This is a genomic window from Cryobacterium sp. PH31-AA6 (assembly GCF_030063195.1).
Classification (GTDB): domain Bacteria; phylum Actinomycetota; class Actinomycetes; order Actinomycetales; family Microbacteriaceae; genus Cryobacterium.
This window is the reverse complement of sequence record NZ_JASISS010000024.1, coordinates 1-49,218: the sequence shown is the minus strand read 5'-3', so window position 1 is coordinate 49,218 and position 49,218 is coordinate 1. Positions and strand designations below refer to the sequence as shown.

Below are 49,218 nucleotides of genomic sequence, written 5' to 3'. Positions count from 1 at the left end.
GGGCGGGTCAGGCGAGGGTGAGGAACAGCTTCTCGAGCTCGTCCACCGAGAGTGAGTTCTCCGCGTCCGGGTTGTCGAGACACTCGCGCATGGCCGTAGAGACGATGACGAAGCCCGCGCGGTCGAGTGCACTCGACACCGCGGCGAGCTGGGTCACGACGTCCTTGCAACTGCCGCCGGCCTCGACGGCATTGATGACCGCAGCAAGCTGACCCTGCGCCCGGCGGAGGCGATTGACGATTTTCTTCTGCTGAGCGCTGTCGTCGGTCGTCATGGTCACGCCTTTCTTGCGTTGGGGAGTAGTGCCGGTCGTCTGGAGGTCATTATGCCGGAGGTATCGGCGGCGAAGCTGACCGTTTTCATGCAGGAGTGCTTTCGAGGACCGGCGTGAGGGTGGAGACACCGGCGACCCAGGTGCGGTAGCCGCCGTCCAGGTTGCGCACGTCGAAACCGTTCTGGCTGAGGATCCGGGCGGCGGTGTGACCGCGTTGGCCGACCTGGCAGTGCACCACCAGGGGCGCATCCGGCAACTCGGCCAGGCGCGCCCTGATGTCGTCGAGTGGCAGGTTGAGCGCACCCGGGATGCTCCCGGCGGCGAACTCACCGCTCGTACGCACGTCGACGAGCACCGCTCCGGCGTCAAGGGCGGACTCGAGAGCGTGCCACTGCAGGCTGCGGGTCGTTCCGGTGGCGAGGTTGTCGGCGACGTAGCCGAGCTGGTTGATCGGGTCTTTGGCCGACGCGTACTGCGGGGCGTAGGCCAGCTCGAGGCGGGTCAGGGCGGATGCCGTGATGCCGCCGGCCATCGCGGTGGCCAGAATGTCGATGCGCTTGTCCACGCCGCTGCCGCCGACGATCTGGGCGCCGAGGATGGCGTCCGTCTCCGCGTCGATGAGCAGTTTGATCGACATCGACTCGGCGCCGGGGTAGTAGCCGGCGTGGCTGGCCGGGTGCGTGTGCACGATCCGGTGCGGCCTCGCCTCGGCGACGAGGCGCTTCTCGCTCCAGCCGACCATCGCCACGGTGATGCCGAACACGCCGACGATGGCGGCGCCGACGGCCGGCGCGGCCGCCGCGGGCATGCCGGCAATGCTGTCGGCGGATGCCCGGCCGTGCCGGTTGGCCAGCCCGGCCATGGCGATGCGGGTGGGCTGGGAGTTGATCGCGTCGACCTTTTCCACACCGTCGCCGACGGCGTAGACCGACGGGTCGCTGGTGCGCTGGGTGTCGTCCACCCAGATCCCGCCGCTCTCGCCGATCCGAAGGCCTGCCTTCTCGGCCAGGGAGGTGTCCGGCCGCACTCCGGTGGCCTCGATCAGGAAGTCGGCAGCGACATCCGTGTCATCGCTGAGCTGCACCCGGCCGCCGAATGTCCCCTTGACTGCGGTGCCGAGGCGCACGTCCACGCCCTGTGCCCGCAGGGCGTCGAGCACGGGGGCCGCCATCTCGGCGTCGAGCGGGCCGAGAATCTGCGGACCGAATTCGACAGCGGTCACCGTGACGCCGCGCAGCACAAGGTTCTCCACCGCCTCGAGGCCGATGAAGCCGGCGCCGATGACGACGGCGGAGACCGGCCCGGTAGCCTCGTCGAGGATCGCGGTGATCCGGTCGACGTCGTCGACCGTGCGCAGGGTGTGCACGGGAATCTCGGAGTGGGCGAGCACACTGCGGGTGGTGGCGCCGGCAGCGAGGATCAGCCGATCGTAGCTCTCGGAGGTTTCCTCCCCGGTCAGGGTGTCGCGCACGTAAACGGTCTTTGACTCTCGATCGATCCGGGTCACCTCGTGGTCGATCCGCACGTCGAGGCGGAATCGGCTCGCCAGGGATTCCGGCGTCTGCAGCAGCAGGTCGGCCCGGTCACGGATGACGCCGCCCACGTAATACGGCAGCCCACAATTCGCGAACGAGACGTAGTGCCCGCGTTCGAATACGATAATCTCGGCCGTCTCGTCCAGCCGGCGCAACCTGGTCGCCGCCGACATTCCGCCCGCAACTCCGCCTACAATAAGTGTCTTCACTAGGACCTCCGAGTCGATCATACCCCCTGGGGTATGGAAAGGGCTGGGAGTGCGCCCGGCTCCCCACTAACCTTAGGGACATGCCCGCCGTCCAGAGCCGCTTCGTCGTTCGCACCTTTGCGACCTTCGTCTTTTTCACGCTCCTGGCCGGCCAGTTCTGGCGCAGCCTGTTCGGCTGGTGGGGCTTCGGCGTGATCGGGGTCGTCGTGCTCGCCGGCGCCATCGTTGGGCTGGTCCGACTGAAACCCGATTGGGTCTGGACGCGTTTCCCGAAATCCGTCGGAGCCTTCCTCCTCGTGGCGACCGCCTCCCTGGTCTGGTCGAACTACCTCGGCGCCTCCCTGATCGGAGTGACCCTGCAGTGGGCCACGACGATCACCGCCGTATTCCTCGCGCTCTGCCTCACCTGGACGGAACTGCTCCGCACCCTCGGCGGCGCCCTGCGCTGGGTTCTCGCCCTGTCGCTGGTCTTCGAAGCGGTCGTCGCGGTCTTCGTCAGGCAACCGCTGCTCCCCTTCTGGGTCGATTACGGCACCGAGAAGGTGCCACAGGCGTTCTACTGGTCCCGTGCCCTGCTGTTGCAGGGCGGTCCGATCGAGGGGATCGTCGCCAACCGGAACCTGCTCGGATTTGTCGCCCTGCTCGCCGTGATCGTCTTCGCCGTACAACTCGCGGCCGGCACGGTGCGCCGCGGCTGGGGCGTGGCCTGGCTGGCTCTCGCCGTGCTCATGCTCGCGCTCACCCGGTCGACGACCGTGTCGTTGGCGGCCGGGTTCGTCGCCCTCGTGCTCGTTTTCGCGCTCTGGACCCGACACCGCGGGCCGCAGCGGCGTCGCCCGGTCTACCTGGCCGCGGCCGCATCCGTCGTGGCCATCGGCGCCGCAGCGGCCGCCTTCACCCCACAGCTGCTGGCCGTGTTCGGCAAGAGCCCCGACGTCACCGGGCGGATCGACATCTGGCGCAGCGTGATCGAGCTCGCGAGCCAGCGCCCCGCGTTCGGCTGGGGCTGGGTCAGCTACTGGGCGCCCTGGGCCGAGCCGTTCCAGGGCCTGGCCTTGCGTAAGGGAGTCGTCTACCTTCAGGCGCACAACGCCTGGCTCGACGTGTGGTTGCAGCTCGGGATCGTCGGCCTGATCGTGTTCGTGGCGCTCGCGCTGTCGACCCTGTGGCGGTCCTGGTTCCTCGCCGTCGACCGGCCGCGCCGCGGCCTCGCCGACACGGAACCGTACGCGGCATCCGCCCTGCTGCCGCTCCTGCTGTTGGCGGCCCTCCTCGCACAGAGCCTGGCGGAGAGCCGGATTCTGATCGAGTCGGGCTGGGTGCTCCTGGTGCTGCTCGCCATCGTCACCAAGCGCCAGCAGGCATCCGCCCTGCCGATGCCGTAGACGGTAGCGTGGAAGGCCCATGATCCCGAACACCAACCGACGGCCCCCGTCGCCGCGAGTCATGCGCTTCCTGGGGGCACCCCGCTTCGCGGCGTCCCTCACCCTGGTGATCATCGGGGTCGCCTTCTCCACACACCTGATTCGCGGCGTCATCGGCTGGCCCGGACTGGTCGGTGTGCTGATCACGGTCGTGGCGCTGGCTGTGGCCTCGCTGATCGCGCGGCGGGAACGTACGGACTGGCACGGCCTCCTGCCCATTTCCATCATGGTGTTCGTGGGCTGGTGCGCCCTCTCGCTGCTCTGGTCCGGCTACGCCCCCGACACCATCCGCGGGGTGCTCTACCAGCTCACCTTCACGTTCCTGGCCATCTACGTCGCCCTCGCGCGGGACACCATTCAAATCGTGCGCGCCACCGGCGACGTCCTGCGGCTGCTGCTCGGGCTGTCCCTCGCCCTCGAGGTGCTGTCCGGTCTGTTGATCGACCTGCCGATCGTGTTCCTGGGCATCCAGGGCAACATCGCTCAGCTCGGACCGGTGCAGGGCATCTTCGGATCACGGAACGTGTTCGGTCTGGTTTCCCTGCTCGCCGGGGTCACCTTCATCGTCGAGCTGCGCGCGCGGTCGGTGCGCCGCGGTGTCGGGATCGGCTCGATAGCACTCGCCGGCTTCGGGCTGCTGCTCACCCGCTCCCCCGTCATCCTGGTCGTCGCCCTCTTCGTCGGGCTGGCCGCGTTCGCCCTCTACTGGCTCCGGCGCACACCGGTCGAGGGGCGTTGGATGCTGCAAATCGGCCTGCTCGGCACGACCGTCGTCGGCGGCATCGCCGCGTTCATCGGCCGAGCCCAGATCCTCAACACGCTCAACGCGGGCAGCGAGTTCGAGGTGCGGTATTCGCTCTGGAGCGAGATGTGGCGCCTCGTCAGCCTGCATCCGCTCGAGGGCTGGGGCTGGACGGGCCTCTGGCCCAACGCCGTCACGCCATACGGCTGGTTCGACTTCGTCAGCCGGCGCGACCAGACCTCCGGCCTCAACGCGTTCCTCGACGTGTACTTCCAGGTCGGCCTGGTCGGTTTCGTGGCTTTCCTCGCCCTGATCGGTCTGGCGTTCTGGCGTTCGTGGGTGCTGGCCGCAAACAAGCGCACCCTCGTCTACGTCTGGTCACCGCTGGTGCTGGTGATCCTGATCGTCACATCCGCCGCGGAGAGCACGGCCCTGGTCGACTTCGGCTGGTTGCTGCTGCTCATCTGCGCGCTCAAAGCGGCACAGGGCAAGAGCTGGCGCAGCCTGCTCCGGCCGAGCCCACGCAACCGGATCGGCTGAGCGGAACGGTGGTCGAGCCTGTCGAGACCCGTGATCTCGACAAGCTCGATCACCGCGTGGCCCGATCACCGCGTGGCTCGATCACCGCACGGCCGGATCACCGCACGGCCCGATCACCGCAGCCGGCGACACCGTCAGACGGGCTGGACGAGGTCCCGGAGCACGTCCTGCAGGCCCAGCCCGAACCTGGTGTAGTCCCCGGCGCGCAGCGCCCGCAGCACCGGCCGCACCCGCCGGACTCGCGCCGCCGGCAACCCGCTGCGCATCCGCTCATGGGCCAGCTTGGCGTCGATCTTCCCCAGGGTCTCGGTCGACGGCGCCGGCTCGAACGTTCGGGCACGTTCCTCCAGGGCGACGGCCCTGGCCAGCAGTCTCGCGTTGCGCGCTCCGCGGGAAGCGGTCAGTCGGCCAAGGCGTCCACCCAGGTCGAGGCTCGATGCGCCGATCTGGTTGCCCTCGTGCTGGCGATAGTCCACGAGCGGTTCGTCGAGCAGGTCCATCGCTCCGCTCGCGGCGGCGACCATGGCCAGCCACTCGTCGTGCACCCACGACGCGGGGAAGGGGCGAGCGCGCTCCACGAGGCCGCGACGCACGACAGCGGTCGCACCGGTGACGATGTTGCGACGCAGGAGCGCATCGATCGCCCGGCCGCCGTGCACCGCGTTTCGGTCTTCCGCCGATACTCCCAGCGTGTCCAGAAGGGTGGTTCCGAGCGGGTAGCCCTGCGCGTCGACGAGTCGGGCATCCGTGTGCAGCAGGTACAGGCTCGGCCGGCGCCCGAAGACGGAGACAATGCGGTCGAGGCGGTCGGCGTGCCAGACGTCGTCCTGGTCGCTGAGGGCGATGAGCTCTCCGGTGCAGGCCGAGAGTGCCTGTTCGAAGTTGGCGGTCACTCCCAATGGCGTCGCGTTGCGCAGAACCCGTAGCGACACCTCGGCGCCCGGATTCCGGGTCTGCCAGGCCCCGAAAATGCCCAGTGCGAGGTCCGCCGAACCATCGGTCGAACCGTCGTCCGAGACCACGATCTCCGTCGGCCGCAGCGTCTGGTCGAGGATGCTCAGCAGCTGCTCCTCAAGGAAGGCCGACCCGTTGTAGGTGCACAGGGCCACGGAGATGCTGGGGCTCATCGTTAGCGCCGTTTCAGGCCGACCGACAGCACCCCGAGGAACATCCCGGCCATCACGGTCTGCGCTCCCAGCATCATCAGCAACGCCGACGGAATCGCGACCCGGATGGTTTCGCCGGCGATCAGGGCGCCATAACCGCCTGCCGCCCAGCCGATCAGCTGAGCCAACGCGATTCCCAGCCCGATCAGGAAGAGAATCAGGCCGAGGATGGCCCCGCTCTCGAGGCTCATCCGCCTCTCCAGCCGCTCGAAGTTGCGACTGCGTGGAATTCGGAAGCCCTCGTGTTGGGCATAAATCTTGGTGAGCAGCGCGAACAGGAAGGCCTGATAGCCCACCACGGCGAGCGCCGCCAGATAAACCTGGCTGGAATAGGTGAAACCAACCTGGCCGACGACGACGGGACCAAAGGCCAGCAGCACCGTGCCGACGAAGCCGATCAGGAAGGCAATGCTGCCCGGGATCAGGAACAGCCAGCGGGGACTGAAGATAAGCAGAAAGCGCAGGTGGCGCCATCCGTCACGCCAGCTGCGCAGGTGCGGCGGGCGACTGCGGCCGTCCTTGGACAGCGTGGTGGGCACTTCGCTGACCCGGACCCCACCCAGAGTGGACTTCACGACCATCTCGCTGGCGAACTCCATCCCGGTGGTCTGAAGGTGAAGGTCGAGCATCGACTGCCGGTTGAATCCGCGCAGCCCACAGTGGAAGTCCTTGATCGGTGACCGGAAGAGCGTGCGCCCGATCCAGGAGAGCACGGGGTTGCCGAGGTACTTGTGCAGCGGCGGCATGGCGCCGTCTTCAATCCCGCCGCGGAAGCGGTTGCCCATCACCAGTTCGTCACCGGCGCGGAGACGTTCGACGAACCCGTCGAGAGCGCTGAAATCGTAGCTGTCGTCGGCATCGCCCATGATCACGAAGGTGCCCCTGGCCCCTTCGATTCCGCCGATCAGCGCGCTGCCGTAACCCTTCTCCGCGACCGCGACGACGCGCGCTCCGTGCGCCTCGGCGATCGCCTGCGACCCGTCGGTACTGCCGTTGTCCGCGATCACGACCTCACCGGCGATGCCGCTTCGCAGCAGGTAGTCCTGCGCCTTGTCGATGCACACGGCCAGTGTTTCGGCCTCATTCAGACAGGGCATCAGGATGGAGAGTTCGAGTATTTCGGTGGTTGACATGCGTACAGCGAGTCCCGTCATTGTTGGTGCGGCCCCCTCATCGTACAGAATGTGATTTGTGAACCTTGGACTCGTAGTGTCAACTCTCGGCCGTGTCGAGAGCCTGCGGCGACTCTTCGAGTCCGTTTCCGAGCAGATGACGGCGGATGACCACCTCGTCGTCGTCGCCCAGCGAAACCTCGCCGAGGTCGACGCTTTGGCTGCCGCTTACCGGTCACCGAACCTGGCCATCACGGTCGTCACTTCCCCGCCGGGGGCCTCCCGCGGCCGCAACGCCGGCGTCGCGGCCCTGCCCGCAGAACGGGACCTTCTGCTCAACTTTCCGAACGACACGACCTGGTTCCCGCCCGACGCACTCGAGGGGCTGCGCCGCCTTCCCGACGGCTTCCGGGCGGGGGCACTGACCGTCGTGGACGAGAATGGGCCGAAGTTCGTGCTGCCTGACCCCGGCACACCACTCGACCGGCACACGGCCTGGACCGTCATCGAGATGGGCCTTCTCATCCGGCGCAGCCTGTTCGACTCGCTCGGCGGCTTCGACCCGGAGATCGGCACCGGCGCGCCCAGCCCCTGGCAGGCCGGCGAGGCGACCGATCTGCTTCTGAAGCTCATGCGCGACGAGCCACGCACAGACTTCGTCTGGCAGCCACCCACCGTTCTTGTGGGTGGCATCGCTGATCCGAGCGGCCTGACCGTCGCGGAACGTCGGCGCAAGCTGCGCGGCTACGGTCGAGGACTGGGCCGGCTCGTGACCCGGTGGCGCTACCCGCTCTGGTGGCGATTCGCCTTTCTGGGCGGAGGGCTGTTCTTCGGGCTGCGCAACCCTGGCACGAACGCATGGGCCGACGGCTGGTGGGTCTTCCTCGGCCGGCTCGAGGGAATGATCGGGCGCCCCTTCGACGGCGCACGAACGGTCACCGCGGTGACAAGGTGACCGCGGACCTGCCGTCCCCCCTGCGACTCCGCCGGGCCACGCTGAGCCTGATCACCCTGCTCGGCGGGGTGTCGCTGGCCGTCATCCCGGCCGCGACCATTTCCATCTCGTCCCGGCTGTTCAGCCGCCCGGAGCAGGGCGTCATCGCCGTGGCCGTGATGGTGGCAACCTTCGTCGGCCAACTCACCTTCGCTGTGGTGCTCGAGTCGCGGTTGAGTTCGGCTGCAACCGAACGCCGCGTGGTCTTCCCGCTCTGGCTGGCGGGGCTGGCGATTGTCGCCGCGCTGGTGATGGCTCTGAACCCGACCAACCCCGTTGTGCTGGTCATCGGTCTTCCGGTGCTGATCGCCGCCCTCGAGGTGGGGCGCGGTGTGTCCGTGGCCGAGCGTCTCGACGTGCGCGAGATCTGGGCATCCGTCGTGGTCGGTCTCGGTGCGCTCGGCGGCGTCGTGGCCGCGTTCACCGGCCAAACCTGGGCGCTGGTTCCGCTCGTGGCCGGCATCGCCGCGGCGACGCTCCTCCGCTCCCTGCCGGTGGCGCACAAGGCAAGCCGCCCGGAGCCCGCCGTGATGGGCTGGGTGGTGGCCGACACCGCGATCACGGGCGTGATCTACCCACTCTTGAACACCATGATCCTGGCCTTGCTCGGCCCGGGCGACGCGGTGCTGTTCACGGCGATCGCCACCGTTTCCGGCCTGCTCGCGATCCCCCTGAACTTCATGCGCCTGCGACTGTTGAAGGCGCATTCCCAACTGGACATCGTCGTCTCGGCCGGTGCCGTGCTAGCCGCCGTGGTGGTTCTGGTGCTGCTCGAACGCACCGGGGTGCTCGGTTTCATTTTCGGTGGGGTCTGGACGAGTTCGGCGGCCATCCTGCCGCTCGTGCTCGCCTGCGCCTGGAGGGCCGCGTCGCTCCCGACGACGATCCCGTTCGCCGCCCTGCGGCGGATGGGTGAGGTGCGTCTGCTGACCGGGTTGCGCGCGGTCGTTTCGGCAATGGCATTCGCACTCGCCGCGATCGGACTCGCGCTGCACAGCCTGCCCGCCGTGTTCCTCGGCCTGCTCCTTGCCGAACTGGCCTCGGCTGTGGTTTACGAGCTTGCCAGACGACGACGCGTGCGCGCCGCCGAGGACGTTTCCGTGGCCGGTCGATGAGCCGCGTACTGGTCGACCTCCTGTTCTTCACCGGCCGCAAGGGCGGGATGGAATCGTACGTGCGCGAGGTTTACAGTCGGATCGAGCCGGGCGCGGGCGGCCTCGAGTTCATCGGCCTCGCGTCGGCCGAACTGGCCGCCGCCGACACGGATTGGTTCCCCGGCCGCATCGTCGACTCGGGCATCAGCGGCGAGGACCGAATCGCTTGGGCCCGCGGCGAGCTCTTCGGCGTCGCCCGGTTCGCCCGCAGGCTCGGAGCCGACCTGATCCATTGCCCGGCCAACCTCGGCCCGGCCTGGTCGCGGGTTCCGGTGGTACTCACCGTGCACGACCTGCTGCCGTTCCGACATCCGGAATACGTGCCCGGCGCATATTCCCGTGTGCTGCGCACAATGATCCGGCTCGCCGCCCACGGAGCGCGGCGCATTCTCACCGTCAGCGAGGCCTCGCAGGGGGATATCGTGCGGTACCTGCGGGTGCCGGCGTCCCGGGTCGACGTGGTGCCGCTCGCGGGCCAGGACCCGGAGACGAAGCCCGGTGGATTTTCCCGGCTACCGCGCCAGCTGTTGGCCGTGGGCAACCGGATGCCGCACAAGAACTTTCCGCTGCTGCTGGCGGCACTGGCCCTGATCCCCGCAGGTTCGAGGCCGCACCTGGTCGTCACCGGCAGCCACGGCGACGACCCACTCACCCCCGTCGTGGCCCGGCTCGGCCTGGAGCCGTGGGTCGCACTGCGTGGCTGGCTGCACTCCGACGAGTTGGACCGGCTCTACGCCGAGTCGAGTTTGATCGTTTTCCCGACCCTGTTCGAAGGTTTTGGCCTGCCGGTACTGGAGGCCATGTCCCGCGGCTGCCCCGTCGTCTGCGCCGACATTCCCGTGCTCCACGAGGTTGCCGGGGAGGCGGCCGTCTACGTGTCGCCCCACGACGCGCAAGGCCTGGCCGCGACGATCAGCACCCTCCTCGACGATCCGGTCGAGCTGGCCCGCAGATCGACGCTCGGCCTGGACCGCGCCCGTGCTTTCTCGTGGTCCAGGACCGCCAGGGATACCGTGGAGTCGCTTCAGCGGACCCTGGCCGAGCGGTAGCGCGCCAGGATCTGGTCCACAGAGGCGCTCAGCCCGTTGCTGACTCGTTCAGCGTCGAACCAGGCCCTCGTGCGAGCCCGCAGGGGTTCCCCGTCGCGCACGGCGCGCACGATGGCCGCACCCAGCACCTCTGGAGACACCGAGGCGGCGACGTAGCCGTTGACACCGTCCACGACCAGTTCAGCCGCGGCGTTGTCAGGCCCGGCCACCACCACGCTCGGGGTGGCGAACGCGGCCGCCTCCACGACGACCAGGCCGAAGCCCTCTCGTCTGGATGGGTTGACGAGCACGCGCGCACCGCGGATAAGCTCGCGCAACTCCTCCTCGCCGACCCGGCCGCGAAGCTCAAGCTCTGCGTCGAGGCCCAGCTCGGTAACGCGGGCTGCCACCGCTGGCGTCTCGGGGCCGTCGCCCACGATGACGGCGCGCAGCTCGGGAATTGCGCCGCGCGCTTCCGCCAGCGCCGGGACCAGATCGATCAGGCGCTTGTCGGCGATGTGCCGGCCGATGAAGACCAGGTACGGGTGATCGGGGCGGTCGGTGGTGGCACCGGGCTCGTCGCCGACGAGATCAACGAGGCCGAGGGTGATCGGTGCCGCGCGCCGCCGATAACGGCGCAGCCGCGCGCCGGTGAAGTCGCTGTTGACCGTGTGCAGGTGGGCGAGACGGATTCCCACGACCTGCAGCAGGTACGCGATCGTACCGGAGAGCGCCCCGGCGTACTCGCGCCACTTCCGCCACGGCCAGATCTCGAGCCAGTCGGCGACCACGAAAGTGGGGCTGCCGAGAAGAGCCAGCCGCACCGCGAACAGGTTCAGCACCGGCAGGGTGCTGACGACGACGAGGTCGTACTGGCCACGCCTGGGGAGGAAATACCGGAAGAGCGCCCAGGCGAACGCGACCGCGCTCCAGGGGGTTCGGGTACCGCCGGCGTCGTAGATGTCGCCCTGCCACACCGGCACGATCGAGAAGGACGCGGGCGGGGCATCCGTCGCCCACTGCCGCCGGGTCAGGTAGTCGACGGTGCTCCCGCCCTCCACGAGAAGCTCCGCGAGGCGGCGGTAGACGCGCTCACCTCCGCCGGCGTTGAGCGGAAACACGCAGTCATACGCGATCGCGACCCGAGGTTCAGGCATGCGTCGGCTCGGTCTCGGCCACGGTCTCTGCGGCCGTGTCCTCGGCGCGGGCGGAACGCGCGGCGAGCCAGATGGACCAGAGCACGAAAGCAACGGACGCCAGGGCATAGAGGGCGATCAGCGTCATCGCCCCCAGCGGAGGCTCCCACGACGGGTTCCGCCACATGGCGCTGTAGGGCTGGTCCGTTCCGGCCACGTACCGCCACAGCACGAAAAAGAACGCGGCAACGCCATACGCCGCAACGAGAGTGATGCCCACCCCGCTCAGACGGGTGGCCATGAAGCCGACGCGCCGACCGGACCGTCCGGAGAGCAGCCACGCCGCCACCAGCGTGACCCCGACGTAGAGGAAGAGCCCGTAGCGGCCCTGCCAGATGATCCCGGTTTGATGCACGCTGTATCCCTGCACCAGCGCCGGGACCAGAACCGCCGCGGCCAGGACCGCGCCCATCGTCACGACGCTTCGGCGATCAAGGCCAACGAAGGTCAGCACGACGAGGATGGCCACGGCGGCCACGAACGGCCAGTAGGTGTACACCGACAGCGGCGTGTCCACCCAACCGAAGAAGCCGATCGCCTGCTGCAGGTGGTCGGGCAGCAGCCGGATCATGTGCGTGAATCCCTGGTAGAACGATCCGCCGACGAGCGGGGCGTCCGACGCGCTCGCCTGGCCCGAGAGGCTGCCGCCGCCCAGGGTCCAGGAGAGTGAGAAGATCCCGCCCACTGCGACGAGGGCCAGCCAGAGATAGGACCCCTTTGTGGTGAACAGTCTCTTGACCGCCGCCCAGCCGGCGGCCAGGAAGCACAAGCCCACCACGACGACGAGCCACAGCGGGCCGGTGGCCCGAGCCGTCGCCAGGACTATCGCCGACACCGTCACGATCAGCCAGAGGTAGCGGCGAGGCAGCGACGAGACCAGACCGGCGTCCCGCCCGTCCAGGTGCTGCAGCAAGCGCAATAGTGCGATCCACAGGGCGCCGGCAGATGCGATTTCAATCCCGTTCGGATTGACCGATCCGAATAGGTAGACGACCATGGGCGCGGCCAGAAAGGTCAACCCGAACGGCATCCAGCGAGCGCGTCGCACCGACATCGCCGTTTGGAATGACCAGGCCACGAACACGGCGCAGAGCAGACCGCTGACGATACGCATGGCGTAGATGCCGGCTGAGCCGTTGAGGAAGAGGGTGGGCCAGCCGACCAGGTAGTAATAGATCGGGTTGTAGGCACTCACCCAGGTGTTGAACCACCCCTTGCCACCCTTGTCGCCCAGTTCGAAACCGCAATCGGCGGGCAACTCGGGGTGGAAGATATAACACACGATCTGCTGGTTGTAGGAGTATCCGGCCGGCAACTCCATTACGGAGTGTTTGACGCCCGCCACGGCATGCCCGGTCAGGTCCCCGCGCACCTGCGCGATGGCCTTGACCGCATGAGCGTTCTCATCGGGAACGGAGAAGATCGGGCTCGCCAGCGACCACACCGTGGCGAGCATTGCCATCAGGGCGAACGCGGTCCAGAAGACGGATCGGGTGGGCGGCAGGTCCGAACTGAGTCGCGGTTTCGCCGCGGGAAATCTGAATGTTGACACGAACTCGCTTTTCCTGTCATGAAAGTGCTCTTGTGAGGGGAGTTACGCGGGTCCGTACTCCACTGTGGCCTGCGATTCCCACGACTCCGCAAAGGCTACAGGCACGACCGAACAATCTCGTTTCACCTGAAACAGAGCCGGAGCAGATATCGACGGCATTTCGTCGTCATTCTTGCCGCGTCCCGACTTGGTACGCTCTAGAGTTATGCCCAAAGTCCTCGTTGACCTTCTCTCGTACACCGGCACGAAAGGCGGCATGGAGACCTATGCGCGCGAACTCTACCGGGCCATCGGCAAAGCAGATACGGAGTTCGAGTTCGTCGGTCTTGCGAGCAAGGAAGGCTTCAAGCTCGACCAGTCCTGGTTTCCGGGTGAGGTCATCGACTCGGGCATCAGCGGCGAGAACCGGTTTCTCTGGGCGTTTGGCGAGCTCATCATGGTCACCAGTTGGGCGAAGCGGATCGGAGCCGATCTCATCCACTCCCCAGCGACGCTGGGCACGATGCGTCGCGCGGTTCCAAGCGTAATCACGATGCACGACATGCTTTACTGGAGCCGCCCTGACCTCATGTCGACAGGCATGTACACCGGACCGGTGAAGTGGATGGAACGGCGCGGTTCCAAGGCCGCGACCAGGATCCTCACCATCAGCGACGTTTCTCGAGACGAGATTCTCACCTACCTCAAGGTCGACCCGTCCCGTCTCGACGTCGTTCCTCTCTCTGGGACGGCGTCACCGTCTGCAGACCGTTCCAAGCACGAACCTCACGCCCAAGGCATGCTGCTGGCCACTGGAAACCGTCGCCCGCACAAGAACTGGGCTGGGCTCATCCGAGCCTTGCCGTTCGTGAACGAGGAAATTCGGCCTCGAGTTGTCATCACTGGCAGCCACGGTCACGATCCACTGCTCGCAATCGTGGAAGAACTCGACCTCCAGGAATGGGTCGAGCTCAAATCCTGGGTTTCGACCGAGGAACTCGAAGAGCTCTACTCGCACGCGACCGCCATGGTCATGCCCTCATTCTGTGACGGGTTTTCGCTGCCGGCTCTGGAAGCCATGATGGCAGGAGTGCCGGTCCTGCTCTCCGACATTCCGGTCTACCGAGAGGTGGCCCAGGACGCCGCTCTGTACTTTGAGCCGACCGATCCAGAATCGATTGCCCGGACGATAACGCAGGCACTGACAGATCACGAACTCATGAATGCGCTCGTAGCACGCGGCCATGAGCGCGCCAAAGTTTTCTCGTGGGAGAAGACGGCAAACGGAACACTTGCCACCTTCCGTAAGGCGCTCTCTGGCCAGCGTTAGCAACGGCCAGAGAGCACTTCGCTACGAGAGCCTCTGCAGTGTGTCGTGCAGCAGGTCGATCCCGGCTTCAACGGGGAAGTGATGGTTACCCACGAACAGGCCGTCGTCGTGGATCTTGTCCGCGACCGGCAGCGCGTCGGGAACCACTGCCACAAGGTGCTGCATCACCGGGTTCCGGGTGAAGTTACCCCCGACAATCGGTCGCGACTCGATGCCTGCCGCTGTGAGCGCTGCAACAACTTCCGCACGACGGCCGGCGAGAGTTCCCTCGAGGACGAGCGAGAACCCGAACCAGCTGCTCTCCCCCGTTTCTTTCTGGATGCGCACGGACTGGAGATCGAGAAATTTTCTTTGGAAGTATCGCGCGTTCGTCCGGCGGCCCTCCACCAAGGTGGGGACCTTCTTCAACTGCTCGATTCCCAACGCACCGGACATCTCCAATGGACGCACGTTGTAACCCGGGAGAACGAACCGGAAGGCATCTTCGAATGCGTCACCGGACTTCTCGTGGACGAAGTTGTCAATGGGCAGTTCCCGTGTCCAGCCGTGGGCACGCAATGACACCATCTCTTGGTAGAGCTGCTCGTCATCGGTGAGAATGAGTCCGCCCTCCATCGTGGAGATGTGGTGAGAGAAGAACGCGCTGAACGTGCCGAGCAGACCGGCCGTCCCGGCGTAGACGCCCGCATCCTTCGCACCAAGCGACTCGCAATTGTCCTCGAGGAGTACGAGGTTGTTCGCCTCGGCCAATGCTCGAAGCCTGGTGAAATCATTCGGGTTCCCCAGCAGGTTGACGGCGAAAATTGCCTTGGTCCGGGGGCCGATGGCCTCGGCGGCCAGATCAAGGTCCATGTTCAGGGTATCCACGTCGATATCGACGAACTTCAATACCAGCCCATATTGGTGCAGCGGGTAGTACGTGGTCGCCCACGAAACCGCAGGCACCAGCACCTCGTCACCCGGGTTCAGATCGATCCGAGGATCCAGAACGGCAGCCGCGATTGCGATGAGGTTCGCGCTGCTTCCGGAATTGACCATCACCCCGAAGCGGGCGCCGAAATGGCCGGCAAACTCCCGCTCGAATTGGGCGACTAGAGGCCCCATCGTGAAGCGGCCACTGGCGATGACCCGTTGGAGTGCCGCATACTCTGCGTCATCCCAGGACGAGGTGGCAAGCGGAAAAACGTTCTCGGCGGACGCGGTCATGTCATCTTCTCTCTGTCTGCTGGCTTGCGAGGAATGCTTCATAACTTGTGGCGATCCCGGAGGCGAGAGGAGTCTCTGGGTTCCAGCCCAGCCCTCGTGCCCGCGTGGAATCGAGAAGTCGCTGAGGCACGCCGGACGGCTTTGTCGGATCGAAGGTGAACTCCCCCGTGTAGCCGATCACGCTCTTTGCGGTCTCGTAGTACTCGGCGACAGTGTGGTCCTGACCGCAGCCCAGATTGAGTACCGCAGGCCAGGAGTCAAGAGTGCCGATCTGGCTGACGACCCATTGCGCCAAGTCCATAACGTACGTGAACTCGCGCCGCGCTGTGCCATCGCCCCAGATAGGTACGGTGAGAGCGCCGGAGACGTGTGCGGCGTGGATTTTGGCGATGGCGGCTGCGATCAGGTGCCCCCGGCCGATGGAGTAGTCGTCGTTTGGACCGTAGAGATTCGACGGCGCCACCACTTTGTAGCTAAACCCGAACTGCTCACTGGCGTATTCGCACACCTTGCCAGCCGCAATCTTTGCAAGAGCGTAGCCCTCGTTCGCGGATTCCAACTGCCCGTCCAGAACTTGATCTTCGCCGATCGGCTGTCGCGCCGACGCCGGATAGATGGCCGCGCTGGACACATACAACAGCTCCGGGACCCTCAGTTCGATCGCCGCCGACAATACGCTTGAGTCCAGGAGCAGATTGTCCAATAGGTATGGCGTGGGTTCGCTCAGCTTCGCCTGAATGCCACCTACTTTTGCGGCCGCGTGAATGATCGCGTCGGGTCGGCTGCGTTCCAGAAACCTGTGTGTCTGTTCCCTGTCCCGTAGATCAGCGTCCCGGCGGGTCGCCACAATCAGCTTGTCGTTCGGGCGAATTCCCTGCCATTGCTCCGCGATGCTGGAACCCAGCATTCCGGCGCCACCGGTCAATAAGACGCGCAATTCAGGAGAGCTTTACCGGGGCGTCCACGTAGTGGCTCCCCTCGACCGCAAGCGCAGCGATGTCCGCATCGACCATGATTTCCGCCAGCTTGGGGGTGAGGACCTTGGGAGTCCATCCCAACAGGTCCTGAGCCTTCGAAGGGTCACCAACCAGGGAATCCACTTCGGTCGGGCGCAGGTACCGCTCGTCGAATTTCACATACTTCTCCCAGTCGAGATCCGCGCGCTCAAATGACAGCTGCAGAAAGTCCTTGACCGTGTGCGCAGTATTCGTGGCGAGGACGAAGTCCTCCGGCTGATCATGCTGCAACATGCGCCACATGCCCTCGACGAATTCGGGCGCGTAACCCCAGTCACGGACCGAATCCAGGTTCCCCATGAACAGTTCACTCTGCTGACCGGCCTTGATCCGAGCAACCGCGCGGGTTATCTTGCGTGTGACGAAGGTGCCGCCTCGCCGCGGTGACTCGTGGTTGAACAAGATGCCATTGCAGGCAAACATGCCATAGGCCTCCCGGTAGTTACGCGTAATCCAATACGAGTACACCTTCGCCACGCCATAGGGAGATCGCGGATAGAAGGCAGTGTCCTCGTTCTGAGGCGGCGGGGACGCGCCGAACATTTCCGAGCTCGAGGCCTGATAGAACTTGCACTCGAGACCGCTGGCCCGAATAGCCTCCAGCAACCGAATGGTTCCCAGGCCCGTGGTATCGGCCGTGTATTCCGGCTCGTCAAAGCTGACCCGAACGTGCGATTGGGCCGCAAGGTTGTAGACCTCATCAGGCTGAATCTCGTTCAAGAGAGTCACAATGCGCGTGCCGTCCGTCAGATCAGCGAAATGCAGAATCAGTCGATGATCTTGCACATGAGGATCTTGATAGATGTGGTCGATCCGCGCTGTATTGAACGAAGAGGATCGCCTAATGAAACCGTGAACCTCATAGCCCTTTTCGAGGAGCAGTTCAGCCAGATAGCTTCCGTCCTGACCGGTGATTCCGGTAATCAGCGCTCTTTTGGGCCGTGTCTCACTCATAGGTATCCGCTCTGCAATCGCAATGGGGGCAAGAGAGCGCAAATGTCTCACTTTGCCACAAACATTGCTAGCTTACCGGAGTGACCCTTGACATCATGATGCCGTTCTACGGGCGCTTTGACCACTTCCAGCAAGCCGTCAAGAGCGTCATCGCGCAATCAGACCCGGACTGGCGGCTCGTCATCGTTGACGACGTGTATCCCGATCTCGCGCCGGGCCTGTGGGCTCAGGGGCTCGACGATGAGCGGATCACGTATGTGCGAAACGAGACAAATCTGCGTCCAAGCCGCAACTATCGCAAGTGCGTTTCTCTTATGCAGAGCGAATTCGCCGTGATGATGGGCTGTGACGACATTATGTTGCCGAATTACGTGTCCCGAATGAAGGAATTGACCACGCGGTTCCCAACGGCTTCGATCTTTCAACCGGGCGTGTCGATCGTCGACGGCGATGGGTTGGCATCCTCGCCCCTGGCCGACAAGGCCAAGGCATGGTACCGATTCCGCGGAACCGGTGCACGGGCGTTCTCGGGCGAACGCCTCGCAACGAGCCTGTTGCGAGGCAACTGGACCTATTTCCCCTCCCTCACTTGGCGTGTCTCAGAGTTGCAGGCGCACGGTTTTCGCATCGACCTCGACGTTGTCCAGGATCTTGCCATGCTCATGGAGATCACCAAGGATGGCGGGACTCTTGTTCTCGATGATCAGGTCTGTTTCAACTATCGACGTCACGGCGCAAGCGTCTCAGCGATCACAGGTCCAGACGGATCCAAGTTCGCTCAAGAACGCACACTCTTCGCGGAAGCCGCTCGGGACTGTTCGGCGCTCGGCTGGCCGCGAGCAGCTCGGGCGGCACGTTTCCACTTCACGTCGCGAATGAATGCCCTGACCGATCTGCCCGCAGCGCTCAAGTCCGGTCATGCCCGGGGACGCCGCGCTCTGCTCCGCCACGTCTTCGGTTCGTAGAGCGACCGCTCATGATGTGCGCGCCCGAACCCGATTGGTAGGCTGGGGGCCATGACAACCCTGCTCACGGATACGTTGATTGTGATGCCGGCTTTCAACGAGGAGGAGTCGGTCGCCGCTGTGGTCGCCGAGGTTTTTTCCAAGCTTCCCGGTGTCAGCGTGTTGGTCGTCGATGATGGTTCCACCGACGAGACCGCGAGTCAGGCACAGATCGCCGGCGCCACCGTCATCAGGTTGCCGTTCAATCTCGGTGTCGGTGGCGCCATGCGTGCAGGCTTCAAATACGCGCTCGCCCACGACTTCCGCAACGTCGTGCAGGTCGACTCAGACGGTCAGCATGATCCCACCGGTGTGACACAACTTCTTGAAGAATTGCGCACCTGTGATCTGGTGCTCGGAGCCCGCTTCGCCGGCCAAGGTGATTACACCGTGCGAGGACCGCGGCGCTGGGCAATGGTTGTCCTGGCACGAATTGTCAGTTCTTTGGCGAATACCCGCCTGAGTGACACCACGTCCGGCTTCCGGGCGACGGGGCCACGCGCGGTTCGACTTTTCGCCGAGCACTACCCCGCCGAGTATCTCGGCGACACCATCGAGTCCCTCGTCATCGCCGCGCGGGCCGGCTGCACGATCCGGCAAATACCTGTTGCGATGCGACCGCGAGCCGGGGGTATCCCCTCACACAATCCTTTGAAGTCGGCAGCCTATCTGGGCCGGGCCGGCATGGCGCTTTTGATTGCGCTCATGCGCCCTCGAGTCCCCCTCACGTCCGGAGCCAGCCCCTCATGAGTACCGCAAGTTACGTTTTTGGCATCGTCGCGGCGGTCATCGCACTCTTGTTGGTGATCGAGATGCTTCGCCGACGCCGCCTCCGTGAACGCCACGCAGTGTGGTGGATACTCGCCGGAGTTCTGGCACTCATCATTGGCGTCTTCCCCCAGCTCGTCTCGTGGGCCGCAACGGCGGTGGGCATCGAAGTCCCCATTAACCTGGTCTTCTTCGTAAGCCTGACCTTGCTGGTTTTCGTTTGCGTGCAACACAGTGCCGAACTCACCGACCTCGAGAGTAAGACACGGTTACTGGCCGAGCACATCGCGTTTCAGAGCAATCGAATTGACGTTCTCGAGCGTCGCCTCAGCTCGCACTCGTCAGAGGTCGATTCGGACTAGCGCGCTCTATCCCCCGTCGGAAGCGTTCCGGCCGACAGCTACCGGACGCCAGAATCCGGACAGGTGAACCAGTAGGCCAAGGAGCGGACCGGCCGAGAGCGCGACAATCGCGCGCGTCTCAAGAGTTCCCGGCAGCAGCAGGAGCAGGATTGTCGTGACGGCCGCCACGACCCAGCCCGCAGTGAAGATCATGTGTTGAGATCGAGCCAGAACAGCAGGTCCAGTCGCGCACAACGCAGCCACAAGCCCTGCCGAACCCACCAGGAGCGCCAAAACAACGTTATTGATTTCGTATGCCGAACCGACGAGCAGGACCAGCAGGGGAGACGCAAACCACAAGGCGAGGGCCGCGAGTAAAATGCTGGCGCCGGCAATCAGGGCCAGGATCCGAGTCAGCGCAGAGCCGATGGTAGCGCCGTGTTGCCGAAAATGAATGACCAGATAGCTCTGGAGCGAGAGCACGGCAATGACGATCGGCGCTCTGGTCAGAGTGATGGCAAGGACGAGAGCACCAAGTGCGGCCTCGGAAGCGTCTCCGGAAGTAGCCCCCAGCAATAGCGGGAATCCACTCACCAGGACCCCTGTCGACGATGAGCCCACGACCGTGCGAGCGACATTCCAGGCGAGCTGCTTGGAGCCGACGTCAAGCTCGGTCCGGTTCACAACGTTCCGACGAATGAATGGCCAGACCAGCAGTGGCGTCAACACGAACGGCGCGGCCACAGCCCAGGCAATTACGCTCATATCGTCGGTGAACTGCAAAACAGTCGCCACCAGAACCAGCCGCAAGACCCCGTCGATAGAAACCATTGCCGCGATGGATCGCCAGATGCTCAGACCATAAAGCACGCCACCCATAACGGCGACGATTGTATACGCGGAGACTCCCACAGCCAGGGGCCAAACAAGTACCCAGCCGTCTCGTGGAAATACCGTGGATACCCAGGCCGGGGCCGTGCCCAGGATGACAACCAAAACCGTGCCGGAGACAACAAGAGCGAAGTTCCTCGCGACGGGTCGTCTGTGCGCTGTTACGTCACCGGTTCGAGGACGGGATGCCCTCGCGACTTCTTGTTGCAGACCCGACATCGCACTGATCGCCAAGTACAGGCCGGACCAGAATATCGCGAACGCAGCGTATCCGACCCGACCAAGGTCAGCCGCGACGAGAGGCATGAGAACGTATCCGGAGCCACCGGCCAGAGCCGTGGCGAAGAGGATGAGTCCTGCCCCTCCTAACCGCAGCCGCGGTGTTCGAGTGGTCATCGAAGGTTAATCCTGGGCTGCGATCCATTGCTGCAGGCTTGCAATTCCTCGCTCAACACTCCATGCCGGCGCCCAGTCGAGGCTGCGGAGCGTGGCCTCGATAGAACACTCCGCGTGCCGAACGTCGCCGTCCCGGTACGCACCTGTGATGTGTGGATCTGGAGCTCCATGGTAGCGGGCGATATCTGATGCGAGGTCCATAATCGTAGTCCCGACGCCGGAGCCCACGTCGAAGCGAGATAACGGTCCCGACGGGCCCGCAAGGACGACCGCCTTAAAGGCCTCGGCGATGTCATCGATGAATACGAAGTCACGGGTGATACGCCCATCTTCGTAGATGGGAATGGATTCTCCCCGCCGAGCGATCTGTGAAAACAAGGTCACGATGCCCGTATAGGAATTGATCAGAGACTGTCCGGGTCCGTATACGTTCTGGAGGCGCAACACGGTCACGTGCGAGTCGTGCGCGCTGGCCCACGCCGAAAGGATGAACTCCTGAGCGAGCTTCGTGGCTCCGTAAACGCTTGTCGGCGCCGGCGTTGTACTGGCGACGGAGCTGGGTAGCGGTACCGCCGTCGGAAAATCCCATTCAGCGCGCTCGAATTGGGCGTGCGATCGTTGACCGGGCGACAGCTTGGTGCCCTCTTCATTGAGCCACTCGCCCTCCCCGTAAATGGCTCGGCTGCTGCTCAGCACGAAGTGTGGGGGCACCTGGCCTGCGCGCCCAAGCGCATCCAACATGACTGTGGTGCCAACGACGTTGACCTCGGCGTGACGAGTGGCTTCGTGGAGCGACTGTGCCGTGCCGGTCTCAGCAGCGAGATGGATGATTGTGTCCGGCTTGGCAGCGGCGAGAACAGAGTCCCATAGGGAAGGGTCCGTCACGTCCCCGACGACAAGTTCGGCTGCTGAGTGCAACTCTTTGGGTCGTTCCTGACTCGGGTGAACTTGAGGGTGCAGATTGTCAATGACCACCCAGCGGTCCGAGGAATCGGCGAGTTTCTGAGAAATGGCACTTCCGATGAAGCCAGCGCCGCCTGTTACAAGAACCGTTCCGAGCGGCGATGTCGACATATGGGGCCTCCTGGGTCCTGCGTAGAACGAACATATTGACTTTACAAGAGACGCGGCTGCGTCGCCTATTCGCCTGCGTCAGCGGCTGACGTCGCTTCCCTGTCGCGTCTCCTTTTGGGCATTAGACTGTCCGAGGCGACCTAGGAGCAGCCCTGTCGACAACGACCGAGTGGGCAAGATGCCCTGACGCTCCTCTGTCCGGCGGTCCAGATCCACCCCGCCAGGACAGCCTGACAGATGTGGAAGATCCAGCGGCATGAGCAGAGCAGCAGTCACATCGCCCCCAGTCTCAACTCCCCATCTCCCGGGCCGTCGCTGGAAAGTGTTCGTCGTCGCATTCGCCGCGCTCCTCGCGCCGATGCTGCTGTGGGCCCTCGCCTCGCCGCTGATGTCGGTACCGGACGAACCGTCCCACGCGATTCGCGCTGCAGCAGTGGTCCGCGGGCAAATCGCCAGTATCCCCTGGGAAAAGAATCCAGCCCTTACCCGAGCGGACGTGCCTAAGTATGTGGCGCACGCGCACGAATTGACCTGTTACGCGTTTCGTCCTGACATCTCCGCGGGGTGTATGCGCCCCGTGCAGGGCAACCCCATTGAGACCGTGACGACCGGAACATCCGCGGGGCTCAACAGCCCGGTCTACTACGCACTCGTTGGCTTGCCAACGCTGGTGATTCAGGGCACTCCCGCCCTCTACGCGATGCGGGGTGTGAACGCGGTGCTCTGTGCGGCCGCCCTCGCCATCATGATCATGCAGCTCTTGCAGCTCCCGCGCTCCCGCTGGGTACTCCTCACGACCTTTGTCTCCGTAACGCCAATGGTGCTCTATCTCGGTGGGTCCATGAACCCGAACGGTCTAGAAATTGCCGCGGCCGGAGCGCTCTTCGCCACTCTCGTCGTCACCGCACGAACACGCGCCAGCCGCCGGATCCTCTGGGAACGCGCGGCGCTCGTCGCCGTCTCAGCCGGTCTGCTCATGAGCACCCGAAGCATCGCATTGTTGTGGGTCCTGATCATCATCGGTGTTGCACTGCTGTTCGCCGATCGACGGGTTGTTCTCGACCTCCTCAGGTCGTCGGCAGCATGGGTGGCGATTGCGGTCTCTGCCATAGCCGGCGCGCTGACTGTGTTGTGGTACCTCACCCCCTCGACCTTCGCGGAGCAACCAAATGCGGGCGTCGGGACGACTCCAACAGTCGAGTTCTTCACGATGTTCTTCCGAACCCTTGATTTCAGTGATGGCTTGGTCGGCTTCTTCGGCTGGGTCGACACCCCGTCGCCGGCTTTCAGCGTCATCGTGTGGAGCTTTGCCGTTGTTGGCGCGCTCGTCGCCGCCGTCGCCTGGGGTTCTCGTCGGGGTCGGTTGGCCGTCCTGGTCCTGGCCTTGGTGATGGTCCTCGTGCCGGCACTCACACAAACCATCCTGATCAGCACGGTCGGCAACATCTGGCAGGGCCGTTACATGTTGGCGATGTTCGTGTGTCTCATGGTCGTTGCCGGTCTCGCCATCGACGATTCCGATCAGGCCCCGACCGTGTCGATTCAACTCCGCCGTTTCACCATCGCCGCTCTAGTCCTCGTATCCACGGGTCAGGTTTTCTCGTTTGTCTCAACCTTGCGCCGCTATGTCGTGAGCGTGAACGGCGATATCGAAGCCTTGTTCAACACTCCACAATGGCAGCCGCCGCTGGGCTGGATTGCTCTGATGGTGCTCCTCGCGCTGTCGGTCGCCGCCGCCGCAGTCCTCACCTACCGGGAGGCGATGAACGCCGAACACCGCCTCGAGATGGAGCGGCCGCACATCGGATCCCCCATTCCCGCCACGTCCGAACCGCTGAATGGTTCTAAGGCTTCGCGCTAGCCGGCAATTCCGCTGCGGAACCCGAGGGCTCAGTGGGGATGATTGAACGTCTCCTGCCACGCCATTTCCGTGTGCGGTCGATCCAGTGTGACCAACCCCGACCGGGTCCCCAGTTCTTGAGCGCCAACGCTCGCTTCTCGACTCCGTGCCAACTCAGCCAGGCCAGCCCGAATGTCACGATGAGGGCGATGAGGGCATACGGAAGGTAGCCGAGCCGATACCACTCCAAGTGGGCGAGAACCTGTTGGACCAGGAAGCCGTAGATGTAGACGCCGTATGAGTAGTCATTCTTACTTCCGATCCACTGCACGCCTCGTGGCAGACGAGCCGCCAGGTAGAAGACGAAGTAGGTTCCGGCAATTGTCCCGATTGTAAGGAAACCGCCATAGCGAAGAGTGAGCAACAGCACGAGTCCGGACAACACCCCGAGCCCATTGCTGTAAATGACTCGCTTGGAGTAAACAGCAAGCGTGGCCCCGAGCATGAAAGTGAACGTCAGGGTGATTCGATATGTGTCCGCCAGATATGGGGCGATCGCGCCGGGTGACCCAGGATTCGTGATGGCGGCGATCTGAAGTGCCAGGAGCAGTACCGTGGCAAGCGGCACAAGCACGCGAGCGTTGACCAGGACGCCGAACGCGACCGCGACACCGATTAGCAGATAGGCGTGCCATTCGTAGATGAGCGTCCAGAGCGAGCCGTTGAACACGCTGGCTCCCACCTGGACGCCCCATGGGGTGGAGGCGGCGAGCTGGTCATAAATCCCGTAGGCACCGATTGACAACTGCCAGTTCGCGCGGAGATAGTGAAAAGGGCCGTCCGGCGCGAATCGAAAGTAGCTTCCAATCGGGTGGCCAGTCGAAACCCACAGGATTGGCCCGACGATGACTGCCGTAAAGAGGAGGACGACCCAGAAAGCGGGAAAGATCCGGAGAACACGGCGCCAGAAGTACTGGAGCAGATCCGCTGACATTCCGCTCTTCGTTATCAGGTAGCCACTGATCGCGAAGAATCCACCGACCGCAAGGCTTCCGATCGAGGCCTGGCCCTTGGTGAGGGCGAGCACCGGATCTGCACCAAACCCGCCGAGCGGGAACGCATGATCGAAGATTACCAGCGAAGCCAGGACGAGGCGGATGAAACCGAGGGAATTCCGGTGACCGCCGAGCGCCTCCGAGATTGAACGTGCAGAGCCTCCCAACCCCGTTCCGGAAGGAGGGTTGCTCGCAGTCTTTCCCACCGGCATTCAGATATCCTCACATCTTTGGTTCAGCAGAACCCACCCAGCCGACGATCGCTTCTACATATCGCTCAAGACTCCGTCTAATTTACACGGTTGCAGCAGACAGCAGAAAACTCGAGCTTGACTCCCTGATCGACGCCGCAACGCAAGTCCTTGAGATCACGGCGCCTAGGCCAGCGGTCCCGTCGGGATGACAGCGGCAAATGCCGGAACGACATCGAGCCAGGTCTCAGTTCCGATGATCTGACCCAGCCGCGCCATCGACGCTACCGGGCGCTTCTGCCCGGCGACAAGCTGGTAGATTCCGCCATCCGGTGTTCGGATGAAGGTAGGCGCCGCCGCTCCCTCTTTCATCTGGCCACAAGTGAACTGATCCATTGGAACGTAGTCGAACGGGTAGAGCGCAGCCTTCGAAGGGTCAACACGGTGCACCTGTCCACCGGCCGCAACATACAAGTCCGCTCCGCAGGAGAGACCAAAGGTCATCAACTTCGCGCCCAGTGGATACGCCTGAATGCGCTGTTCAGTGGAAAAAACCAAGTCTCCAAAACCTGCCTCCAGCGGGAAGATGAAGCTCGTGAATGCGATTCGACTTGTCACGCCGTCAATGAAATATACGGTCGCATTCTCGGGTGACCGCACCAGAGTCCCCGCCGTCAGGGCGACCGGGCCCTGGGTCAGGGAAGCGATTACGGAGGGTGCCACGGTCGTGATGACGGGGTTGCCGTCGGGTGTCAGAGCCAGTAGCGCACCCCAGCCGCTAATCGGTCGAATATCTGTCGGCATGACGACGAAGACATCGGCAGCGTTCGGCGATTTGATGAACGATCCGGCGGCGATGGTTCCCTTGTCCGGGTAGGTGTCAATCAGTGCCTGAGGAACAGCGACCGGAACACTGATTGCGGTCAGTCCGCCAGCAGTGAGCGCATAGCGCCCCTCCGAATTGACGACGATGGCGGGTGGCGCTCCCCCGGCCGTGAATACTCCGGTGAATGATGCAGCCGACGCCGGGATCAAGCCCATGCTGGTCGACGAGAGCGAACCCGTCGTCCGCGTCACGACCCCAAGCGATGACTCGGCGCCGGCAGCCATCCCGTATCGTTTCCCCGCCGCGAGCAGGCTGTAATTTGACGTGGATCGTGCCTTCGCAAAGGCCCCGTCACGAACGACGGGGGCAACCAGCGACAGGGCAGAAACGGCGTTCTCGGTTAGTACGTTCATCCCGGCCGGTATTCCGGCAGCGGCTTGCGATTGATCGTCAAGAATCTCGGCCTTGGTACCGTTCTTGATGTAGTACCTGCTGCCTTCGACTGTTCCAAGAACCGGGCGCAGTATCGGCCCGGTATAGAACGCTGCAATCTGCGCGTCGGTGAGCTGTACATAGCCGCTCGCAGCGCACGATGCCCCATAATCCGTCGCCTGTCCACAGGAGGCAAAGGGCAGCTTGATGCCAGAGTCGTAAAAGTAGATGGTGCCATCGTTCGCGCGCAGGGAACGTCCGACGGTGTGAGCCGTTGTGAATCGGTCAAGGTAGGACTGCGACACATAGCCCACCGTGCCCAGCGGCGCGAGGGCGATGAGTATGCCGATGCTGGGTACTGGGTACTTGGAGTTGCCCGAAACCAGGTAAACCGTGCCGTCCGCCACCGTGCGTAGCAGGCTCGTGCCCATCGTCGGGGAACCGAACCAGTCGGTGAACATGCGCCAGAAGTTTCGATTCCCATAAGAACTGCAACCGTCTCCGGTCCCGTAAAGATTGCCGAGCGCAGCGGCGTTGGGCTGGTACGGGGTGTAGTTGTAGAGTCCGGCAGTTGCCTGGTTCTGGATGAACACCGTTCCGGAGCCACACGCCACATTCGGGTTGTATCGCACCTCATTGTTTCTTCCGGGAACGTGATTCCAGCGTGTCGGGTTAGCGGCGTAGTACTTGAACTGCAGTGCCGCTGCATAGACCTGGTTGAAGAACCCGTAATAGGTGGCGTCACAGTCCGCGGTATCGGGGCAGCCATAGCCTGTTGCGCTTCGATATTGCCTGGCCGAAGGCCAGGTATCGGAGATGAGACCCTGCTCTTTTTCGATCAACACGATCATGGCCTTCGGGCTGATCCCACAGGCCACCCCGACCCGCGCGATGATCGCGGCTGCGCTTTCGTTCGCACGACCGGCATAGGCCGTGCAGCCGTTGGACACGGCAGCCCTGGACGGAGTGTCCTGGCTGTAGTCCTTGAGGCAGGTGTAGCCGGCTCGGCAGTTCGGAACTTTGGCCGAGAGGAATGACTGCACTGCGCCCGCATCCATCGACTGACCATCGAAGAAAACGGCGTCGCTGATGATGTTCCCCGGTTCAAAGAGCGCGCCGTCCGCCGCCGTCGCAGTCTGGACAGGACTTACCACGGAGAGGAGGGTCGCGGCCAGCACGCCGGCCAGCACCAACGCGCCCATTTTCTTCAGATTCACGGGATCTCCAAGTCGGTGGGCGTTGAGGTCAGGGTGAAGTCGCTGGAGGTGTAGGTCAGAACGACCTGCCAGGCCCCCTTGGAGAACTGGTCGATTGGAATCTGGACGAAACCGCAGGCTGTGTCCACGACATTGGCCACGGCGTCGCGGCTCGATTCAACGCGCTTGTCCGGGCGCGTGAAAACGAACGAGCACTTGCCCCCATTTTCAACGACTCCCGCCACGTAGCCGGATGCCGAGACATTGAGACCATCAACATCGGCGCCGGCGACCACGATCACGGCCTCTTGCGTGGGAACGGCGGCGGGACTGGCCGTGTTCGACTTGTCCGGGGTACCGCTCGACGCGGGCGCGCTCGACTGAGCAGGCGATTCGCCCTCCGAAGTGGCGCAGGCAGTCAGACCGAAGCCGACGAGGCTGAAAGCCACTGCCACAGCAAGGCCGGACGTCACACGGCGCATCATCCCCTGACTCCGTGGCAACGTTTGCAATTTCATGACAGGTTCCAAACCATAGATCCGTACTGTCATGCTCCCCGGCACCACCCTGATTATTATTGCGCAAAGTCGACCGATTCCTCTGACCCGCGCGGTCTAATGCCGTACATGGGCACCCCCCTTTAGGGGCTGTGAATCAGGATCCGTGAGGTCCGAGCCTTCAGGAGCTGCGCATCAGGATCCGTGACGCCCGAGCCCCTGGCAGGAATACCACGAAGCCGCATCACCTAGAATTGATCCGACCATCACATCTGCACAAATGAAATGAGGCGTATGACGTCGTCTGACGCCGACCAGCGCGCTCTGAAAATCTCCCAAGAACCTTTGCGTCCCGTTGGACAGCAATACGGATTCGTCACAGGCACTCTGGAGTCCCTCAAGGACATCTGGTCTCATCGCGAGCTGATGAGCATGCTCGTCAGGCGCGAGATCAAGGCGCGGTATAAGGACAGCTCTCTGGGGCTCCTCTGGAGCCTTGTCCGACCGCTGACGCAACTCATGATCTATTACTTCGCCATCGGCCAGATCATGGGTCTGGCGCGCAACATCCCCAGCTTCGCCATCTTTGTGTTCGTGGGCCTGACCATCTGGGGCCTATTCACGGAGATTGTCTCAAGCGGTACAACCTCGATCCTCAACAACGCGGGCCTGGTGAAGAAGATCTACCTCCCGCGAGAGATCTTCCCCCTGGGAAGCGTCGGTAGCGCGCTCTTCAATTTCGCGATCCAGTTCGCGATCCTGGTCGTTGCCACCCTCGTCGTAGGCCAATTCCCTGTGACAAGCGACGTTTTATATGCGCCGCTCTCCTTTGTGACTGTCCTTGTCTTCGGCACGGCTCTGGGCATTTTCCTCTCCAGCGTGAACGTCTATCTGCGAGACGTCCAACATCTTGTGGAAGTTGCCCTCATCGTGCTCTTCTGGGCGTCACCCATCGTCTACTCGTTCAGCTTCGTCCACGACAAGCTCAACGGGAATTGGCTTGAGCAGCTGTACCTGATGAACCCGGTCACTCTCGCAGTCCTGGGAATGCAGAAAGCACTCTGGGTCGCTGGAACGACCGAGTCGGATGCGATCAACTGGCCTCCGGATCTTGGTGTTCGCCTCTTCATCGCCCTGGCAATCGGCTTGGTACTGCTGTGGTTGTCCCAGCGAGTTTTCTCGCGACTCCAAGGTAATTTTGCTCAGGAACTCTAATATGACTCAGCCAGCTACGATCATCAGCGTCAACGATGTCTCCAAGAGATTCATCCTCCACAAGGACAAGTCCGTCAAGGAGCGAATTCTCAACTTCTCGAATTCAAAGGCGTACCGAGAGGATTTCTGGGCGCTGAGGGACATCTCACTCGATATCAAGACCGGCTCGACGGTGGGTCTGGTCGGACACAATGGTTCCGGGAAGAGCACGCTCCTGAAGGTCATCGGTGGGATTATCCAGCCGACATCGGGGTCTGTTCTACGCCGCGGTCGAATGGCCGCGCTACTCGAACTTGGAGCTGGATTCCACCCGGACCTCACCGGCCGGGAAAACGTGTATCTGAATGCGGCGCTCCTGGGACTTTCGAGACAGGAGACCGATCGGCAGTTTGACCAGATCGTAGAATTCTCCGGCATCGAAGAGTTCATTGATACCCAGGTGAAGTTCTACAGTTCGGGCATGTACGTCCGCCTCGCCTTCTCCGTGGCCATCCACGTTGATCCCGACGTCCTCCTGGTCGACGAAGTGCTCGCCGTCGGTGATGAGCCGTTCCAGCGCAAGTGCATGGATAAGATCGCCCAGTTCCAGAGCGAAGGTCGCACGATCGTTCTCGTCAGCCATTCGAGCGAGCAGGTCGGCCGGTTGTGCGATCGTGTCGTAGTCCTCGACAAGGGCAGGGTGATGCACGACGGTGACCCGACCGAGGGAATCCGAATTCTTCGAGACGGATACGATGCCGAAGCGCATCGCGTTGACGCATCGAGCAGCTCTCGCGACCTGAGCGCGCCGTACACCCTCGCGAGCGCCAAAGCCCACACGGAGCGCGCCGACGGCCGCTTCAATCTGATAGTCGACATCGGCGTGGATGTCCACCAGCCCAAACCCCACTGGGGCATTGGACTCTCGATCGAGAACACGCTCGGAATGAATCTCTACGGGATGACGACCTTTCCAATGGATGTCACGCTCCCCAACACAATCGGACACCACAGCATTCGGCTGGCCTTTCCCGATGTGCGCGTGGGTACCGGAAAATATTTGATCAACGTGGGTTTAGGGGATTCCGCCGGTACGACCTATGACAGAAGGAGCGGCATCACCTCCTTTGACGTCGCCGACGAGGGAATCGGCAATGGGATCCTGAGCCTGGATCCACAAATAATCCTCGGCGCTACCGAGGGTTGAGGGCCGGGAACCATATGTCCAACACCACAGGCAACCTTCTCTTCGACTCGCTCAGTCCGAATACCGGCGACATCGCGATTGGGATAGCGGGCCAACAGATCTTTGAAAGTTTCGGCATCGCCGCCCGGATCGTGGACCCATTCGAGGTCCAGATGCCGGCGCCTCTTATTGTCGGCGGTGGCGAGTTGATCAGAGTGTCGGGCGACCCTTTCTACGACTCATATCGCCAACCCGGCCGCCATGTCCTCAACGCGGCCGGTGTCTGGTCATCAGCGGACAACCTCGACTATCTCAAGGAATATGCCTTCGTTTCCGCCCGCTCGGAACACGAGGTCGAAGTCCTTCGCCGTTGGGTGCCGGAGGCCAAGGTCGTTCCGTGCGCAACCACATTGCTCACTGCTGAGCACTACGACATCCCTGGCGCGGAACCGGGTGAACCGTTGGTGGGCATCCACATGGTCCCCCACGCGCTACGGATGATCGAGGATCTGATTCCGATCATCGACTCGATTCCGTACCGGAAGGTGTTCATTCCCTTCACCCACTACAACAGCGATGCCTCGTTTATGAAGTCTCTACCGTTCGACAAAACCAACAGCATCTTTCTGGATCGTCTCAGTCCCCTTCAGCTGCATTCCGTCATCGGCCAGATGAAATACGTAGCCGTGTCGTCGCTGCATGCTTCGATCTTTGCCTACAGCCAGAATGTGCCTTTCATCTCGATCCACCAGAAAAAGGCGGAGTACTACTTCTCCGACCGCGGACTGGGCGCGAACCTGGTGAAGTCCCGCGGGGAGTTTGTCGAGCAATTAGATCGCATTGATTTGGAGCGCCCCGACTATCGCAAACTCATTGATGCGGACCGCTCAGAGATTATCCGGGCCTTCACCAGGTACGCCGAGATAATCTCCGTGTCGCCAGAGTCCCTGAATGAGTGGGCCAGCAGTCCGGTCACGCCCACGAGACAGCAAGATGTCATTCTCCTGGATCAGGCCAAGCACGTCATTGGCGATCGAGACCTCGCGCTCTCCTACTCTGAGAGCCGGCGTTTGGCCAAGATGGCGGAAGCTGACAAGCTCGCGTCAGACCTGGTCGGGCTCCAGAGTGAACTTGAAGAACTCCGCACGGCATTCAACTTGCTTCGAACCGTGTGGTGGGTGAAGCTGCTCCGGGCAACCTCAGGACGCGCTCGTCGAGCCTACGGACGGCTTGCGGCTGTGTTCAAGTGAGCGTGACGCGATGGCACCGTTGTCCGCCAGATCGACGAGGGTAGACGGCCGGTAGCTCGCCCATTTGCGCACCTGGTACCGCGGGTTCATGGCCAGCCAGAAAAGACGCCGCTTCCAACTGAAGTCCGGGTCACGCAGGATGCGGAGCGTGTCACCGACGATTCCCCGAGCGGTGAGGCGCACCTGCGTGCCGCGCGTCATGGCCGGGATCGGGAAACCGATCTGCCGAAGACCGATGGTTTCGTCGAAGATCCGTTTGCCGTACTCGTTCAGGGTGAGGTCATTCGAATGTTCGACGGCGGCACGGCCCGCGTAGGCCTTGCGGTATCCGGCCTCGATGAGGTCCTTGCCGAACAGTTGATCCTCCGCGTACCGCACATCCCGATACGGGATGGTGTTGAGCAGAAAATCGCGCCGTGCCGCCGAATTCACGTCGGAGTAAAAGCTGATGGCGTTCAGGACGCCTTCGCTCTGCACGAAAGCGTCCTTGTAGAACACCGACGTGCCGAAGTCCGGACCGAACCCCGCGAACACGCCACGGATTTCGTACTTGAGCAGTGGGAAGCAACCGGCGCGCGGAATCTGTTTGCCCATGACGGCGACGATGCGCTCATCCAGGCGGAACGGCTCCAGCAGCTCTCGCAGCCACGATCGGGAGGCCGGAATGGCATCATGCGTCAGGTAGGCAACAAACTCGCCGGTCGCGAGCTGTGCGGCGAGATTACGCGTCTTGCCGTGCCCGAACTCGGCATTCGGGATCTCGTGAAGGCGAACCGCCGGGTATCGGCGCACGATGTCGAGAGTGGAATCCGTGGATCCCGAATCGATAACGAGCACCTCAATCGCGCCGTCCAGCTCCTGGGCCAGCACCTCGGTGAGGATGCGCTCCAGGTACACCTCACCGTTGTAGGTCAGGATTGCGACGGTCACGCGTGGCTGGGTCTGAGCTGTCGGATCAGTCATTCTGGTGCTCTCGGATTTCCTGGTAGGTCAGTCGAACGCCCTCGTCGAGCTCGGTCATCTCGGCAGAGCCGAACTCGGCGCGGTAGCGCGCCGTATCGAGCACGACCCGGTCGACGAATGTGGAGGGGGCCGGTCGTTCCTCAATGGCGAAATCGATTCCGGTCACCCTGCGGAGGGAGTCAATGATGTCCGTCACGGAGTAGCCGATACCGCTGCCCAGGTTGTACAGATCGAATTCGGTGGGCACACCAACCATCGGTGTCACCATGCGTACCAGGTCCTCCACGTAGACATAGTCCCGCACCATGCCGCCGTTGCCGAGCCGGATCACGGGGCGTCCCAGGGATATCTGCCGGAGTGCGATCGGAATCAGGCCCTGCTTCTTGTTGGACTTCTGGCGCGTCCCGTAGGGATTTGAGATGCGCAGCGCAGTCGACTCAAGTCCGTGTTTGGCCTTGAAGTAGTGCAGGTAATGCTCGATCGAGAGCTTGCCGATCCCATATGGAGAAATGGGCAGGGCCCGGTCGATTTCCGCGTACTCCGCCTTGCCCTGCGGTCCGTAAATCGCACCACCGGTCGAGGCGAAGTAGAAGTGCTTGATGCCCGCCGCCACGGCCGATTCGAGCAGTTCCACCGTCTGGGCTACGTTGGTGCGGATGTCCAAGGTCGGGTCGCTCTCCGCTGTCGCGGGGCTTGTCGTGGACAGGAAGTGGAACACGTAGTCCTGGCCGTCCACGGCGTTCTCGAGGTCTGAGCGGCTCAGAAACTCGCCCTGCATGACGCGCACGTCAAGAGCCGAGAACGTCGGTTCCTGCGAACTGAAACGGTCGAAGGCAGTGACGGAGTGTCCCGCCGCTGCGAGCGAGTCGACCAGGTGAGACCCGATGAACCCGTTGGCGCCGATGACGACCGCTTTAGCCACGCATGGCCCCTTCGAACGCCGCGAGGAACTGAGCGCCGGAATCCGACCAGTTCACCTGCGCGACCGACTCCGACATCGCGATGGACCGTTCAACGGCATCCGGGTGATCGAGCACCTCGGCCATCTTGCGAGCAATGGCCAGGGGGGAGGCCGGCACATATTCGATGAACGGATTGTCCGACACCATCCGGTTGTTCGGCCCGTCGTTGACGACCGGCGTCACACCGCTCGACAGCAGTTCGAGGGGCAACAGTGACATGTTGGACAGCGACATCACGAGGCCGGCGGCACAACGGTTGTAGACGGCGTTGAGTTCCGAGATATCGAGGCTCGAGAGATTCGTGTATTCAAACGGAATGTTCCAGTTCGAGACGTCCCAACCGGCGAGGTTGATGCGTACGTCGGGCTTGAGCCTGGCGAATTCAGCCAGCGCGAGGAGTCCGAATTCGAAGGCGCGCCTGGGGGTGACCGGTCTGGCGTAGAAGAATACCTCAGTGCGCCTTTCCACGTTGGTCACGCTGTAATGGGTCTTGTCGACGGCGAAGTCGAAGTGGTCCGTACTCATGCCGTACTCGGTTGCAAGCTTGTGGGCCAGCCAGCCCCCGGCCGTGATGCCGTGGAAGCCGAACCTGTACGTGTTGCCGGCGAGCAGCGACTCCGTACCAAGCGGGTAAAAACTGGCCTCGTAGTCCTGCACGAAGTAAAACCGACGCGCGTCGGACTTATCGAGGTACGCCGGATAGGCCGTCTCCCAGCCTGTGGCGAAAATGGCCTGGGTGCTCGCGTCGACGCCCTGTTCCCGGTCGTACATCGCGATTCGAGCCGCGACCTCCGGATAGGCGCCGGCCGAGCGCAACATCGCGCGGATATCAGGGATGCTCACGGTGTCGGCGCTGGTCGTGTAGAGGTAGATCGAGCAGCGGTGCCCGGCCTTCTCCGCGATATCGATGAACCGGAAGAGGTTCTGGTGCCCGCCACTTTCAAGACCGGGAGGAGACATGATCCATGCGATGTCGATCGGGCCCTCATCGACGACGGTCGGGTTGATCCGCCAGGGTGGGGACTGTGTCCAGTCCAACTGCGCCGCGTCCTCGTTCGCGACGAGCATGACGGTCTCATGGCGCATGATCTTTGTGGTTGCCTTCGTCAACGCGCGCACGAGGAATACCCTCGGGCCTTCCGCGCGCAGAACACGCACCGGTCGCAGCCCAGCGCGCAACGCCTTGCCGACAAAGACGCGGGGACCCTGGTCTCGAATGATTCTGAGGCTCCTGCTAAAGACTGTCAAAAGATCCTCGTGGTCGTCGAAGTCGGTACCGTGTCCAGTGAAGTAGGCATATCCCTACCAGTGTATCAAGCGGTACCGGCGCAAAGCTGAGTGGCCGGCCCAGGCTGCGACCCCGATGACAATGGCACTGAGTATGCTTGTCCGTGATGTCTAGCCCTCTTCTCGAGTCCACCGTGGTCGTTACAGTGACCTACAACTCGAGCACCCACCTGCCGAAATTCCTCGAGTCCGTCAGGGCCAGTGAGGATGCCGCACTCGACGTCGTCGTGGCCGACAACCACTCAGCTGACCTCGAGGACACGACGAACATCGCCCGTGAAAACGGGGCACGGCTCCTGGCACTCGGTGAGAACCGCGGCTACGGCGGAGCCATCAACGCGGCGATCGCGGCACTGCCCCCACACGTGACGGCAATCCTCATCTCGAATCCCGATGTCGAGCTCGGCCACGGCGCCACCAGCGCGCTCCTGGCAGAGCTCGCGGCCGATCCCCAGGTCGGCTCCGTCGGGCCACGTGTCCTCAATGCGGACGGCACGACCTATCCGTCAGGACGCCAGCTCCCCTCCATCCGAACCGGAGTCGGCCACGCTCTCTTCGCTCAGGTCTGGCCCGGCAACCCGTGGAGTCGTTCCTACCGCGCCGAGAGCCAGGGTTCCGATACCCGTCGAGCCGTCGGCTGGCTTTCCGGTGCGTGCCTCCTCGTGCGCCGCAGCGCATTCGAGGAGCTGAACGGCTTCGACGAAGGCTTCTTCATGTACTTCGAAGACGTGGACCTCGGATACCGGCTGGACAAGGCCGGGTGGAAGAACATCTATACCCCGGCTGCCTCGGTCATCCACACGGGCGCGCACTCCACCAGCGTCGAATCGGAGAAGATGGTGGTGGCTCATCACGCCAGCGCTTACCGGTACCTGGAGAAGAAGTATTCCGCTCCCTACCTCGCCCCGATCCGCTGGGCGCTCAAGCTGGGGCTGGCCGCCCGGGCCAGGCTCTACACCCGCACCGGACGACTCGGTTAGCCTCAGTCTTCCGGCGTGACCAGCCCGGCCAGGTACTTGCCGTAGCCACTCTTCTTCAGCGGCTCAGCGAGTTCCTCGAGCTGTGACTCGGTGATCCAGCCCGCGCGCCAGGCGATCTCCTCGATACAGCCGACCTTGAAGCCCTGACGGTCTTCGATCACGCGCACATACTCGGACGCCTGCATCATCGACTCGAAGGTCCCGGTGTCGAGCCAGGCCGTACCTCGATCGAGAACCTGCACGTGCAGGTTGCCCTGCTGCAGGTAGCGCTCGTTGATCGTGCTGATCTCGAGTTCGCCCCTGGCGCTCGGCTCGATGGTCTTGGCAATGGCGACGACGGAATTGTCGTAGAAGTAGAGACCGGGCACCGCGTAGTTGCTCTTGGGCCTGGCCGGCTTCTCTTCGATCGACACGGCCGTGAAGTCCGAGTCGAACTCCACAACGCCGTAGGACGTCGGGTTGCTGACGTGGTAGGCGAAGATCCGCGCACCCGCGAGCTCGTGGTTTCCCCGCAGGGCGGATCCGAGACCGGCACCGTGGAAGATGTTGTCGCCGAGTACGAGCGCGACGCTCTCACTGCCGATGAACTCCTCACCGATGATGAAGGCCTGGGCGAGTCCGTCGGGCGACGGCTGCACGGCGTACTCGAGACGAATACCGAGGTCGGAGCCGTCCCCGAGCAGCGCCCGGAACTGGTCGTTGTATTCCGGGGTCGTGATGATCAGGATTTCCCGAATGCCCGCCATCATCAGCGTCGACAGGGGGTAGTAGATCATCGGCTTGTCGTAAATGGGCATGAGCTGCTTGGAGATGCCCTTGGTGATCGGCCACAGGCGCGTGCCAGAGCCGCCGGCGAGAATGATGCCGCGCATGGTTACTTTCCTTCGTTCAGGGAATCGTAGAACGCGCGTGCGGCGTCCCAGGTGGGCAGGAGGCCGCTCGCGGCGGCTTCGGCCAGGCCCGGAGCATCCGTGTCCTTCGGAGACAAGAGCAGCTCACCGGCTTCGGGCGGGAAAACGAGACCGATCTCGGCGTCGAGCGGGCTGATACCGTGCTCACGGCCCGGGTTGAAGGGTGCGGTCACGAGGTAGCTCACCGTGGCGTTGTCTGTGAGCGCCACGAAGCAGTGGCCGAGGCCTTCGGCAATGTAGATCGCGCGCCGGTCGGTGTCATCGAGCAGCACGCTGTCCCACTGGCCGAAGGTCGGCGAGCCCACGCGAATGTCGATGACGTAGTCGAGCACGGCACCGTGCGTCGCCGTCACGTACTTCGCCTGACTCGGCGGAATGTCAGCGAAGTGGATGCCGCGCACCGAACCACGCTTTGACACCGAGGTGTTCGCCTGGGCGATGTTCAGTTCGTGTCCGAGTGCCTCCTCGAGGCGATCGAAACGGTACCACTCAAGGAAAACCCCCCGGTCGTCCCCAAACTGTTTCGGAGTGATTTCGTAGGAATCGGGAATGGAAAGTTCACGGATCTTCACGCGGAGCAGTCTACCAAGTGCTTTCCGGTAGAATCACGGGGGCACTTTCAGCTAACGGAACGGTAACCTCCCACATGAAGATTCTCGTCACCGGCGGAGCCGGTTTCATCGGCTCGAACTTCGTTCGACGCACCCTCGAAGACGCCTATCCCGGCCTGGAGGGCGCCGAAGTCGTCGTTCTCGACGCCCTCACCTACTCGGGAAACCTCGAGAACCTGGCTCCCATCGCGGAGAGCCCCCGCTATTCGTTCGTGCACGGCGACATCCGCGACGCCGCCCTGCTCGACACGCTGTTCCCGACCCTCGACGCCGTTGTGCACTTCGCGGCGGAGTCCCACGTTGACCGCTCGGTGCGGGACGCCTCGATCTTCGTCGAGACCAATGTGCTCGGCACCCAGCAGCTTCTCGACGCCGCCCTGCGCCACGACCTCAAGCGGTTCGTGCACGTCTCCACCGACGAGGTCTACGGCTCCATCGCCGAGGGTTCGTGGGACGAGGAGCGCGCGCTCGAGCCCAACTCGCCGTATTCGGCGTCCAAGGCCGGCAGCGACCTGCTCGCCCGCAGCTACCACCGAACGCACGGCCTGAACATCTCGATCACCCGCTGCTCGAACAACTACGGCCCGTACCACTTCCCCGAAAAGGTCATTCCGCTGTTCGTCACGAACCTGATCGACGACAAGCACGTTCCGCTCTACGGCGAGGGCAACAACATTCGTGACTGGCTGCACGTGGACGACCACACCCGCGCCATCGCCATGGTGCTCGTCGGCGGCCGCGCCGGTGAGATCTACAACATCGGCGGCGGCACCGAACTGACCAACCTTGAGCTCACCCAGCTCCTGCTCGACGCGACCGGCAAGGACTGGTCATACGTCGACCGCGTCGCCGACCGCCTCGGCCACGACCTGCGCTACTCGGTCGACATCGGCAAGATCCAGGCCGAACTCGGCTACACCCCGCAGGTCCCGTTCGAACAGGGCCTCGCCGACGTGGTGCAGTGGTACCGCGAGAACCGCGCCTGGTGGGAGCCCCTCAAGGCCCGTGCGGAATTGAGTTAGGCCAGGCCAGGCCTCAACGCCTACGGCGCGCTACAAGCGGCTACACTGGTTTCATGAGTCTTGTTCCGGTTCGAGATCTTCGGAATCACACCGCGGAGATCATCGAGCGCGCCCGAAACGGTGAAGAGGTGACGATCACGGTGAACGGCGTGCCCGCGGCGACTCTGGTTCCGGTGCGCCCACCCACACGACTATTCCTCACGAAGCAGGAATTCCTGGCGCTGAGACCCGGGAAACCGGTCGCAGAGGCCCACCCGCACGACCTCTGGGATGACACGACCGACGATCTCGGCCCCATCCAGTGACCCCCAGTCGCGGACTCCTCGACACCAGCGTGTTCATTGCGCAGGAACAGGGGCGTCAACTCGATGTCGCAGCACTCCCAGACCACCAGTTCGTCTCCGCCATCACCCATGGTGAGCTCTATGCCGGCGTGCACGCCGCGACATCGTTGCACACGCGTGCCGTGCGTCTGGCCACCATCGAATCTCTGTCGGGCCTCGTCACCCTTCCCGCCGACACCGCCGCTGCTGCCCAGTGGGGCCGCATGCGACAGGCGGTGAGTGAGTCGGGTCGCAAGGTCAATGTCAATGACCTCTGGATCGCCGCCATTGCCCTCGCCCACTCCCTCCCCGTCTTCACCCAGGACACGGACTTCGCTGTTCTGGCAGACTTGGGCGGGCCAGAAATCATCACCGTCTAGCAGTTACCGTCTCGAGGAGCACATGAAGTATCTGATCACCGGCGCGGCCGGGATGCTCGGCCGCGACCTGCAGGCAGCCCTCGCCGGCCGAGACGTGACCGCCTTCGACCGGGCCCAACTGGACATCACCGACCTGGCCGCCGTCATGACGGCCACGGTCGGCTTCGACGTCATCATCAACGCGGCCGCGTACACGAAGGTGGACGACGCCGAGACGAACGAGGATGCCGCCTACGCCATCAACGCCGTCGGCCCGCATAACCTGGCGCTGGCGGCGGCCGCGCAGAACGCCAGGCTGGTGCAGATCTCCACCGACTACGTCTTCGACGGGAGTGCGACGGAGCCGTACAGCGAAGACACCACGATCGACCCGATCTCGGCCTACGGCCGCACCAAGGCCGCCGGGGAGGCGTTCGTGCTCGCCACGCACCCGACCGGCAGCTACATCGTGCGCACCGCCTGGCTTTACGGCGAGCACGGACCGAACTTCCCCAAGACGATGCTGAAGCTCGCGGCAGCGCGGGACACCCTCACCGTCGTCGACGATCAGGTCGGACAGCCCACCTGGACCGCCGATCTGGCCGCCCAGGTCGTGGCACTGCTCGACGCGAACGCCCCCGCCGGCATTTACCACGGCACGAACTCAGGCGTCACCAGCTGGTTCGGTTTCGCCCAGGCCGTATTTGCCCAGGCGAACCTCGACCCGGCCAGGGTGACCCCCACCGACAGCTCGCAGTTCGTCCGACCGGCACCGCGACCCTCCTATTCCGTGCTGGGGCACGACGCCTGGCAGTCCGCCGGGCTCGCGCCGATGCGGGATTGGCGGGAGGCCCTCGCCGACGCACAGGCTCAGAGGATCTTCGAGGAAAAATGATCACACTTCGGGTTGTCGTCGACCAGATGAGCTCTCCGGTTCCCGGTGGGATCGGACGCTACACGGAGGAACTCACCCGCGCCCTCATTGCGACCGCTCCGGTTGACTGCGAGGTCGAGGGCATCGTTTCCGCGTCCTCGGCGGAGCAATATGCCGCGCTCGAGGCGGCCCTGCCGGGGCTGGCCGGGCTGCACAGGACGACGCTCCCCCGGCGAGAGCTCGCGGCCGCGTGGCAGCTGGGCATCGCCGGGTCTTCTGGCTCGGGGATGATCCACGCGCCGGGGCTTCTCGCCCCCCTCCGCAAACATGACATCGTCGCCGACGGCACCCAGATGGCGGTGACCGTGCACGACGTGCTCGCCTGGACGCATCCGGAGGCGCTCACGACCACCACAGTGGCCTGGACCAAGGCCATGCTCAAGCGCGCCCGCAAGCACGCCGACGCCGTCGTGGTGCCCAGCCACGCGGTCGCGAACCAGCTCACCGAGATCGTCGACCTCGGCGATCGAATCCGGGTCATCGGCGGCGCGGTCGGTAGTCGATTCCGACTGCCCTCGAACTCATCCGCCGCGGAGACCGTGGCTTCGGCACTGGCGCTGCCGCACGAATACATCGTCACCGTGGGAACGCTGGAACCGCGCAAGGGCGTCAGCGCCCTGATCACCGCGCTCGGTCTGCCCGGCGCCCCCGATCTGCCGCTCATCGTCGTGGGCCCCGACTCGTGGGGCGAACTCGAGCTCTCATCGGTCGCCGACGAGGCCGGACTCCCGCCGGGACGGGTGCGATCGATGATCGGCCTCACCGACGAGCAGCTCGCCGTCGTGATCGACCGGGCCGCCGTGCTCGTCTTCCCCAGCCTCGAGGAGGGCTTCGCCCTCCCCATCATCCAGGCCTTCCATCTGGGAACTCCGGTGATCCACTCCGATGCCCCCGCACTGGTCGAGGCCGGCGGCGAGGCCGGCATCGTCGTGGAACGGGAGGATGCCGCCGGCTACCCGGAGCGTCTCGCGGAAGCGCTGACCAGGCTCCTGGGCGACCGCGCCCTGGCGACCCGGCTGGGCATCGTCGGAAGCGACCGGTCCCGGGCCTTCAGCTGGCGTGACTCCGCCGAGCGGGTCTGGCAGTTGCACGCCGACCTCTGATCTCGACAGGCTCTGATCTCGACAGGCTCGATCACCGGCCGTACCGGATCTCGACAGGCTCTGATCTCGACAGGCTCGATCACCGGCCGTACCGGATCTCGACAGGCTCGATCACCGGACAGGCTCGATCACCGCTCGACAGGCTCGATCACCGGCGGTGGTCGAGCTCGTCGAGACCCGGGCGCTGCTACGGCGCCGGGGTCTCCGTCGGCGCCGGCGCGAGGGCCGTGGAGATCAGGTCCCGAATCACGCCGTAGTCCGGATTCTCCGGGTCGACGTTGTTGTCGGGCACGAGCTCGACCGATTGGATCGGCAGGGCCTTCGTCTTCGAGGCGAGGTTCACGAAATAGCCGAGCATGCCCTGGGGAATGTCCGTTTTCACCACCTGCGACCCGGCCTTCGCCACCGCCTGGAATTTGGTCAGCACGTTCGTCGGGTTCGCCTGGGCGAGGATCGCCTCCTGGATCTGCCGTTGGCGCACCATCCGGTCGTAGTCGCTCGTGTCGTGGCGGGAACGGGCATACCAGAGCGCGTGGTAGCCGTCCATGTGCTGCGGGCCCGGTTCGAACCAGAACAACACCTCGGTGAAGGTGTCGTCGGTGTGCACCGGAACGCGGTGGTCCACCGTGACGTCGACGCCGCCGAGGGCATCAACCAGCTGGGAGAAGCCCTGCATGTCGATCAGGACGTAGTACTGGATGGTCAGACCGGTCACGCCCTGCGCTGCGTCCCGCATCCCCTCGATGCCCGGCTCGCTGCCCTCGGCTATCGCCTTCGGGTACATTTCCGGGCTCTTGAGCTCGACCTCGGTGTAGATCGAGTTGAGCATACAGGCGTCGACCTCGCAGCCGTCGATGGCCCCATACCCCTCAGGGTAGAGGTCGGCGAGCGGCCCCGGCGAGAACGGAACGTCCTCGAGGTTGCGGGGTAGCCCGATCATGCTGGCCTGCCCGGTTTCCGCGTCGATGCTGACCACCGAGATGCTGTCGGGACGGAGGCCTTCGCGGTCCGGGCCGGCGTCACCGCCGAGCAGCATGATGTTGTAACGGCCGTCGACCGGGGGTTCGGTCGGCCCGGCCACGAAGACGGAGGACAGGAAATCGCTGGCCGTGGCCGCGACGTATGCGCCGTAGCCGGCGGTGCCGACGACGCCGACCATGAGCACGGTCGTCAACCCGGCGATCAGCGGCCGCGCCTTCGGACCGGCCTTGACCAGGCGCACGAGACGCAGCGTGTCCATGGTCAGGATCAACCAGACCACGCCGTAGAAAGCGAGCAGGCCGGCGGCCACCCACAACCCGATGCTGTTCGTCATCGCGGTGAGGATCACCTCGGGCCAGAGCAGGTAGACCCCGCCGGCGACGATGGCCAGGAAGACCAGGGTGAACGTTGCCCGCAGGCCGAATCGGCCGAGCCGGCGGTTTCCGGCCAGCACCTGCACCGAGCCGGGCAGCACGAAATTGAGCACGACGAGCCACCAGGCCCGCTTGGTCATGACCTGTTCTGAACCGACATTCGGGTGCCGGATCGGGCTACTTACACTCGTCATAGCTTCGCTTGGAGGTCCGAATTCTTCTGCTCAACCTGCGCGGCGAGCATCTCGGCGTACCCCTCGAGCTTCACCCGGAGGGAATCGTCGGCGGTGGCGAGGATCTTCACCGCGATCAGGCCGGCGTTGCGCGCTCCGCCGATCGACACGGTCGCGACGGGGACGCCCGCGGGCATCTGCACGATCGACAAGAGGGAATCGAGACCGTCCAGCCGTCCGAGGGGAACAGGAACACCCACAACGGGGAGGGTCGTCACGGCGGCGAGCATGCCGGGCAGGTGCGCCGCACCGCCGGCTCCGGCGATGATCACCCGAAGTCCACGCTCGTGCGCGCTCTTGCCATAGGCAATCATCTTCTCCGGAGTGCGGTGAGCCGACACGACCTGCACCTCGCAGGGCACGCCGAAATCGCGCAGCAACTGCGCGGCATCGCTCATCACGGGCCAGTCGGAATCGGAACCCATGACCACGCCGACGAGCGGGGTCACGGCGATTTCCGACGGAGCGGTCTCGGGTACGGAGTTCACTGGCACGCAGTCGATCTTATGGGTCAGTCCTGAAAAACCGCCGCAGTGGCTCGCGCCTCGTAGACGACTTCGTCCAGATCCGACCCCCCGACGGTCACGTGGCCGACCTTCCGGCCCGGCCGTGGATCCTTGCCGTAGTTGTGCACCTTGGCCGACGGATGCTCCGCCAGCGCGGCCGGATATCGCGCGGCCAGAGACCCCTCCGCTGGTCCTCCGAGGATGTTCACCATCACCGACCACGGGTCCCTGGCCGTCGTCGCGCCGAGGGGCAGGTCGAGCACGGCCCGAAGGTGCTGCTCGAATTGGCTGGTGATCGATCCCTCGATCGACCAGTGGCCGCTGTTGTGGGGGCGCATGGCCAGCTCGTTGATCAGGAGCCTCCCATCCGTGGTCTCGAACAGCTCCACGGCGAGCATCCCGGTCACACCGATGCCCTCGGCGACCAACACCCCGATCTCCGCGGCCAGCTCGGCGAGTCGGCCGGCGGACAACGGCGCCGGCGCGATGACCTCCGCACACACGCCGTCGCGCTGCACGGTCTCGACGACGGGCCAAACCGCGATCTCGCCGGAGGGACGCCGGGCGACCTGCTGGGCAAGTTCACGACTGAAGTCGACGAGCTCCTCCACGAGCAGCGCGCCGCCGTTACCGTCCTCGGCAAGTGCGGTGAACCAGTCGTCGGCGTCGTGCTCGTGCGAGACGAGCCGCACGCCCTTGCCGTCATAGCCGCCACGGGCGGTCTTCACGACCGCGCGCCCACCATGGTCGGCGAGGAAGACAGCCAACTCGGCGGAGTTCTCCACCCTGGCCCAGTCCGGTACGGGGAGGCCCAGGTCGCTCAGGCGCTGCCGCATCAGGAGCTTGTCCTGCGCGTAGAGCAAGGCGTCCGGCCCCGGGTGCACACTGACGCCTCGCGCCACGAGTTCGCGGAGGATCTCCTGCGGCACGTGTTCGTGATCAAAAGTGACCACATCAACGGTCTCGGCGAAGGCGACCACGACATCTCGGTCGCGGTAGTCGCCGACGGCGTACGCGGCCAGAGCGGCGGACATTCCCTCGTTTTCGGCCAGCACCCGGATATCAATGCCGAGATTGACCGCCGCCGGGATCATCATCCTGGCCAGCTGGCCGCCGCCGATAACGCCGACAGTCGTATTCATCTGTTCACCAATTCCTGTGCGAGCGTTCATTCTTCCGTGCCGGTTCTCTCAGGCTCGGGGCTGGGCTGCGCCGTAGACTGCGATTCCTGCCCTCCTATCTTCACCCATCGAGTGGAACGACGCATGCCGACAAAAACGACGAATTCAGCCAGACTGGCGGCCTTCATGGTCCAGGTCGGCAAGTTCGGCGCGGTCGGACTCGTCGGTTTCGCCGTTGACGTGACCGTGTTCAATCTGCTCCGCACCACGGTGTTCGACCCTCAACTCGTGCACGCCGGTCCGATCTACGCGAAGGTCGTGTCCACCATCCTGGCGATCTTCGCCAACTGGATCGGTAACCGGTACTGGACCTTCGGCAAGAACCGGCAGGAGAGAACCCTGCGCGAAGGCATCGAGTTCTTCGCCGTCAGCCTGGTGGGGATGGGCATCGGCCTGGCCTGCCTGTGGCTGAGCCACTACGTCCTCGGCTACACCAGCGTCGTCGCCGACAACATCTCGTCGAACGTGATCGGACTGCTGCTCGGCGCGATCTTCCGGTTCGTGCTCTACCGCTACTGGGTCTTCGCCCCGCACCGCCGCACTCCGGTGGTCACCCCGGTGGTCACACCGGTCACCGGCAGCCTAACGACCGTTCCTCACGGCCGTCTGGTCACCGACCGCTGACTGCTCCAGCCGCCTGGACCCGATCAGGGTCTGCGACGCTTCCATCAGGTCGTGCAAAACCTGCTGCACCAGATCGGCATTCGGAACGTCCCTGAGCACGAGCGGATGCTCCAGTCCGGCGTTGATCAGCACGTCGCCCGACCGGCTGAGCGACTGTAGCCAGGTCTTTCGCACGGTCACGTCGTAGCCGCGGCTGTGCAGCAGCTCCTGACGGGTGCGCACGAAGAAGCCACGGCGGAAGATGATCCGCCGCGTGGTGATCGTGTAGCGCCGGTTCAGCCAGGTTGCCAGCGGAAGCAGCCAGAACAGCACAACGATGATGACCGCTCCCACGACCAGGGCGGCGTTCTCCCACAGCTCGGGGAGCGACCCGTACAAGTAGCCGGTGGCGCCGAAGACTCCGACGAGCACCACGGTCGGCCAGAACAGCACCCTGGCATGCGGTCTCAACCCGGCGACGACGCGTTCGGCCGAGGCCGGCACCTCGTCCTGGCCGTGCCCCGTTGCTTTCGTCATACCCCCATTAATACCTCAGGTGGGTCACATCGCCTGCGGCGACAGCCTGCAGCTCTCCGTTTGCCTGGTCTTCGACGATGAGGCGACCGTCCCTGTCGAGGTCGACGGCAGTGCCGACCAGATCGTTCCCGCCGGGCAGTTGCACCCGCACCGGGGCGCCCAGCGTGCCGCAGACGTCGCGCACGGCCGCGAGCAGACCGCTCGTCACCGGATCGCCCCCCGCCGCCAGGAACGCGGCCGTCAGCGACTGAAGCTCGGTCAGGTAGCGGGCCAGCACGGCGTCCGCGTCCGGGGCCGACCCGGTGACCAGCAGAAGCGAGGTGGATGTGAGCGTGGGCAGGTCGTGCTCGTCCAGGGACACGTTCAGGCCGGCGCCGATGACGAGCCCGGTGGCGTCGGGAAGCAGCTCGGACAGGATGCCGGACACCTTGTACCCGTCGATGAGCACGTCGTTGGGCCACTTCAGGGTGACCTCGTGAACCGGGCTGCCCTCGTCCCGATCGTCACCCCCAGGCTTCATGCCCGCGTCGACGACCTCGCGCACGGCACGGGTCATCGCGGTGCCGGCGAGCAGCGGGAACCAGCCGAAGTGGTCGACGGGAAGCGGCGCCCCGTCGACCACGGGCCGGAGCAGCACGGAGATGGCCAGCGACTTGCCGGTGGGTGCCAGCCAGGTGCGGCCGAGGCGACCGCGGCCGCGGGTCTGGTTGTCGGTGACGAGCACCGACCGGTCGGGCCAGCTCGCGGCATCCGCCCCCGTGGCGTTGGCCACGAGCACATCGTTGGTCGAGCCGGCCTCGATGAGGTATTCGAACCGTGCCCCGGCATTCCTGCTGAGCGGAAACTCCATGCGAACCTCTTCCGGTGGCTTACGAACGTTGAGCGGATTCCGTGCCGAATCGGCCGATTTTCGGGTGTCCGACTCCAAAATTAGCGGATGCGGGTGGCGTCGGCTGCGGAACCGACCAGCGATCCGGCCGATCTTTGTAGAGATTCGTCAACGGTCGGGGGCAACCGTTGGCCGGTAGAGTGAACCGCGTGACTGAGAACTCGCCCCTCGCGGGCCCCGACCTGTACACGACGGCTGGAAAGCTCGCCGACCTCAAGGTGCGCTATCACGAAGCCGTGACCGCCAGCGGAGAGGCGGCGATCGATAAACAGCACGCCAAGGGCAAGATGACCGCCAGGGAGCGCATCGACCTGCTCCTGGACCAGGGCTCGTTCGTCGAACTCGACGAATTCGTGCGGCACCGCACCCACGCCTTCGGCATGGAGAAGAAACGGCCCTACGGCGACGCGGTCGTCACCGGCACCGGCACCATCCACGGGCGCCAGGTCTGCGTCTACTCGCAGGACTTCACCATCTTCGGTGGGTCGCTCGGCGAGGTCGCCGGCGAGAAGATCATCAAGGTGATGGACCTCGCTCTCAAGACCGGGGTGCCGATCATCGGCATCCTCGACTCCGGCGGAGCCCGGATCCAGGAGGGCGTCGTCGCCCTGGGCAAATACGGCGAGATCTTCCGCCGCAACACGGCCGCGTCCGGCGTCATCCCGCAGATCTCGATCATCTGCGGCCCGGCGGCCGGAGGCGCCGTGTACTCCCCCGCCCTGACCGACTTCGTGATCATGGTCGACAAGACCAGCCAGATGTTCGTCACCGGCCCCGACGTGATCAAGACCGTCACCGGTGAAGACGTCGGCATGGAGGAGCTCGGCGGAGCGCTCACCCACAACACGATCTCCGGCGTGGCGCACTACCTGGCCAGCGACGAGCCGGACGCCCTCGACTACGCCCGCACCCTGCTCAGCTTCCTGCCGGACAACAACCTGGCCGAACTGCCCGTCTTCGACAGCGACATCGAGCTGGAAACGACGGATGCCGACCAGAAGCTGAACACGATCATCCCGGACTCCCCGAACCAGCCCTACGACGTGAAGACCGTGATCGAGCACATCGTCGACCACGGCGACTTCCTCGAAACACAGCCGCTCTTCGCTCCCAACATCGTGGTCGGTTTCGCCCGGGTCGAGGGGCGCTCGATCGGCATCGTCGCCAACCAGCCCAGCGCCATGGCCGGCACCCTCAACATCCCGGCGGGCGAGAAGGCCGCCCGGTTCGTGCGCTTCTGCGACGCGTTCTCGATCCCCATCCTGACGCTCGTCGACGTGCCAGGCTTCCTGCCGGGCACCGACCAGGAGTGGACCGGCATCATTCGCCGCGGCGCCAAGCTTCTCTACGCCTACGCCGAGGCGACGGTCCCACTCGTGACCGTCATCCTCCGGAAGGCCTATGGCGGCGCGTACATCGTGATGGGCTCCAAGCAGCTCGGAGCCGACATCAACCTCGCCTGGCCCACCGCGGAGATCGCCGTGATGGGCGGGCAGGGCGCCGTGAACATCCTCTACCGGGCCGAGATCAAGAAGGCCGAGGATGCGGATGAGGATGTCGCTGCCGTGCGCACCCGCCTGGCCAACGAATACACCTACAACGTGGCCAGCCCGTTCCTCGCGGCCGAGCGCGGCGAGCTTGACGGCATCATCGAACCGGCTACCACCCGCGTCGCGGTCACGAAGGCCCTCCGCGCGTTGCGCACCAAGCGCGCGAGCCTGCCGCCCAAGAAGCACGGGAACATCCCGCTGTAGGCGGAATCATGACCGACCAGGCTAATCCCACCCCAGACCCGGCCGAGGACCTTGTGTTCCTCACCCGGGGCGTCACCCACCGAGAGGCGGCCGCCGTGTCGGCCGTACTCAGCGGTCTACTCCGCGAGGAGTCCGACAGCCTCCGCAGGGCCCCGGAAGGCAGCCAGAGCGCCTGGCAGACCAGCGCGCGGTCCATCCGGCCGATTGTGCGCGCCGGGCAGGGCCAGTGGCGAGGCTTCTCCGCCTGATCGACCGGCGTGGCTCACCCCGGTCCCCCTAAATGCCGACTTTTTTATTGGTACCGGGTCAATGATTATAGATATTGCTAGGTGTGGCTCCCAGAGTTACACCACCAAAATTCGTCGACTAGGGTAAGCAGGCGAATTTTGGCGGCGAGTCAGGGTGACATTCGGGTTGTCGCCCTGGCACGAAAGTCGAAAGGGGACCAGCCTCACGGTTGGTCCCCTTTCGCATGTCCGGCGTCCGTGGTCGAGCCCGTCCCCACCGGTGGTCGAGCCCGTCGAGACCCCGCCCCCTCCGGTGGTCGAGCCCGTCGAGACCCCGTCCCCACCGGTGGTCGAGCCCGTCGAGACCCCGTCCCCACCGGTGGTCGACCCCGTCGAGACCCCGCGACCGGTGGTCGAGCCCGTCGAGACCCCGTCCCCACCGGTGGTCGAGCCCGTCGAGACCCCGCCCCCTCCGGTGGTCGAGCCCGTCGAGACCCCGTCCCCACCGGTGGTCGACCCCGTCGAGACCCCGCGACCGGTGGTCGAGCCCGTCGAGACCCCGCCCCCTCCGGTGGTCGAGCCCGTCGAGACCCGGCGACACGACCTCGAACACAGCAACGATATTCAGTCCAATATTACCTGAGTATCTCTCGCTTTCCTGTTCGATTTACGGTACACTGGGGGCATGGCAGCAGCCTCAGCCCCGCAGTCACCAGCCGCCCCGGCAGGAGCGGCAATCCCGCCCGCGTTCGGCGGCCCCAAGTCATTCGACCCTGAAGCGTCCGGCCCGGACACGTCTGGCCCGGCGCAGTTGATCGCCCGGGCACGCGACCTGGTCGCGGCCGCGCTGGACCCGATCGTGTTCGGTGTCCTCAGTGACACGGATGCGGTCGCGGTCCTCGGCGCGGTCGAAGACCTCGGCCGCC

Annotated in this window: 48 protein-coding genes; 24 read left to right on the top strand and 24 right to left on the bottom strand. The window is 64.2% G+C overall.

Annotation, left to right across the window (positions count from 1 at the left end; all coding sequences use genetic code 11):
• Positions 1 to 7 precede the first annotated feature (7 nt).
• Positions 8 to 274: a metal-sensitive transcriptional regulator gene (locus QMG61_RS14220; RefSeq protein ID WP_283494989.1), complete on the bottom strand. Its 267-nt coding sequence runs from the start codon at positions 272 to 274 to the stop codon at positions 8 to 10.
• A gap of 85 nt (positions 275 to 359) precedes the next feature.
• Positions 360 to 2,018, bottom strand: a complete 1,659-nt coding sequence (locus tag QMG61_RS14215; RefSeq protein WP_283494988.1) for an FAD-dependent oxidoreductase — start codon at positions 2,016 to 2,018, stop codon at positions 360 to 362.
• 80 nt (positions 2,019 to 2,098) lie between these two features.
• Between QMG61_RS14215 and QMG61_RS14210 the strand changes: the two genes are divergently transcribed.
• Together QMG61_RS14210 and QMG61_RS14205 are read left to right on the top strand one after the other, a co-directional pair.
• Positions 2,099 to 3,403, top strand: coding sequence for an O-antigen ligase family protein (locus QMG61_RS14210; protein ID WP_283494987.1), 1,305 nt, complete (start codon positions 2,099 to 2,101; stop codon positions 3,401 to 3,403).
• Positions 3,404 to 3,422: 19 nt separating this feature from the next.
• Positions 3,423 to 4,724 (top strand): O-antigen ligase family protein, encoded by a 1,302-nt coding sequence (locus tag QMG61_RS14205; RefSeq protein WP_283494986.1) that lies wholly within the window; start codon positions 3,423 to 3,425, stop codon positions 4,722 to 4,724.
• Between the two features lie 134 nt (positions 4,725 to 4,858).
• On the opposite strand, the gene QMG61_RS14200 is transcribed toward QMG61_RS14205, so the two are convergent.
• Together QMG61_RS14200 and QMG61_RS14195 are read right to left on the bottom strand one after the other, a co-directional pair.
• A complete protein-coding gene (locus tag QMG61_RS14200) occupies positions 4,859 to 5,851 on the bottom strand; it encodes a glycosyltransferase family 2 protein (protein WP_283494985.1) in 993 nt (330 codons plus the stop codon).
• Between the two features lie 2 nt (positions 5,852 to 5,853).
• Complete coding sequence (locus QMG61_RS14195) at positions 5,854 to 7,023, bottom strand: glycosyltransferase family 2 protein (protein ID WP_283494984.1); 1,170 nt, start codon at positions 7,021 to 7,023, stop codon at positions 5,854 to 5,856.
• Positions 7,024 to 7,099: 76 nt separating this feature from the next.
• On the opposite strand from QMG61_RS14195, the gene QMG61_RS14190 reads away from it, so the two are divergent.
• Genes QMG61_RS14190 through QMG61_RS14180 form a run of 3 tightly spaced genes read left to right on the top strand, consistent with a single transcriptional unit; the run spans position 7,100 to position 10,199 of the window.
• Positions 7,100 to 7,957 carry a glycosyltransferase family 2 protein gene (locus tag QMG61_RS14190; protein WP_283494983.1) on the top strand — a complete coding sequence of 286 codons (858 nt, stop codon included), beginning with the start codon at positions 7,100 to 7,102 and terminating at the stop codon, positions 7,955 to 7,957.
• A complete protein-coding gene (locus tag QMG61_RS14185) occupies positions 7,954 to 9,111 on the top strand; it encodes a hypothetical protein (protein ID WP_283494982.1) in 1,158 nt (385 codons plus the stop codon). Before QMG61_RS14190 ends, QMG61_RS14185 begins: the two co-directional genes overlap by 4 nt.
• Positions 9,108 to 10,199 carry a glycosyltransferase family 4 protein gene (locus tag QMG61_RS14180; protein WP_283494981.1) on the top strand — a complete coding sequence of 364 codons (1,092 nt, stop codon included), beginning with the start codon at positions 9,108 to 9,110 and terminating at the stop codon, positions 10,197 to 10,199. The genes QMG61_RS14185 and QMG61_RS14180 overlap by 4 nt, the downstream gene beginning before the upstream one ends.
• On the opposite strand, the gene QMG61_RS14175 is transcribed toward QMG61_RS14180, so the two are convergent.
• Positions 10,175 to 11,335, bottom strand: coding sequence for a glycosyltransferase family 4 protein (locus QMG61_RS14175; protein WP_283494980.1), 1,161 nt, complete (start codon positions 11,333 to 11,335; stop codon positions 10,175 to 10,177). The genes QMG61_RS14180 and QMG61_RS14175 overlap by 25 nt on opposite strands.
• Positions 11,328 to 12,926: a DUF2142 domain-containing protein gene (locus QMG61_RS14170; RefSeq protein WP_283494979.1), complete on the bottom strand. Its 1,599-nt coding sequence runs from the start codon at positions 12,924 to 12,926 to the stop codon at positions 11,328 to 11,330. The genes QMG61_RS14175 and QMG61_RS14170 overlap by 8 nt, the downstream gene beginning before the upstream one ends.
• Positions 12,927 to 13,131: 205 nt before the next feature.
• On the opposite strand from QMG61_RS14170, the gene QMG61_RS14165 reads away from it, so the two are divergent.
• Positions 13,132 to 14,235: a glycosyltransferase family 4 protein gene (locus QMG61_RS14165; protein WP_283494978.1), complete on the top strand. Its 1,104-nt coding sequence runs from the start codon at positions 13,132 to 13,134 to the stop codon at positions 14,233 to 14,235.
• A 21-nt stretch (positions 14,236 to 14,256) separates the two neighbouring features.
• Here QMG61_RS14165 and QMG61_RS14160 read toward each other — a convergent pair whose 3' ends face one another.
• Genes QMG61_RS14160 through gmd form a run of 3 tightly spaced genes read right to left on the bottom strand, consistent with a single transcriptional unit; the run spans position 14,257 to position 17,411 of the window.
• A complete protein-coding gene (locus QMG61_RS14160) occupies positions 14,257 to 15,441 on the bottom strand; it encodes a DegT/DnrJ/EryC1/StrS family aminotransferase (protein WP_283494977.1) in 1,185 nt (394 codons plus the stop codon).
• Between the two features lies 1 nt (position 15,442).
• Positions 15,443 to 16,366 (bottom strand): NAD-dependent epimerase/dehydratase family protein, encoded by a 924-nt coding sequence (locus QMG61_RS14155; RefSeq protein WP_283494991.1) that lies wholly within the window; start codon positions 16,364 to 16,366, stop codon positions 15,443 to 15,445.
• A gap of 13 nt (positions 16,367 to 16,379) precedes the next feature.
• On the bottom strand, positions 16,380 to 17,411 hold the full coding sequence (gene gmd, locus QMG61_RS14150) for a GDP-mannose 4,6-dehydratase (RefSeq protein WP_283494976.1): 1,032 nt from the start codon (positions 17,409 to 17,411) through the stop codon (positions 16,380 to 16,382).
• Positions 17,412 to 17,491: 80 nt separating this feature from the next.
• Between gmd and QMG61_RS14145 the strand changes: the two genes are divergently transcribed.
• The 3 genes from QMG61_RS14145 to QMG61_RS14135 are packed head-to-tail and all read left to right on the top strand — an operon-like array spanning position 17,492 to position 19,545.
• Positions 17,492 to 18,376: a glycosyltransferase family 2 protein gene (locus QMG61_RS14145; protein ID WP_283494975.1), complete on the top strand. Its 885-nt coding sequence runs from the start codon at positions 17,492 to 17,494 to the stop codon at positions 18,374 to 18,376.
• Positions 18,377 to 18,427: 51 nt separating this feature from the next.
• The gene (locus tag QMG61_RS14140) at positions 18,428 to 19,165 is read left to right on the top strand and encodes a glycosyltransferase family 2 protein (protein WP_283494974.1); all 738 of its coding nucleotides are present in this window, start codon (positions 18,428 to 18,430) and stop codon (positions 19,163 to 19,165) included.
• Positions 19,162 to 19,545, top strand: coding sequence for a DUF2304 domain-containing protein (locus QMG61_RS14135; RefSeq protein ID WP_283494973.1), 384 nt, complete (start codon positions 19,162 to 19,164; stop codon positions 19,543 to 19,545). The genes QMG61_RS14140 and QMG61_RS14135 overlap by 4 nt, the downstream gene beginning before the upstream one ends.
• A 6-nt stretch (positions 19,546 to 19,551) precedes the next feature.
• Here QMG61_RS14135 and QMG61_RS14130 read toward each other — a convergent pair whose 3' ends face one another.
• Positions 19,552 to 20,403, bottom strand: a complete 852-nt coding sequence (locus QMG61_RS14130; RefSeq protein ID WP_283494972.1) for a hypothetical protein — start codon at positions 20,401 to 20,403, stop codon at positions 19,552 to 19,554.
• Between the two features lie 414 nt (positions 20,404 to 20,817).
• Entirely contained in the window at positions 20,818 to 21,885 is a 1,068-nt protein-coding gene (locus QMG61_RS14125; RefSeq protein WP_283494971.1) for an NAD-dependent epimerase/dehydratase family protein, read from the bottom strand.
• Between the two features lie 322 nt (positions 21,886 to 22,207).
• Between QMG61_RS14125 and QMG61_RS14120 the strand changes: the two genes are divergently transcribed.
• The gene (locus tag QMG61_RS14120; RefSeq protein ID WP_283494970.1) at positions 22,208 to 23,746 is read left to right on the top strand and encodes a DUF2142 domain-containing protein; all 1,539 of its coding nucleotides are present in this window, start codon (positions 22,208 to 22,210) and stop codon (positions 23,744 to 23,746) included.
• Here the strand turns inward: QMG61_RS14120 and QMG61_RS14115 are convergent.
• The 3 genes from QMG61_RS14115 to QMG61_RS14105 form a co-directional block, all read right to left on the bottom strand.
• Positions 23,730 to 24,947, bottom strand: a complete 1,218-nt coding sequence (locus QMG61_RS14115; RefSeq protein ID WP_283494969.1) for an acyltransferase family protein — start codon at positions 24,945 to 24,947, stop codon at positions 23,730 to 23,732. The genes QMG61_RS14120 and QMG61_RS14115 overlap by 17 nt on opposite strands.
• A 210-nt stretch (positions 24,948 to 25,157) precedes the next feature.
• Positions 25,158 to 27,446, bottom strand: coding sequence for a hypothetical protein (locus tag QMG61_RS14110; RefSeq protein ID WP_283494968.1), 2,289 nt, complete (start codon positions 27,444 to 27,446; stop codon positions 25,158 to 25,160).
• Positions 27,443 to 27,943 (bottom strand): hypothetical protein, encoded by a 501-nt coding sequence (locus tag QMG61_RS14105; protein WP_283494967.1) that lies wholly within the window; start codon positions 27,941 to 27,943, stop codon positions 27,443 to 27,445. Before QMG61_RS14105 ends, QMG61_RS14110 begins: the two co-directional genes overlap by 4 nt.
• Before the next feature lie 273 nt (positions 27,944 to 28,216).
• On the opposite strand from QMG61_RS14105, the gene QMG61_RS14100 reads away from it, so the two are divergent.
• Genes QMG61_RS14100 through QMG61_RS14090 form a run of 3 tightly spaced genes read left to right on the top strand, consistent with a single transcriptional unit; the run spans position 28,217 to position 31,552 of the window.
• Positions 28,217 to 29,137 carry an ABC transporter permease gene (locus QMG61_RS14100; RefSeq protein ID WP_283494966.1) on the top strand — a complete coding sequence of 307 codons (921 nt, stop codon included), beginning with the start codon at positions 28,217 to 28,219 and terminating at the stop codon, positions 29,135 to 29,137.
• 1 nt (position 29,138) lies between these two features.
• Positions 29,139 to 30,323: an ABC transporter ATP-binding protein gene (locus tag QMG61_RS14095; protein ID WP_283494965.1), complete on the top strand. Its 1,185-nt coding sequence runs from the start codon at positions 29,139 to 29,141 to the stop codon at positions 30,321 to 30,323.
• 14 nt (positions 30,324 to 30,337) lie between these two features.
• On the top strand, positions 30,338 to 31,552 hold the full coding sequence (locus QMG61_RS14090; RefSeq protein WP_283494964.1) for a polysaccharide pyruvyl transferase family protein: 1,215 nt from the start codon (positions 30,338 to 30,340) through the stop codon (positions 31,550 to 31,552).
• Here the strand turns inward: QMG61_RS14090 and QMG61_RS14085 are convergent.
• Genes QMG61_RS14085 through QMG61_RS14075 form a run of 3 tightly spaced genes read right to left on the bottom strand, consistent with a single transcriptional unit; the run spans position 31,502 to position 34,596 of the window.
• On the bottom strand, positions 31,502 to 32,515 hold the full coding sequence (locus tag QMG61_RS14085; protein WP_283494963.1) for a glycosyltransferase family 2 protein: 1,014 nt from the start codon (positions 32,513 to 32,515) through the stop codon (positions 31,502 to 31,504). The two genes, QMG61_RS14090 and QMG61_RS14085, sit on opposite strands and share 51 nt — an antisense overlap.
• The gene (locus QMG61_RS14080; RefSeq protein WP_283494962.1) at positions 32,508 to 33,437 is read right to left on the bottom strand and encodes an NAD-dependent epimerase/dehydratase family protein; all 930 of its coding nucleotides are present in this window, start codon (positions 33,435 to 33,437) and stop codon (positions 32,508 to 32,510) included. Before QMG61_RS14080 ends, QMG61_RS14085 begins: the two co-directional genes overlap by 8 nt.
• Positions 33,430 to 34,596, bottom strand: coding sequence for a rhamnosyltransferase WsaF family glycosyltransferase (locus QMG61_RS14075; RefSeq protein WP_283494961.1), 1,167 nt, complete (start codon positions 34,594 to 34,596; stop codon positions 33,430 to 33,432). The genes QMG61_RS14080 and QMG61_RS14075 overlap by 8 nt, the downstream gene beginning before the upstream one ends.
• Before the next feature lie 275 nt (positions 34,597 to 34,871).
• Between QMG61_RS14075 and QMG61_RS14070 the strand changes: the two genes are divergently transcribed.
• Positions 34,872 to 35,744: a glycosyltransferase family 2 protein gene (locus QMG61_RS14070; protein WP_283494960.1), complete on the top strand. Its 873-nt coding sequence runs from the start codon at positions 34,872 to 34,874 to the stop codon at positions 35,742 to 35,744.
• Between the two features lie 2 nt (positions 35,745 to 35,746).
• Here the strand turns inward: QMG61_RS14070 and rfbA are convergent, their stop codons facing one another.
• Together rfbA and QMG61_RS14060 are read right to left on the bottom strand one after the other, a co-directional pair.
• Positions 35,747 to 36,616 (bottom strand): glucose-1-phosphate thymidylyltransferase RfbA, encoded by an 870-nt coding sequence (gene rfbA / locus QMG61_RS14065; protein ID WP_283494959.1) that lies wholly within the window; start codon positions 36,614 to 36,616, stop codon positions 35,747 to 35,749.
• A 2-nt stretch (positions 36,617 to 36,618) separates the two neighbouring features.
• Positions 36,619 to 37,227, bottom strand: a complete 609-nt coding sequence (locus QMG61_RS14060; protein WP_283494958.1) for a dTDP-4-dehydrorhamnose 3,5-epimerase family protein — start codon at positions 37,225 to 37,227, stop codon at positions 36,619 to 36,621.
• A gap of 74 nt (positions 37,228 to 37,301) precedes the next feature.
• Here QMG61_RS14060 and rfbB point away from each other — a divergent pair, with 74 nt between their 5' ends.
• Genes rfbB through QMG61_RS14035 form a run of 5 tightly spaced genes read left to right on the top strand, consistent with a single transcriptional unit; the run spans position 37,302 to position 41,007 of the window.
• The gene (gene rfbB / locus QMG61_RS14055) at positions 37,302 to 38,288 is read left to right on the top strand and encodes a dTDP-glucose 4,6-dehydratase (protein ID WP_283494957.1); all 987 of its coding nucleotides are present in this window, start codon (positions 37,302 to 37,304) and stop codon (positions 38,286 to 38,288) included.
• 53 nt (positions 38,289 to 38,341) lie between these two features.
• Positions 38,342 to 38,593 (top strand): type II toxin-antitoxin system Phd/YefM family antitoxin, encoded by a 252-nt coding sequence (locus QMG61_RS14050; RefSeq protein WP_283494956.1) that lies wholly within the window; start codon positions 38,342 to 38,344, stop codon positions 38,591 to 38,593.
• Positions 38,590 to 38,991: a type II toxin-antitoxin system VapC family toxin gene (locus tag QMG61_RS14045; protein ID WP_283494955.1), complete on the top strand. Its 402-nt coding sequence runs from the start codon at positions 38,590 to 38,592 to the stop codon at positions 38,989 to 38,991. Before QMG61_RS14050 ends, QMG61_RS14045 begins: the two co-directional genes overlap by 4 nt.
• A gap of 22 nt (positions 38,992 to 39,013) precedes the next feature.
• The gene (rfbD, locus tag QMG61_RS14040) at positions 39,014 to 39,865 is read left to right on the top strand and encodes a dTDP-4-dehydrorhamnose reductase (protein ID WP_283494954.1); all 852 of its coding nucleotides are present in this window, start codon (positions 39,014 to 39,016) and stop codon (positions 39,863 to 39,865) included.
• Positions 39,862 to 41,007: a glycosyltransferase family 4 protein gene (locus QMG61_RS14035; protein WP_283494953.1), complete on the top strand. Its 1,146-nt coding sequence runs from the start codon at positions 39,862 to 39,864 to the stop codon at positions 41,005 to 41,007. The genes rfbD and QMG61_RS14035 overlap by 4 nt, the downstream gene beginning before the upstream one ends.
• Positions 41,008 to 41,194: 187 nt before the next feature.
• Here QMG61_RS14035 and QMG61_RS14030 read toward each other — a convergent pair whose 3' ends face one another.
• The 3 genes from QMG61_RS14030 to QMG61_RS14020 all read right to left on the bottom strand — a co-directional run bounded on the left by QMG61_RS14030 (position 41,195) and on the right by QMG61_RS14020 (position 44,243).
• A complete protein-coding gene (locus tag QMG61_RS14030) occupies positions 41,195 to 42,502 on the bottom strand; it encodes an LCP family protein (RefSeq protein WP_283494952.1) in 1,308 nt (435 codons plus the stop codon).
• Between the two features lie 50 nt (positions 42,503 to 42,552).
• Entirely contained in the window at positions 42,553 to 43,020 is a 468-nt protein-coding gene (gene purE / locus QMG61_RS14025) for a 5-(carboxyamino)imidazole ribonucleotide mutase (RefSeq protein WP_283494990.1), read from the bottom strand.
• Between the two features lie 86 nt (positions 43,021 to 43,106).
• Entirely contained in the window at positions 43,107 to 44,243 is a 1,137-nt protein-coding gene (locus tag QMG61_RS14020; protein WP_283494951.1) for a 5-(carboxyamino)imidazole ribonucleotide synthase, read from the bottom strand.
• A 123-nt stretch (positions 44,244 to 44,366) separates the two neighbouring features.
• Here QMG61_RS14020 and QMG61_RS14015 point away from each other — a divergent pair, with 123 nt between their 5' ends.
• Complete coding sequence (locus tag QMG61_RS14015) at positions 44,367 to 44,906, top strand: GtrA family protein (RefSeq protein WP_283494950.1); 540 nt, start codon at positions 44,367 to 44,369, stop codon at positions 44,904 to 44,906.
• On the opposite strand, the gene QMG61_RS14010 is transcribed toward QMG61_RS14015, so the two are convergent.
• The gene (locus QMG61_RS14010; protein WP_283494949.1) at positions 44,865 to 45,422 is read right to left on the bottom strand and encodes a PH domain-containing protein; all 558 of its coding nucleotides are present in this window, start codon (positions 45,420 to 45,422) and stop codon (positions 44,865 to 44,867) included. The genes QMG61_RS14015 and QMG61_RS14010 overlap by 42 nt on opposite strands.
• 7 nt (positions 45,423 to 45,429) lie before the next feature.
• Positions 45,430 to 46,272 (bottom strand): biotin--[acetyl-CoA-carboxylase] ligase, encoded by an 843-nt coding sequence (locus tag QMG61_RS14005; protein WP_283494948.1) that lies wholly within the window; start codon positions 46,270 to 46,272, stop codon positions 45,430 to 45,432.
• 179 nt (positions 46,273 to 46,451) lie between these two features.
• Between QMG61_RS14005 and QMG61_RS14000 the strand changes: the two genes are divergently transcribed.
• The 4 genes from QMG61_RS14000 to QMG61_RS13985 all read left to right on the top strand — a co-directional run.
• The gene (locus QMG61_RS14000; RefSeq protein ID WP_502847045.1) at positions 46,452 to 48,065 is read left to right on the top strand and encodes an acyl-CoA carboxylase subunit beta; all 1,614 of its coding nucleotides are present in this window, start codon (positions 46,452 to 46,454) and stop codon (positions 48,063 to 48,065) included.
• 8 nt (positions 48,066 to 48,073) lie between these two features.
• Entirely contained in the window at positions 48,074 to 48,313 is a 240-nt protein-coding gene (locus QMG61_RS13995) for a hypothetical protein (protein WP_283494946.1), read from the top strand.
• 259 nt (positions 48,314 to 48,572) lie between these two features.
• Positions 48,573 to 48,935: a hypothetical protein gene (locus QMG61_RS13990; protein ID WP_283494945.1), complete on the top strand. Its 363-nt coding sequence runs from the start codon at positions 48,573 to 48,575 to the stop codon at positions 48,933 to 48,935.
• 42 nt (positions 48,936 to 48,977) lie between these two features.
• Positions 48,978 to 49,218 (top strand): hypothetical protein (locus tag QMG61_RS13985; RefSeq protein ID WP_283494944.1); only part of this gene is annotated, 241 nt, incomplete at its 3' end.

Bases quoted from the DNA above. Each gene is read 5' to 3' on its own strand.
- QMG61_RS14020 (WP_283494951.1), bottom strand. From the start codon at position 44,243: ATGAATACGACTGTCGGCGTTATCGGCGGCGGCCAGCTGGCCAGGATG.
- rfbD (WP_283494954.1), top strand. From the start codon at position 39,014: ATGAAGTATCTGATCACCGGCGCGGCCGGGATGCTCGGCCGCGACCTG.
- QMG61_RS14200 (WP_283494985.1), bottom strand. From the start codon at position 5,851: ATGAGCCCCAGCATCTCCGTGGCCCTGTGCACCTACAACGGGTCGGCC.
- QMG61_RS14050 (WP_283494956.1), top strand. From the start codon at position 38,342: ATGAGTCTTGTTCCGGTTCGAGATCTTCGGAATCACACCGCGGAGATC.
- QMG61_RS14175 (WP_283494980.1), bottom strand. From the start codon at position 11,335: ATGCCTGAACCTCGGGTCGCGATCGCGTATGACTGCGTGTTTCCGCTC.
- QMG61_RS14130 (WP_283494972.1), bottom strand. From the start codon at position 20,403: ATGGGTGGCGTGCTTTATGGTCTGAGCATCTGGCGATCCATCGCGGCA.
- QMG61_RS14090 (WP_283494964.1), top strand. From the start codon at position 30,338: ATGTCCAACACCACAGGCAACCTTCTCTTCGACTCGCTCAGTCCGAAT.
- QMG61_RS14030 (WP_283494952.1), bottom strand. From the start codon at position 42,502: ATGACCAAGCGGGCCTGGTGGCTCGTCGTGCTCAATTTCGTGCTGCCC.
- QMG61_RS14010 (WP_283494949.1), bottom strand. From the start codon at position 45,422: ATGACGAAAGCAACGGGGCACGGCCAGGACGAGGTGCCGGCCTCGGCC.
- QMG61_RS14160 (WP_283494977.1), bottom strand. From the start codon at position 15,441: ATGACCGCGTCCGCCGAGAACGTTTTTCCGCTTGCCACCTCGTCCTGG.
- QMG61_RS14140 (WP_283494974.1), top strand. From the start codon at position 18,428: ATGACAACCCTGCTCACGGATACGTTGATTGTGATGCCGGCTTTCAAC.
- rfbB (WP_283494957.1), top strand. From the start codon at position 37,302: ATGAAGATTCTCGTCACCGGCGGAGCCGGTTTCATCGGCTCGAACTTC.
- gmd (WP_283494976.1), bottom strand. From the start codon at position 17,411: ATGAGTGAGACACGGCCCAAAAGAGCGCTGATTACCGGAATCACCGGT.
- QMG61_RS14095 (WP_283494965.1), top strand. From the start codon at position 29,139: ATGACTCAGCCAGCTACGATCATCAGCGTCAACGATGTCTCCAAGAGA.
- QMG61_RS13995 (WP_283494946.1), top strand. From the start codon at position 48,074: ATGACCGACCAGGCTAATCCCACCCCAGACCCGGCCGAGGACCTTGTG.
- QMG61_RS14205 (WP_283494986.1), top strand. From the start codon at position 3,423: ATGATCCCGAACACCAACCGACGGCCCCCGTCGCCGCGAGTCATGCGC.
- QMG61_RS14180 (WP_283494981.1), top strand. From the start codon at position 9,108: ATGAGCCGCGTACTGGTCGACCTCCTGTTCTTCACCGGCCGCAAGGGC.
- QMG61_RS14005 (WP_283494948.1), bottom strand. From the start codon at position 46,272: ATGGAGTTTCCGCTCAGCAGGAATGCCGGGGCACGGTTCGAATACCTC.
- rfbA (WP_283494959.1), bottom strand. From the start codon at position 36,616: ATGCGCGGCATCATTCTCGCCGGCGGCTCTGGCACGCGCCTGTGGCCG.
- QMG61_RS14085 (WP_283494963.1), bottom strand. From the start codon at position 32,515: ATGACTGATCCGACAGCTCAGACCCAGCCACGCGTGACCGTCGCAATC.
- QMG61_RS14210 (WP_283494987.1), top strand. From the start codon at position 2,099: ATGCCCGCCGTCCAGAGCCGCTTCGTCGTTCGCACCTTTGCGACCTTC.
- QMG61_RS14125 (WP_283494971.1), bottom strand. From the start codon at position 21,885: ATGTCGACATCGCCGCTCGGAACGGTTCTTGTAACAGGCGGCGCTGGC.
- purE (WP_283494990.1), bottom strand. From the start codon at position 43,020: ATGGGTTCCGATTCCGACTGGCCCGTGATGAGCGATGCCGCGCAGTTG.
- QMG61_RS14105 (WP_283494967.1), bottom strand. From the start codon at position 27,943: ATGAAATTGCAAACGTTGCCACGGAGTCAGGGGATGATGCGCCGTGTG.
- QMG61_RS14135 (WP_283494973.1), top strand. From the start codon at position 19,162: ATGAGTACCGCAAGTTACGTTTTTGGCATCGTCGCGGCGGTCATCGCA.
- QMG61_RS14015 (WP_283494950.1), top strand. From the start codon at position 44,367: ATGCCGACAAAAACGACGAATTCAGCCAGACTGGCGGCCTTCATGGTC.
- QMG61_RS14220 (WP_283494989.1), bottom strand. From the start codon at position 274: ATGACGACCGACGACAGCGCTCAGCAGAAGAAAATCGTCAATCGCCTC.
- QMG61_RS14070 (WP_283494960.1), top strand. From the start codon at position 34,872: ATGTCTAGCCCTCTTCTCGAGTCCACCGTGGTCGTTACAGTGACCTAC.
- QMG61_RS14100 (WP_283494966.1), top strand. From the start codon at position 28,217: ATGACGTCGTCTGACGCCGACCAGCGCGCTCTGAAAATCTCCCAAGAA.
- QMG61_RS14195 (WP_283494984.1), bottom strand. From the start codon at position 7,023: ATGTCAACCACCGAAATACTCGAACTCTCCATCCTGATGCCCTGTCTG.
- QMG61_RS14165 (WP_283494978.1), top strand. From the start codon at position 13,132: ATGCCCAAAGTCCTCGTTGACCTTCTCTCGTACACCGGCACGAAAGGC.
- QMG61_RS14035 (WP_283494953.1), top strand. From the start codon at position 39,862: ATGATCACACTTCGGGTTGTCGTCGACCAGATGAGCTCTCCGGTTCCC.